Origin of the sequence: Nocardioides sp. LML1-1-1.1, assembly GCF_040676175.1 — a bacterium.
Classification (GTDB): domain Bacteria; phylum Actinomycetota; class Actinomycetes; order Propionibacteriales; family Nocardioidaceae; genus Nocardioides.
This window is the reverse complement of record NZ_JBEGHK010000003.1, coordinates 719,410-772,763: the sequence shown is the minus strand read 5'-3', so window position 1 is coordinate 772,763 and position 53,354 is coordinate 719,410. Positions and strand designations below refer to the sequence as shown.

The 53,354-nt window shown below is 72.7% G+C and carries 60 protein-coding genes (2 of these 60 only partly in view); 36 read left to right on the top strand and 24 right to left on the bottom strand.

Annotated features, from left to right (window positions below; all coding sequences use genetic code 11):
• From MRBLML1_RS14995 to arc, 3 genes are all read left to right on the top strand, one after another.
• Nucleotides 1-210, top strand: partial view of a site-2 protease family protein gene (locus MRBLML1_RS14995; protein WP_364517253.1) — the final stretch only. Its footprint begins 924 nt before the window's first position; the window shows 210 of its 1,134 coding nt (coding positions 925-1,134); its start codon lies beyond the left edge, outside the window; its stop codon occupies nt 208-210.
• A gap of 22 nt (nt 211-232) precedes the next feature.
• Nucleotides 233-1,174: a tRNA (adenine-N1)-methyltransferase gene (locus tag MRBLML1_RS14990; RefSeq protein ID WP_364517251.1), complete on the top strand. Its 942-nt coding sequence runs from the start codon at nt 233-235 to the stop codon at nt 1,172-1,174.
• A 132-nt stretch (nt 1,175-1,306) separates the two neighbouring features.
• Nucleotides 1,307-3,058 carry a proteasome ATPase gene (gene arc / locus MRBLML1_RS14985; RefSeq protein WP_414691254.1) on the top strand — a complete coding sequence of 584 codons (1,752 nt, stop codon included), beginning with the start codon at nt 1,307-1,309 and terminating at the stop codon, nt 3,056-3,058.
• 190 nt (nt 3,059-3,248) lie between these two features.
• Here arc and MRBLML1_RS14980 read toward each other — a convergent pair whose 3' ends face one another.
• Nucleotides 3,249-4,073 carry a DUF1206 domain-containing protein gene (locus MRBLML1_RS14980; protein WP_364517247.1) on the bottom strand — a complete coding sequence of 275 codons (825 nt, stop codon included), beginning with the start codon at nt 4,071-4,073 and terminating at the stop codon, nt 3,249-3,251.
• A 74-nt stretch (nt 4,074-4,147) separates the two neighbouring features.
• Between MRBLML1_RS14980 and dop the strand changes: the two genes are divergently transcribed.
• The 9 genes from dop to MRBLML1_RS14935 are packed head-to-tail and all read left to right on the top strand — an operon-like array spanning nt 4,148 to nt 12,532.
• Entirely contained in the window at nt 4,148-5,656 is a 1,509-nt protein-coding gene (gene dop, locus MRBLML1_RS14975) for a depupylase/deamidase Dop (protein WP_364517245.1), read from the top strand.
• Nucleotides 5,657-5,708: 52 nt separating this feature from the next.
• A complete protein-coding gene (locus MRBLML1_RS14970; protein ID WP_364517243.1) occupies nt 5,709-5,906 on the top strand; it encodes a ubiquitin-like protein Pup in 198 nt (65 codons plus the stop codon).
• Nucleotides 5,903-6,757, top strand: a complete 855-nt coding sequence (gene prcB, locus MRBLML1_RS14965; protein WP_364517241.1) for a proteasome subunit beta — start codon at nt 5,903-5,905, stop codon at nt 6,755-6,757. Before MRBLML1_RS14970 ends, prcB begins: the two co-directional genes overlap by 4 nt.
• Nucleotides 6,754-7,560, top strand: a complete 807-nt coding sequence (gene prcA, locus MRBLML1_RS14960; protein WP_364517239.1) for a proteasome subunit alpha — start codon at nt 6,754-6,756, stop codon at nt 7,558-7,560. The genes prcB and prcA overlap by 4 nt, the downstream gene beginning before the upstream one ends.
• Nucleotides 7,560-8,072 carry a 2'-5' RNA ligase family protein gene (locus MRBLML1_RS14955; RefSeq protein ID WP_364517237.1) on the top strand — a complete coding sequence of 171 codons (513 nt, stop codon included), beginning with the start codon at nt 7,560-7,562 and terminating at the stop codon, nt 8,070-8,072. Before prcA ends, MRBLML1_RS14955 begins: the two co-directional genes overlap by 1 nt.
• 4 nt (nt 8,073-8,076) lie before the next feature.
• The gene (locus tag MRBLML1_RS14950; RefSeq protein WP_364517235.1) at nt 8,077-8,880 is read left to right on the top strand and encodes a 2-keto-4-pentenoate hydratase; all 804 of its coding nucleotides are present in this window, start codon (nt 8,077-8,079) and stop codon (nt 8,878-8,880) included.
• 1 nt (nt 8,881) lies between these two features.
• On the top strand, nt 8,882-9,829 hold the full coding sequence (locus MRBLML1_RS14945; protein WP_364517233.1) for an acetaldehyde dehydrogenase (acetylating): 948 nt from the start codon (nt 8,882-8,884) through the stop codon (nt 9,827-9,829).
• 1 nt (nt 9,830) lies between these two features.
• A complete protein-coding gene (dmpG, locus tag MRBLML1_RS14940; protein WP_364517231.1) occupies nt 9,831-10,919 on the top strand; it encodes a 4-hydroxy-2-oxovalerate aldolase in 1,089 nt (362 codons plus the stop codon).
• Nucleotides 10,920-10,933: 14 nt separating this feature from the next.
• Entirely contained in the window at nt 10,934-12,532 is a 1,599-nt protein-coding gene (locus tag MRBLML1_RS14935) for a hypothetical protein (RefSeq protein WP_364517229.1), read from the top strand.
• Here the strand turns inward: MRBLML1_RS14935 and MRBLML1_RS14930 are convergent.
• A complete protein-coding gene (locus MRBLML1_RS14930; RefSeq protein WP_364517227.1) occupies nt 12,468-13,703 on the bottom strand; it encodes an HNH endonuclease signature motif containing protein in 1,236 nt (411 codons plus the stop codon). The two genes, MRBLML1_RS14935 and MRBLML1_RS14930, sit on opposite strands and share 65 nt — an antisense overlap.
• 48 nt (nt 13,704-13,751) lie before the next feature.
• Nucleotides 13,752-14,540 carry a hypothetical protein gene (locus MRBLML1_RS14925; protein WP_364517225.1) on the bottom strand — a complete coding sequence of 263 codons (789 nt, stop codon included), beginning with the start codon at nt 14,538-14,540 and terminating at the stop codon, nt 13,752-13,754.
• Nucleotides 14,541-14,729: 189 nt separating this feature from the next.
• Between MRBLML1_RS14925 and hsaA the strand changes: the two genes are divergently transcribed.
• The 6 genes from hsaA to MRBLML1_RS14895 all read left to right on the top strand — a co-directional run bounded on the left by hsaA (nt 14,730) and on the right by MRBLML1_RS14895 (nt 19,782).
• Nucleotides 14,730-15,917 (top strand): 3-hydroxy-9,10-secoandrosta-1,3,5(10)-triene-9,17-dione monooxygenase oxygenase subunit, encoded by a 1,188-nt coding sequence (gene hsaA / locus MRBLML1_RS14920; RefSeq protein WP_364517223.1) that lies wholly within the window; start codon nt 14,730-14,732, stop codon nt 15,915-15,917.
• A gap of 4 nt (nt 15,918-15,921) precedes the next feature.
• Nucleotides 15,922-16,833 (top strand): 4,5:9,10-diseco-3-hydroxy-5,9,17-trioxoandrosta-1(10),2-diene-4-oate hydrolase, encoded by a 912-nt coding sequence (gene hsaD, locus MRBLML1_RS14915; RefSeq protein ID WP_364517221.1) that lies wholly within the window; start codon nt 15,922-15,924, stop codon nt 16,831-16,833.
• Nucleotides 16,830-17,726, top strand: a complete 897-nt coding sequence (hsaC, locus tag MRBLML1_RS14910) for an iron-dependent extradiol dioxygenase HsaC (RefSeq protein WP_364517219.1) — start codon at nt 16,830-16,832, stop codon at nt 17,724-17,726. Before hsaD ends, hsaC begins: the two co-directional genes overlap by 4 nt.
• Nucleotides 17,727-17,747: 21 nt before the next feature.
• The gene (locus tag MRBLML1_RS14905; RefSeq protein ID WP_364517217.1) at nt 17,748-18,407 is read left to right on the top strand and encodes a flavin reductase family protein; all 660 of its coding nucleotides are present in this window, start codon (nt 17,748-17,750) and stop codon (nt 18,405-18,407) included.
• A 395-nt stretch (nt 18,408-18,802) separates the two neighbouring features.
• Nucleotides 18,803-19,219, top strand: a complete 417-nt coding sequence (locus tag MRBLML1_RS14900) for a hypothetical protein (RefSeq protein ID WP_364517215.1) — start codon at nt 18,803-18,805, stop codon at nt 19,217-19,219.
• Nucleotides 19,220-19,290: 71 nt separating this feature from the next.
• Nucleotides 19,291-19,782 (top strand): hypothetical protein, encoded by a 492-nt coding sequence (locus MRBLML1_RS14895; protein WP_364517213.1) that lies wholly within the window; start codon nt 19,291-19,293, stop codon nt 19,780-19,782.
• Here the strand turns inward: MRBLML1_RS14895 and MRBLML1_RS14890 are convergent.
• Genes MRBLML1_RS14890 through MRBLML1_RS14875 form a run of 4 tightly spaced genes read right to left on the bottom strand, consistent with a single transcriptional unit; the run spans nt 19,712 to nt 24,206 of the window.
• Nucleotides 19,712-20,695 carry an acyl-CoA dehydrogenase family protein gene (locus MRBLML1_RS14890; RefSeq protein WP_364517211.1) on the bottom strand — a complete coding sequence of 328 codons (984 nt, stop codon included), beginning with the start codon at nt 20,693-20,695 and terminating at the stop codon, nt 19,712-19,714. The two genes, MRBLML1_RS14895 and MRBLML1_RS14890, sit on opposite strands and share 71 nt — an antisense overlap.
• The gene (locus MRBLML1_RS14885; RefSeq protein ID WP_364517209.1) at nt 20,692-21,612 is read right to left on the bottom strand and encodes an acyl-CoA dehydrogenase family protein; all 921 of its coding nucleotides are present in this window, start codon (nt 21,610-21,612) and stop codon (nt 20,692-20,694) included. Before MRBLML1_RS14885 ends, MRBLML1_RS14890 begins: the two co-directional genes overlap by 4 nt.
• Complete coding sequence (locus MRBLML1_RS14880; RefSeq protein ID WP_364517207.1) at nt 21,609-22,757, bottom strand: acyl-CoA dehydrogenase family protein; 1,149 nt, start codon at nt 22,755-22,757, stop codon at nt 21,609-21,611. Before MRBLML1_RS14880 ends, MRBLML1_RS14885 begins: the two co-directional genes overlap by 4 nt.
• Complete coding sequence (locus tag MRBLML1_RS14875; protein ID WP_364517205.1) at nt 22,758-24,206, bottom strand: FadD3 family acyl-CoA ligase; 1,449 nt, start codon at nt 24,204-24,206, stop codon at nt 22,758-22,760.
• Between the two features lie 40 nt (nt 24,207-24,246).
• On the opposite strand from MRBLML1_RS14875, the gene MRBLML1_RS14870 reads away from it, so the two are divergent.
• Genes MRBLML1_RS14870 through MRBLML1_RS14855 form a run of 4 tightly spaced genes read left to right on the top strand, consistent with a single transcriptional unit; the run spans nt 24,247 to nt 28,012 of the window.
• Nucleotides 24,247-25,443 (top strand): acyl-CoA dehydrogenase family protein, encoded by a 1,197-nt coding sequence (locus MRBLML1_RS14870; RefSeq protein ID WP_364517203.1) that lies wholly within the window; start codon nt 24,247-24,249, stop codon nt 25,441-25,443.
• Nucleotides 25,440-26,243 carry an SDR family oxidoreductase gene (locus MRBLML1_RS14865; protein WP_364517201.1) on the top strand — a complete coding sequence of 268 codons (804 nt, stop codon included), beginning with the start codon at nt 25,440-25,442 and terminating at the stop codon, nt 26,241-26,243. Before MRBLML1_RS14870 ends, MRBLML1_RS14865 begins: the two co-directional genes overlap by 4 nt.
• Before the next feature lie 22 nt (nt 26,244-26,265).
• A complete protein-coding gene (locus tag MRBLML1_RS14860) occupies nt 26,266-26,853 on the top strand; it encodes a TetR/AcrR family transcriptional regulator (RefSeq protein WP_364517199.1) in 588 nt (195 codons plus the stop codon).
• Entirely contained in the window at nt 26,846-28,012 is a 1,167-nt protein-coding gene (locus MRBLML1_RS14855; protein WP_364517197.1) for an acetyl-CoA C-acetyltransferase, read from the top strand. The genes MRBLML1_RS14860 and MRBLML1_RS14855 overlap by 8 nt, the downstream gene beginning before the upstream one ends.
• A 9-nt stretch (nt 28,013-28,021) precedes the next feature.
• On the opposite strand, the gene MRBLML1_RS14850 is transcribed toward MRBLML1_RS14855, so the two are convergent.
• The 4 genes from MRBLML1_RS14850 to MRBLML1_RS14835 are packed head-to-tail and all read right to left on the bottom strand — an operon-like array spanning nt 28,022 to nt 31,484.
• Entirely contained in the window at nt 28,022-28,630 is a 609-nt protein-coding gene (locus MRBLML1_RS14850) for a response regulator transcription factor (protein WP_364517195.1), read from the bottom strand.
• Nucleotides 28,627-29,754 carry a sensor histidine kinase gene (locus tag MRBLML1_RS14845; protein ID WP_364517193.1) on the bottom strand — a complete coding sequence of 376 codons (1,128 nt, stop codon included), beginning with the start codon at nt 29,752-29,754 and terminating at the stop codon, nt 28,627-28,629. The genes MRBLML1_RS14850 and MRBLML1_RS14845 overlap by 4 nt, the downstream gene beginning before the upstream one ends.
• A gap of 21 nt (nt 29,755-29,775) precedes the next feature.
• A complete protein-coding gene (locus MRBLML1_RS14840) occupies nt 29,776-30,552 on the bottom strand; it encodes an ABC transporter permease (RefSeq protein ID WP_364517191.1) in 777 nt (258 codons plus the stop codon).
• Entirely contained in the window at nt 30,549-31,484 is a 936-nt protein-coding gene (locus MRBLML1_RS14835; protein ID WP_364517189.1) for an ABC transporter ATP-binding protein, read from the bottom strand. Before MRBLML1_RS14835 ends, MRBLML1_RS14840 begins: the two co-directional genes overlap by 4 nt.
• Before the next feature lie 111 nt (nt 31,485-31,595).
• On the opposite strand from MRBLML1_RS14835, the gene MRBLML1_RS14830 reads away from it, so the two are divergent.
• Entirely contained in the window at nt 31,596-31,802 is a 207-nt protein-coding gene (locus MRBLML1_RS14830) for a hypothetical protein (protein ID WP_364517187.1), read from the top strand.
• Here MRBLML1_RS14830 and MRBLML1_RS14825 read toward each other — a convergent pair.
• The gene (locus tag MRBLML1_RS14825) at nt 31,753-32,433 is read right to left on the bottom strand and encodes a PilZ domain-containing protein (RefSeq protein WP_364517185.1); all 681 of its coding nucleotides are present in this window, start codon (nt 32,431-32,433) and stop codon (nt 31,753-31,755) included. The two genes, MRBLML1_RS14830 and MRBLML1_RS14825, sit on opposite strands and share 50 nt — an antisense overlap.
• Before the next feature lie 64 nt (nt 32,434-32,497).
• On the opposite strand from MRBLML1_RS14825, the gene MRBLML1_RS14820 reads away from it, so the two are divergent.
• Nucleotides 32,498-33,334 carry an immunity protein Imm33 domain-containing protein gene (locus tag MRBLML1_RS14820; protein ID WP_364517183.1) on the top strand — a complete coding sequence of 279 codons (837 nt, stop codon included), beginning with the start codon at nt 32,498-32,500 and terminating at the stop codon, nt 33,332-33,334.
• 10 nt (nt 33,335-33,344) lie between these two features.
• Here MRBLML1_RS14820 and MRBLML1_RS14815 read toward each other — a convergent pair whose 3' ends face one another.
• Nucleotides 33,345-33,692, bottom strand: a complete 348-nt coding sequence (locus MRBLML1_RS14815) for a hypothetical protein (protein ID WP_364517181.1) — start codon at nt 33,690-33,692, stop codon at nt 33,345-33,347.
• Nucleotides 33,693-33,744: 52 nt separating this feature from the next.
• Here MRBLML1_RS14815 and MRBLML1_RS14810 point away from each other — a divergent pair, with 52 nt between their 5' ends.
• Nucleotides 33,745-34,743: a GNAT family N-acetyltransferase gene (locus MRBLML1_RS14810; RefSeq protein WP_364517179.1), complete on the top strand. Its 999-nt coding sequence runs from the start codon at nt 33,745-33,747 to the stop codon at nt 34,741-34,743.
• On the opposite strand, the gene MRBLML1_RS14805 is transcribed toward MRBLML1_RS14810, so the two are convergent.
• Nucleotides 34,734-34,979, bottom strand: coding sequence for a hypothetical protein (locus MRBLML1_RS14805; RefSeq protein ID WP_364517177.1), 246 nt, complete (start codon nt 34,977-34,979; stop codon nt 34,734-34,736). The two genes, MRBLML1_RS14810 and MRBLML1_RS14805, sit on opposite strands and share 10 nt — an antisense overlap.
• A 100-nt stretch (nt 34,980-35,079) precedes the next feature.
• On the opposite strand from MRBLML1_RS14805, the gene MRBLML1_RS14800 reads away from it, so the two are divergent.
• On the top strand, nt 35,080-35,403 hold the full coding sequence (locus tag MRBLML1_RS14800) for a hypothetical protein (RefSeq protein WP_364517175.1): 324 nt from the start codon (nt 35,080-35,082) through the stop codon (nt 35,401-35,403).
• Here the strand turns inward: MRBLML1_RS14800 and MRBLML1_RS14795 are convergent.
• The 4 genes from MRBLML1_RS14795 to MRBLML1_RS14780 are packed head-to-tail and all read right to left on the bottom strand — an operon-like array spanning nt 35,391 to nt 38,869.
• Complete coding sequence (locus MRBLML1_RS14795) at nt 35,391-36,458, bottom strand: NAD(P)H-dependent flavin oxidoreductase (protein WP_364517173.1); 1,068 nt, start codon at nt 36,456-36,458, stop codon at nt 35,391-35,393. The two genes, MRBLML1_RS14800 and MRBLML1_RS14795, sit on opposite strands and share 13 nt — an antisense overlap.
• Nucleotides 36,451-37,230 (bottom strand): CoA-transferase subunit beta, encoded by a 780-nt coding sequence (locus MRBLML1_RS14790; protein WP_364517171.1) that lies wholly within the window; start codon nt 37,228-37,230, stop codon nt 36,451-36,453. Before MRBLML1_RS14790 ends, MRBLML1_RS14795 begins: the two co-directional genes overlap by 8 nt.
• The gene (locus tag MRBLML1_RS14785; RefSeq protein ID WP_364517169.1) at nt 37,230-38,117 is read right to left on the bottom strand and encodes a CoA transferase subunit A; all 888 of its coding nucleotides are present in this window, start codon (nt 38,115-38,117) and stop codon (nt 37,230-37,232) included. The genes MRBLML1_RS14790 and MRBLML1_RS14785 overlap by 1 nt, the downstream gene beginning before the upstream one ends.
• Entirely contained in the window at nt 38,114-38,869 is a 756-nt protein-coding gene (locus MRBLML1_RS14780) for an enoyl-CoA hydratase family protein (RefSeq protein WP_364517167.1), read from the bottom strand. Before MRBLML1_RS14780 ends, MRBLML1_RS14785 begins: the two co-directional genes overlap by 4 nt.
• A gap of 41 nt (nt 38,870-38,910) precedes the next feature.
• Between MRBLML1_RS14780 and MRBLML1_RS14775 the strand changes: the two genes are divergently transcribed.
• From MRBLML1_RS14775 to MRBLML1_RS14760, 4 genes are all read left to right on the top strand, one after another.
• Entirely contained in the window at nt 38,911-39,687 is a 777-nt protein-coding gene (locus MRBLML1_RS14775) for an SDR family oxidoreductase (RefSeq protein WP_364517165.1), read from the top strand.
• Nucleotides 39,684-40,562 carry an SDR family oxidoreductase gene (locus MRBLML1_RS14770; RefSeq protein ID WP_364517163.1) on the top strand — a complete coding sequence of 293 codons (879 nt, stop codon included), beginning with the start codon at nt 39,684-39,686 and terminating at the stop codon, nt 40,560-40,562. The genes MRBLML1_RS14775 and MRBLML1_RS14770 overlap by 4 nt, the downstream gene beginning before the upstream one ends.
• A gap of 172 nt (nt 40,563-40,734) precedes the next feature.
• Nucleotides 40,735-41,199 carry a hypothetical protein gene (locus MRBLML1_RS14765; protein WP_364517161.1) on the top strand — a complete coding sequence of 155 codons (465 nt, stop codon included), beginning with the start codon at nt 40,735-40,737 and terminating at the stop codon, nt 41,197-41,199.
• A gap of 51 nt (nt 41,200-41,250) precedes the next feature.
• Complete coding sequence (locus MRBLML1_RS14760) at nt 41,251-41,373, top strand: hypothetical protein (RefSeq protein ID WP_364517159.1); 123 nt, start codon at nt 41,251-41,253, stop codon at nt 41,371-41,373.
• Nucleotides 41,374-41,783: 410 nt separating this feature from the next.
• Here MRBLML1_RS14760 and MRBLML1_RS14755 read toward each other — a convergent pair whose 3' ends face one another.
• Nucleotides 41,784-42,947: a steroid 3-ketoacyl-CoA thiolase gene (locus MRBLML1_RS14755; protein ID WP_364517157.1), complete on the bottom strand. Its 1,164-nt coding sequence runs from the start codon at nt 42,945-42,947 to the stop codon at nt 41,784-41,786.
• Between the two features lie 144 nt (nt 42,948-43,091).
• Here MRBLML1_RS14755 and MRBLML1_RS14750 point away from each other — a divergent pair, with 144 nt between their 5' ends.
• The 6 genes from MRBLML1_RS14750 to MRBLML1_RS14725 all read left to right on the top strand — a co-directional run bounded on the left by MRBLML1_RS14750 (nt 43,092) and on the right by MRBLML1_RS14725 (nt 48,458).
• Entirely contained in the window at nt 43,092-44,327 is a 1,236-nt protein-coding gene (locus tag MRBLML1_RS14750; RefSeq protein WP_364517155.1) for a cytochrome P450, read from the top strand.
• 69 nt (nt 44,328-44,396) lie between these two features.
• Nucleotides 44,397-45,074: a response regulator transcription factor gene (locus tag MRBLML1_RS14745; RefSeq protein ID WP_364517153.1), complete on the top strand. Its 678-nt coding sequence runs from the start codon at nt 44,397-44,399 to the stop codon at nt 45,072-45,074.
• A gap of 1 nt (nt 45,075) precedes the next feature.
• A complete protein-coding gene (locus tag MRBLML1_RS14740) occupies nt 45,076-46,377 on the top strand; it encodes a sensor histidine kinase (protein ID WP_364517151.1) in 1,302 nt (433 codons plus the stop codon).
• Between the two features lie 100 nt (nt 46,378-46,477).
• A complete protein-coding gene (locus MRBLML1_RS14735) occupies nt 46,478-47,029 on the top strand; it encodes a hypothetical protein (protein WP_364517149.1) in 552 nt (183 codons plus the stop codon).
• A gap of 68 nt (nt 47,030-47,097) precedes the next feature.
• Nucleotides 47,098-47,250 carry a hypothetical protein gene (locus MRBLML1_RS14730; protein ID WP_364517147.1) on the top strand — a complete coding sequence of 51 codons (153 nt, stop codon included), beginning with the start codon at nt 47,098-47,100 and terminating at the stop codon, nt 47,248-47,250.
• Between the two features lie 44 nt (nt 47,251-47,294).
• Entirely contained in the window at nt 47,295-48,458 is a 1,164-nt protein-coding gene (locus MRBLML1_RS14725) for an MFS transporter (RefSeq protein ID WP_364517145.1), read from the top strand.
• On the opposite strand, the gene MRBLML1_RS14720 is transcribed toward MRBLML1_RS14725, so the two are convergent.
• The 5 genes in view from MRBLML1_RS14720 to MRBLML1_RS14700 are tightly spaced (at most 53 nt apart) and all read right to left on the bottom strand, a layout consistent with a single transcriptional unit that may run on beyond the window.
• Nucleotides 48,439-49,554, bottom strand: a complete 1,116-nt coding sequence (locus MRBLML1_RS14720) for a carboxylate-amine ligase (RefSeq protein ID WP_364517143.1) — start codon at nt 49,552-49,554, stop codon at nt 48,439-48,441. The genes MRBLML1_RS14725 and MRBLML1_RS14720 overlap by 20 nt on opposite strands.
• A 53-nt stretch (nt 49,555-49,607) precedes the next feature.
• Nucleotides 49,608-50,375, bottom strand: a complete 768-nt coding sequence (map, locus tag MRBLML1_RS14715) for a type I methionyl aminopeptidase (RefSeq protein WP_364517141.1) — start codon at nt 50,373-50,375, stop codon at nt 49,608-49,610.
• A gap of 10 nt (nt 50,376-50,385) precedes the next feature.
• A complete protein-coding gene (locus tag MRBLML1_RS14710) occupies nt 50,386-51,093 on the bottom strand; it encodes a hypothetical protein (RefSeq protein ID WP_364517139.1) in 708 nt (235 codons plus the stop codon).
• Nucleotides 51,094-51,136: 43 nt separating this feature from the next.
• Nucleotides 51,137-52,300: a thiolase domain-containing protein gene (locus MRBLML1_RS14705; protein WP_364517137.1), complete on the bottom strand. Its 1,164-nt coding sequence runs from the start codon at nt 52,298-52,300 to the stop codon at nt 51,137-51,139.
• Nucleotides 52,300-53,354 carry the 3' portion of a thiolase domain-containing protein gene (locus MRBLML1_RS14700; protein ID WP_364517135.1) on the bottom strand. The gene runs 13 nt beyond the window's last position, so only the last 1,055 of its 1,068 coding nucleotides appear in the window; the start codon falls outside the window, past its right edge; it ends in the stop codon at nt 52,300-52,302. Before MRBLML1_RS14700 ends, MRBLML1_RS14705 begins: the two co-directional genes overlap by 1 nt.

Below are 53,354 nucleotides of genomic sequence, written 5' to 3'. Positions count from 1 at the left end.
CCGCAGGAGCGGCTGCCGTGGATCCCGGTGTCCGCGGTGGCGCGCAGCCTCGCCGGCGGCCGGGTGCTGCCGGTCTCGATCCAGGGCGACGACCTGCTCGCCGCGCTGCGGAGCACGCCGGCCTCGGAGTACGTCCTCGTCGGCGAGGACGGCACCGTCCAGGGCGTGCTGGCGACGGCCGACATCATCGCCAGGATGCGGAACCGGTAGGCGGAACCGATAGATTGCGCCGGTGAGCGACGCAACTCCCGACGTACCCGAGGACGCCTGGTCGGGCGTGCACCGCGGCCCGCTGCGCGCAGGGGAGTGGGTGCGCCTGCTCGACGGCAAGGGCCGCCGGCACAACTTCGCCCTGGAGCCCGGCAAGCGCTTCTTCTCCAACAAGGGCCACCTCGACCACGACGACCTCATCGGGCGCGACGAGGGCTTCACGGTGACCTCGTCGGTGGGCGGGGAGTACCTCGTGTTCCGCCCCCTGCTGTCCGAGTACGTCGTCTCGATGCCCCGCGGCGCGGCGGTGGTCTATCCCAAGGACTCCGCCCAGATCATCGCGATGGCCGACATCTTCCCCGGCGCGCACGTGATCGAGGCCGGCGTCGGCTCCGGCGCGCTGACCTGCTCGCTGCTGCGTGCGGTCGGGCCGCACGGCCGGGTGTCGTCGTACGAGCGCCGGGAGGAGTTCGCCGAGGTCGCGCGCCGCAACGTCACGCAGTTCTTCGGCGGCGACCACCCGGCCTGGACGCTCACCCTCGGCGACCTCGCCGAGGCACTGCCGGCGTCCGGCGAGCGCTGCGACCGGATCATCCTCGACATGCTCGCGCCCTGGGACTGCCTGGACGCCGCGGCGGAGTCGCTGCTGCCCGGTGGCATCGTGTGCGCCTACGTCGCCACGACCACCCAGCTGTCGAAGTTCGTCGAGGCGGTGCGCGTCCACGGCGGGTTCACCGAGCCCGCTCCGTGGGAGTCGCTGGTGCGCGACTGGCACGTCGAGGGCCTGGCCGTGCGGCCCGGGCACAAGATGATCGGTCACACCGCCTTCCTGGTCACCGCGCGGCGGATGGCTCCCGGTGAGCGGGCGCCGCTGAAGAAGCGCCGTCCGGCCCCCGGCGCCTACGGCCCCGACTACGCCGGCCCGCGCCCGCCCGGCGTACCGGACGCCCCCGCCGAGGACTGAGCCCGCCGAGGACCCAGCGAGCCGGGGCCTGGCGGTCCGCAACCTAATCGTTGCCACCAAAGCGTGGCGAACCACTTCCGTGTAACACACCCGCGAGTAGGGTCGTCGGCAGGAGGTGTCGCCATGACCAGCATGGGAGAAGGCACGGGTAGCCACCGCTCTCCGAGTCGCGAAGAGCTCGAGGAGCAGGTCCGCTACCTCGAGGACGAGGTCCACGACCTGCGCCGCCGGGTGGTCGAGACGCCGGGTGGCGGGAGCCGCTCGATCGAGGTGCGTCTCGCCGACGCGCAGCGCTCGCTCGCCGCGGTGACCGCGCAGAACGAGCGTCTCGCGACCACCCTGCGTGACGCGCGCGACCAGATCATGAAGCTGAAGGAGGAGGTCGACCGGCTGGCCCAGCCGCCCGCCGGCTTCGGCACCTTCCTGGCCCGCAACGAGGACGACTCGGTCGACGTGTTCACCGGCGGCCGCAAGCTGCGGGTCACGGTCAGCCCGGCCGTCGACCTCGACACCCTGCGCCGCGGCCAGGAGGTCATGCTCAACGAGGCCCTCAACGTGGTCGCCGCGTTCGACTACGAGACGGTCGGCGAGGTCGTCATGCTCAAGGAGGTGCTGGCCGACGGCGAGCGCGTCCTGGTCATCGCCAACGCCGACGAGGAGCGGGTGGTCAAGCTCGCCGAGCCGCTGCTCACCGAGACGCTGCGCGCCGGCGACTCGCTGCTGCTCGACTCCCGCGCGGGCTACGTCTACGAGAAGGTCCCCAAGTCCGAGGTCGAGGAGCTCGTCCTCGAGGAGGTGCCCGACATCTCCTACGAGACGATCGGTGGCCTCGGCAACCAGATCGAGATGATCCAGGACGCCGTCGAGCTGCCGTACCTGCACCCCGACCTCTTCCTGGAGCACGAGCTCAAGCCGCCCAAGGGCATCCTGCTCTACGGGCCTCCGGGCTGTGGCAAGACGCTGATCGCCAAGGCGGTCGCCAACTCGCTCGCCAAGAAGGTCGCGGCCAAGACCGGCCAGGAGGGGAAGTCCTACTTCCTCAACATCAAGGGCCCCGAGCTGCTCAACAAGTACGTCGGCGAGACCGAGCGCCACATCCGGCTGGTCTTCCAGCGGGCGCGTGAGAAGGCCAGCGCCGGTACGCCGGTCATCGTGTTCTTCGACGAGATGGACTCGCTCTTCCGCACCCGCGGCTCCGGCGTGTCCTCCGACGTCGAGAACACCATCGTCCCGCAGCTGCTCAGCGAGATCGACGGCGTCGAGGCGCTCGAGAACGTGCTCGTGATCGGCGCCTCCAACCGCGAGGACATGATCGACCCCGCGATCCTGCGGCCCGGCCGGCTCGACGTGAAGATCAAGATCGAGCGCCCGGACGCGGAGTCCGCACGCGACATCTTCAGCAAGTACCTCACCTCCAACCTGCCGCTGCACGCCGAGGACGTCGCCGAGTTCGGCGGCGACCGGCAGGCCGCGGTCGCCGGGATGATCCAGGCGACCGTGGAGCGGATGTACACCGAGACCGAGGAGAACCGCTTCCTCGAGGTGACCTACGCCAACGGCGACAAGGAGGTCCTGTACTTCAAGGACTTCAACTCCGGCGCGATGATCCAGAACATCGTCGACCGGGCCAAGAAGATGGCGATCAAGGACTTCCTCGACCACGACCAGAAGGGGCTGCGGGTCTCGCACCTCCTCCAGGCGTGCGTCGACGAGTTCAAGGAGAACGAGGACCTGCCCAACACGACCAACCCCGACGACTGGGCGCGGATCTCGGGCAAGAAGGGCGAGCGGATCGTGTTCATCCGCACGCTCATCACCGGCAAGCAGGGCACCGAGCCGGGCCGGTCCATCGACACGGTCAGCAACACGGGCCAGTACCTCTGACACATCCTTGGCCCGACCTGCTTAGGTGGAGCCGCACATTCCCACCACTCCTGGAGGAGCCCCCATGATCAAGAAGCTCGTCGTCGTCGCCCTCGTCGCGCTCGGTGTCACCGCCGCCGTCAAGGTCGCCAAGGGTCGCTGACCCACCTCACGTGACGAGCCCCGCGCCCTTCCGGGTGCGGGGCTCGGCTCATTCCGCGCGCAGGTACCAGGCGCGCACCAGGTGGTAGGCGCCGAAGCACGCGAGGCCGACGGCGACCACCACCATCAGCCACGGGCCGGCCGGCTCGTCGCGGAAGCGCATGATCGCCTGGTCCAGGCCGCCGGACTCCGACGGGTCGTGCTCCACACCCGCGCGCACGAGCAGCAGCGCGATCACCCCGAACGCCAGCCCCCGGCTGAGGTAGCCGGCCCGGGCGAGCACCTCGACCGCCCGCCCGACCTCGCCGGTGCGGCCCTCGGCGTCGATGTCCTTGCGCCAGCGGTCGGACAGGCCTCGGTAGGCGCTGGCGCCGGCGATCGCGAGCACGACCGCGCCGGCCGCTACGACGAGCAGCGGGCCGCCCGGCATGCCGAGCAGGCGCCCGGTGACGCCGCCCGAGCTGCCCGAGCCGCCCGAGCCGCCGAGCGCGGTCCGCACCGCCAGCACGGCCAGCCCGGCGAGCACCACCGCCCGACCGGCCGAGCCGGCCCGGCTCAGCAGGCGTCGTACGCCGTCGTGGTCGCGGTGCCCGCCGACGGCCTGGCAGACCTGCCACACCGCGAGCGCGGCGAGCCCACCGGCGGCGAGCCAGAGCACGACGGCCCCCAGCGGCTTCTGGGCGATCTCGGCGAAGGCGCCCTTGCCGGAGGCCGAGCCCTGCGGCCGGCCGAGCGCGAGCTGGGCGGCGAGCCAGCCGATGAGGAGGTAGACGACGCCGTACGCGACGAACCCGGCGCGGGCCATCCCGTCCAGGACCGGGTGGTCGCGGGCCTCACGTGCCGCGCGCTCGGCGGCCTGTCCGGTGGCGCTCATGGTTCCTCCTGGGGTGTCCGTACCCGGGAGCGTCCGGCCCATCCCGGCAGGGCCGCGCGCGTAGGCTGGACCGCATGAGCGTGCGGCGAGTGATGGGCACCGAGGTGGAGTACGGCATCTCGGTGCAGGGCCAGCCCACCGCGAACCCGATGGTGGCCTCCTCGCAGGTCGTCAACGCCTACGCCACCGCCACGGTGCGCGCCCGTCGCGCGCGCTGGGACTTCGAGGAGGAGTCGCCGCTGCGCGACGCCCGCGGCTTCGACATGTCCCGCCAGGTCGCCGACCCGACCCAGCTCACCGACGAGGACCTGGGCCTGGCCAACGTGATCCTCACCAACGGGGCACGGCTCTACGTCGACCACGCGCACCCGGAGTACTCCACCCCCGAGGTGGTCACGCCGCTCGACATCGTGCGCTGGGACAAGGCGGGGGAGCAGGTGATGCTCGACGCCGCCCGGCTCGCGCAGAACCTGCCGGGCAACCCGCAGATCGTGCTCTACAAGAACAACACCGACAACAAGGGCGCGTCGTACGGCGCCCACGAGAACTACCTGATGCGGCGCTCGACGCCCTTCGCCGACATCGTCCGGCACCTGACGCCCTTCTTCGTCAGCCGTCAGGTGGTCACCGGCGCCGGCCGGGTCGGCACCGGCCAGGACGGGCGCGGCCAGGGCTTCCAGATCAGCCAGCGCGCGGACTTCTTCGAGGTCGAGGTCGGCCTGGAGACGACGCTGAAGCGGCCGATCATCAACACCCGCGACGAGCCGCACGCGGACCCGGAGAAGTACCGGCGCCTGCACGTGATCATCGGCGACGCCAACCTGAGCGAGATCGCGACGTACCTCAAGGTCGGGACCACCTCGCTGGTGCTGGCCATGATCGAGGACAAGTTCATCGACCGCGACCTGGCCCTCGACCTGCCGGTCGCCTCGCTGCGCGCGGTGTCCCACGACCCGTCCCTGCGGCACGAGGTGACCCTGGCCGACGGCCGGCACCTGACCGGTGTGCAGCTGCAGCTGGAGTACCTCGACCTGGCCAAGAAGTACGTCGAGGACCGCTACGGCGCCGACGCCGACGCGCAGACCCTCGACGTGCTGGCCCGCTGGGAGGACGTCCTCGACCGGCTGGAGCGCGACCCGATGTCGCTGGCCGACCAGCTCGACTGGGTCGCCAAGCTCAAGCTGCTGGAGCAGTACCGGCAGCGCGACGGGCTCGCGTGGGACGACGCGAAGCTGCAGCTGATCGACTACCAGTACTCCGACATCCGCCCCGAGAAGGGGCTCTACCACCGGCTCGTCCAGGCCGGCCGGATCCAGCGGCTGCTCACCGACGCCGAGGTGGACGACGCGATGACGAACCCGCCGGGGGAGACCCGGGCCTACTTCCGGGGCCGCTGCCTGGAGAAGTACGCCACCGACGTCGCCGCCGCGTCCTGGGACTCGGTGATCTTCGACCTGCCCGGGCGCGAGTCGCTGCAGCGGGTGCCCACGATCGACCCGCTGCGCGGCACGAAGGCGCACGTGGGCGGACTGATCGACTCCTGCGCGAGCGCCGAGGAGCTGGTCCGCGCGCTGAGCCGGTGACCCCTGCCGATATCCCCCTTCCGCACAGCCAACGAGTGGATAGGGTTGTGGCATGGCCCAGGAGCAGAAGCAGCCGCGCAAGGCGGAGGAGACCGAGGAGACGACCGACGTCGTCACCGAGTCCGACGTCGCCGAGCGCAAGGAGGCGCTGGACGACGACGTCGACGCGATCCTCGACGAGATCGACGACGTGCTGGAGTCCAACGCCGAGGACTTCGTGAAGTCGTTCATCCAAAAGGGTGGCGAGTGAGCGACGCACGCATCCCGGCCGCCTTCCTGCGCCCGGGCACCTCGTCGTTCAGCGACTTCGTCGCCGAGAACGCCCCCGACCTGCTGCCCGCGCGCCGCTCGCTGCCAGCCGGCAGCGCCGCCGAGCTCGCGCCGCACGGCACGACCATCGTCGCCGCCACCTTCCCCGGTGGCGTGGTGATGGCCGGTGACCGGCGCGCCACGATGGGCAACGTGATCGCCCAGCGCGACATCGAGAAGGTCTTCCCGGCCGACGAGTACTCCGCGGTCGGCATCGCCGGCACCGCGGGTCTCGCGGTCGAGATGGTCCGGCTCTTCCAGGTCGAGCTCGAGCACTACGAGAAGATCGAGGGCACGATCCTCTCCCTCGACGGCAAGGCCAACCGGCTCTCGGCGCTGATCCGTGCCAACCTCGGGATGGCGATGCAGGGCCTGGCCGTCGTCCCGATGTTCGCGGGCTACGACCTCGCCAGCGGCGTCGGCCGGATCTTCGGCTACGACGTCACGGGCGGTCGTCACGAGGAGGCCTCGTTCTTCTCGGTGGGCTCGGGCTCGCTCTTCGCCCGCGGCGCGCTGAAGAAGCTCTACCGCGACGACCTGAGCGCCGACGACGCGGTCCGGGTGTGCCTCCAGGCGCTCTACGACGCCGCGGACGACGACTCCGCCACCGGCGGTCCCGACCTGACCCGCCGGATCTTCCCGGTGGTCTGGGTGATCACCGCCGACGGCGCGGTGCGCCAGTCCGAGGAGAGGCTCGGCGCGCTCGCCGACGAGCTGGTGGCCGCGCGCTTCGTGCGGCCCGACGGCCCGGTGGCCCCGCTGCCCGGCGGTGGAGAGGAGGCCTCGGCATGAGCACCCCGTTCTACGTCTCGCCCGAGCAGCTGATGAAGGACCGGGCGGACTTCGCCCGCAAGGGCATCGCCCGCGGCCGCTCGCTCGCCGCCGTGCAGTACGCCGACGGCGTGCTCCTGGTGACCGAGAACCCCTCGCAGGCCCTGCACAAGGTCTCCGAGCTCTACGACCGGCTCGCCTTCGCCGCGGTCGGTCGCTACAACGAGTTCGAGAACCTGCGGATCGCCGGCGTCCGGCTCGCCGACATGCGCGGCTACGCCTACGACCGCCGCGACGTGACCGGCCGCGGCCTGGCCAACGCCTACGCGCAGACCCTCGGCACGATCTTCTCCTCCGGCGGCGAGAAGCCCTACGAGGTCGAGATCTTCGTCGCCGAGATCGGCGAGACGGCCGCCGACGACCAGATCTACCGGCTGACCTACGAGGGCCGGGTGGCCGACGAGCACGGCTTCGCGGTGATGGGCGGCGACGCGGAGACGGTGTCGTCGTACCTCCAGGACAACCACGTCGACGGTGCCGACCTGGCCTCCGCGCTGCAGGTCGCGGTCGCCGCGCTCGGGCACAGCTCCGACGGCGGACAGGTGCAGGACCGGGTGATCCCGGTCGAGGACCTGGAGGTCGCGGTGCTGGACCGGACCCGGACCCAGCCGCGGAAGTTCCGGCGGATCCTGCCGGCCCGTCTCGCGGAGCTGCTCGGGGAGCGGGGCCCGGCCGAGGCCGCGCCGCAGGTGCACGCCTCGGAGACGCCGGCCGATGGTGCCCACGCCGACGGCGGCGAGCCCCCGGTGGCGCCGCCGGCCTGATGGCGAGGCTGCACGCGCTCGAGCTGGTCCCCGACGACGCGGGCTCGGCGTCGGTCGTCGAGGACTGGCGTGCGCTGCGCGACGCGGGCCTGCCCTCCCAGCTCGACCACCGCGGCACGACGAACGCCCCGCACCTCACGGTCGTGGCCGCCCCGCTGCTGCCGCAGGAGGCGGTGGACGTCGCCCGGGTGCGGCTGGGCGGGCTGCTCCCGACCCCGGCCCGGATCGCGGGGCTGCTCGTCCTCGGTGAGGAGCGGGTGAGCCTCGCGTGGTCGGTCGACGTCGGCGACGACGTGCACCGGCGGGTGCTCGCGGTGCGCGCGCAGGCGCCTGACCGGCACCCGCAGGGCTGGCTGCCGCACGTCACCCTGGCGCGCCGGCTGCCCCGCGAGGACCTGCCCCGCGCGCTCGCGGCACTGGTCGAGCGGGCCGGCCCTGGGCGGGAGCTGGTGCTCGCCGGGCTGCGCCGGTGGGACCCCGAGTGCGAGAAAGTGGAACACGTTCTACTATGAGCCGGTGACCTCACCGGAAGCGATCGCCGCCGCCGTCGAGCGACTGGCCACCGCCCAGTCGACCCGGGTGCCGTGTGCCGCCGTGCGCGACCTCATCGGCACCGACGACCTCCCGGCGGCGTACGCCGTCCAGCAGGGCCTGGTGCAGGCCCGGATCGCCGGCGGGGTGCACGTCGTGGGCCGCAAGATCGGCGCGACCTCCGAGGCCGTGCAGCGGCAGCTCGGGGTGGACCAGCCGGACTTCGGCTACCTGCTCAGCGACATGGACGTCAGCGACGGCGCCGACGGCACGCCCATCTCGATGGCCACCCTGGTGCAGCCGCGGGTCGAGGCGGAGGTGGCCTTCGTGCTGGCCCGCGACCTCGACGTGCCGGAGCAGGAGATCACGCTCGACCTGGTCCGCGAGGCCGTCGAGGTGGCCCTGCCCGCGCTGGAGATCGTCGACTCGCGGATCGAGTCGTGGGACATCGGGTTCACCGACACCGTCGCCGACAACGCCTCGAGCGGGCTGTTCGTCGTCGGCCGGGACGGCCGTTCCCTCGACGAGGTCGAGCCGCGCGAGGTCGTCATGTCGCTGACGATCAACGACGAGGAGCGCTCCGCCGGCACCGGCGCCGCCTGCCTCGGCGACCCGCTGGAGGCGCTGCGCTGGCTCGCCGTCCAGGCCGCCCGCTTCGGCGACCCGCTGCGAGCCGGCCACCTGATCCTCTCCGGGGCCCTCGGTCCCTTCGTGCCGTTCAGCCCGGGGGACCGGGTCACGGCGTCCATCAGCGGGTTCGCGCCCCTGACCGTCTCGTTCGAGGAGTGAAATGGTTTCGACAGGCTCGACCCAGGGGCTTTCGACAGGCTCAACCGCCGGACGGAAGCTGACGGCGGCCATCGTCGGCCCCGGCAACATCGGCACCGACCTGCTCTACAAGCTGCTGCGCTCGGACGTCGTCGAGCCGCGCTGGATGATCGGTGTCGACGCCTCCTCCGAGGGCCTGCGGCTGGCCGCGGACAAGGGCTTGGAGGTCTCGCACGAGGGCGTCGACTGGCTGCTCAAGCAGGACGAGCTGCCGGACCTGCTCTTCGAGGCCACCTCGGCGTACGTGCACCGCGAGTACGCGCCCCGGTACGCCGAGGCCGGCATCCGCGCGATCGACCTGACGCCCGCCGCCGTCGGCCCCGCGGTGATCCCACCGGTCAACGGACTGGCCCACGTGGACGCGCTCAACGTCAACATGATCACCTGCGGCGGCCAGGCCACGATCCCGATGGTCAACGCCGTCTCCCGCGTCACGCCGGTGTCGTACGCCGAGATCGTCGCCTCGGTCTCGTCGGTCTCCGCGGGGCCCGGCACCCGCGCCAACATCGACGAGTTCACCCGCACCACCGCGGCCGGCGTCGAGACGATCGGAGGCGCGGAGCGGGGCAAGGCGATCATCATCCTCAATCCCGCCGAGCCGCCGATGATCATGCGCGACACGATCTTCTGCGCGGTCGACCCGGACGCCGACACCGACGCGATCGCGGAGTCCGTGCACACGATGGAGAAGGCCGTCCAGGAGTACGTGCCGGGCTACCGGCTGCTGCAGGAGCCCCAGTTCGACGGGCCCTCCGAGCTCACCGGCGGCCGTCGCCGGGTCTCGATCTTCGTCGAGGTCGAGGGCGCGGGGGACTACCTGCCGCCGTACTCCGGCAACCTCGACATCATGACCGCCGCCGCCGCGCAGGTCGGCGAGAACATCGCCCGCTCGATCCTGGGGAGCAACTGACATGACCGACCTCAACGCGCTCACCCGTACCTGGTCCGGCGCCCACGGCGACGAGCCGTTCGGCAAGCTCGACCTGCGCCTGACCGACACCTGCCTGCGCGACGGCTCGCACCACAAGCGGCACCAGTTCACCGGCCAGGAGGTCGAGGACATCGTGCGCGCGCTCGACGAGTCCGGCATCCCCGTGATCGAGGTGACCCACGGCGACGGGCTGGGCGGTTCGTCGTTCAACTACGGCTTCTCGCGCACGCCCGAGCAGGAGCTGATCCGGATCGCCGCGGAGACCGCGAAGCGCGCCAAGATCGCCTTCCTCATGCTGCCCGGCGTCGGCACCAAGGACGACATCCGCGCCGCGCAGGACAACGGCGGCCAGATCTGCCGGATCGCCACCCACTGCACCGAGGCGGACGTCTCGATCCAGCACTTCGGGCTGGCCCGTGAGCTCGGCCTGGAGACGGTCGGCTTCTTGATGATGTCGCACACCCAGACCCCCGAGGTGCTGGCGAAGCAGGCCCGGATCATGGTCGACGCGGGCTGCCAGTGCGTCTACGTCGTCGACTCCGCCGGAGCGCTGATCATGGAGCAGACCGCGGACCGGGTCTCCGCCGTCGTCGCCGAGATCGGCAGCCAGGCCGACGTCGGCTTCCACGGCCACGAGAACCTCGGCCTCGGTGTCGCCAACACCGTGATCGCCGCCCGCGCCGGCGCCACCCAGATCGACGGTTCCGTGCGCCGCTTCGGCGCGGGCGCGGGGAACACCCCGCTGGAGGCCTTCATCGGGGTGTGCGACAAGCTCGGCTGGACCACCGGCGTCGACTTCCTGCAGATCGTCGACGCCTCCGAGGACGTGATCCGCCCGGCGATGCCGGAGGAGTGCCGGCTGGACCGGATGACGCTGATGATGGGCTACGCCGGCGTCTACTCCTCCTTCCTCAAGCACGCCGGCAACGCCGCGGAGCGCTACGGCGTCTCCGGGGCGCAGATCCTGCTGGAGGCCGGCAAGCGCAAGCTGATCGGCGGCCAGGAGGACCAGCTCGTCGACATCGCGCTCCGGCTCCGTGCGGCGGCGGAGGAACCTGCCTCCGTGTGACCTATCCTCGCCTGGTGCTGCGACGTGCTCCCCAGGTGCTGCTGGGCCTGCTCCTCCTCCTGCTGCTCGGGTTCGTCCTGACCCAGGCGGGGGTGCACGGGCGCACCTACGACGAGCCGCTGCAGAACGACTACGGGCACCGCGTCCTCGACTGGTACCTCAGCCTCGGCAGCGACCGCGGCTTCCTCGACTACCCCGAGAAGATGCAGCTCCCGCAGCACGGGCCCGTCTTCGAGACCGTCGTCGCGCTCTTCCAGTCCGGCGCGGACCGGCTCTTCGGTGCCGATCCGTGGGTGGTCCGCTCGCTGGTCACCGGGCTGACCGGTGTGCTCGGCATCGGGCTGATGGCGCTGTGCGCGCTGGAGATCGCGCGCGGATCGCGCCGCATCGGCGAGCAGGGCGCCTGGTGGTTCGCCCTCGTCGCCGCGCTCTCCCTGGCGCTCTACCCACGGTGGACCGGCGCGATCTTCACCAACTCCAAGGACATGCCGCTCGCCGTCGCGATGCTTGCCGTGCTCTGGCTGACCATCCGGCTGGCCCGGCGCTGGGAGGAGGAGCCCGACCGGCTGCCCTGGCGCTCGCTCGTCGCGCTCGGGGTGGTGTTCGGCGTCGCGGTCTCGATCCGGGTGATCGCGTTGCTCTGGGTCCCGGTGGTCGGGGTGCTCGCGCTGGTCTGGCTGCTGCGGCGCGCCCGGTCCGTGGTGGGCCTGCGGCGGGTGGTGTTCGGCGCGGGTGTGGTCGGGCTGTCGTCGTACCTGACGATCCTGGCGGTGTGGCCCTACATCTTCCTCAACCCGGTCGGCGGACTGCCCACGGCCATCTCGTCGATGTCGAAGTACCCCTGGGACGACCCGATCCTCTTCCGCGGCGAGATGATCCAGGCGATGGAGCTGCCGCGCGACTACGTCCCGACGTGGATCTGGCAGGGCTCCCCGTGGCTCTCCGTGCTGCTGGCGCTCGCCGGCACCGTGCTGATCGTCGTGGACCTGGTACGCCGGCGGGGGACCGCGGCCGACGTCCTGCTCCTGGGGGCGTGGGTCTTCCCGGTGCTCGCCCTGGTCGCGCTCAACCCGACCCTCTACAACGCGCTGCGGCACTTCCTCTTCGTCATCCCGGCGATGCTGCTCGTCGCGTCGTACGCGCTGGTGGTGGGCGTGCGCGCGCTGGCGTCCCGCCGCTGGGCCGTCGGCGTGACGGTCGCCGTGGTCGTCGCCGCCCAGGTCCAGGTGCTGGTCGGCGTCGCCCGGCTCTACCCCTACGAGTACATGTACTTCAACGCCGCGACGGGCGGCTTCTCCGCCCAGCACAGCGAGTTCGAGACCGACTACTGGGCCGCCTGCACCCGTGAAGCCGCGCTGTGGCTGAACGACCACTGGACCGACTACACCTCGCAGAAGCGCGCGACGGTGCAGAACCGGTGGGGCTCGGACGGCCAGCTGGAGCAGTACCGCTCCCAGCGGCTCACGGTGCTGCCCGAGGGCAAGCCGGACTTCGGGATCTACACGCTGCGGGACTGGCGCAAGGACCCGTGGCCGAGGTTCCCGACGGTCAAGCGGTTCCGGACCGACGGCGTGGTGCTGTGCGAGGTGCAGGTGAACCCGGACCTGGTCTGAGGCCGCCGCATGGTCGCGTCCCGGTCTGGTCGACCAGGTAGAACGCCCCGTGGGGGTCGCGCCAGACGACGATCCCGGGGAAGGGCTGCCGGGCTTCCCAGCCGCCGTGCGTCTTGATCCGGTGATGGGTCCGGTTGAGCGGGGCGAGGTTGCCGACGGAGGTCGGCCCGCCGTCGGCGTAGGGCAGGTTGTGGTCGAGGTCGACCCGGCGGGTGGTGCCGGAGGCGAACGGGAAGGCGTCGCCCGGGTGGACCAGGTGGACGGCCTCGCGGAGGCGTGCGGGGATCTCGTAGGCGTCGACGGGCGCCTGGCCAGCGAGGTGGATGACGGGGGCCACGCGGACCTTGGCGGCGACGTGGCTCACGAGGTGGCGCACCCAAGCGGTGGTGACGGGTCCGTGTCCCTCCATCCGGGCGACGGGGGAGTCGGGGGTCAGGTGGAGGTAGATCTTCGCGTGCACCCTGACCGGGCCGAGTCCGGGATCGGTGTGGGTGGCCGGGTTGGTGAGCAGCGCGAGGGCGGTGACGCGACGGTCGGCGAGCGCCGCCTCGGGCATGGTGTCCTCGAGCGATCGCGCGACGGCGGTGACACCGGCGTCGATGGCGAGCACGGTGGCGGCGTCGCCGCGGACGGTGAGGGTGGCCATGCCGTGCTGGTTGACCCGCGACATCCGCACGCCCCGCTCGAGGGCGGCCTCCCGCTCACGAGCACACGCCAGCTCCGGCGCGGCAGCCGCGACCTTGCCCGCCACGACGGCCTCGAAGCGCGCCCAGGCGAGCCGTCCGTCGGCGACCTCGACGACCTCCGCGTCGACCCAGGCGGCCTCGTCGGCGCGCAGGTCGCGGGTGGCCTCGGCGACGTGGCGGGCGTGGCGCACGCGCGTGGTGCCGGCCTCGATGCCCGCCCAGAGCCGCGGGAGCCGGTCGACGAGGTCGACGGCGTCGGCGATCAGGCGCTTGGCGCCGAACGGCGAGGTCTGGATCCGCGCACCGAACGCGGCCGCGGCGTAGGAGCTCGTCGGATGCAGCCGCGCCCACTGGTACGCCGCGCGCAGGATGTCACGCTCGGCCGCGAGGCGGTCGGCGTGGCGTGCCTCGACGAGCGCGAGCACGTCGCTCGCGGACGGGTCCGTGCGCTGGTCGCACGCCGCGCGGGTCGTCGGAAGTGCCATATTGATATGGGAACACACACCTCCGACACAACCCCGGGCTCGCGGCCGCTAGGGGATCCAGCGCGGGACCCACCGCGGCACGACGACGAATCCGCCCACCGCGCACCTGCGGGTGTACGGCGACGACACGACAGCCGTGCCCGCGACCTTGGTGTGGTGGAACCAGAGGTGAAGCGCGTCCTGACTGACGCCGAAGGCGTCCGCCGGTGCTCGCCGGCCGGCGATCGTCCATACCGGCGGGGCGCAGACCGTTCCGTTCGGCCGCAGGGCGGGCTTGGTGAAGACGGGACCGTACAGCGCGCCGGCCGGGATCCCACCGATCACCATGCGGGTCCCGGAGCGCAGGATCGAGGCACGACGGTCGAGGTAGTGGCCATCAGTGACGACCCGGACCGGGCCCTTGCGACGGACCGACTGGTCCTCGCGGGCCCGCACCACGCAGGTCAGGAGGGACCACGCGCTGGTCGCTCCCCAGCTGTGCTGGCGCGCGCGGACGCAGACGACCTGGCCCGGCGCGATCGCGAGCACGTGGCTGCGAACCGTCGTCCCGGTGAACGCGTTGCGCCACGGCGGAGGGGTCGCGGCGCGCATGTCGGCGCGGAGCACCTGCGCGTCCCAGGTGAGGTTCTCCGGGCCGGTGGCCCCGGGCATGTTGACGCCCCCGCGATCGATCCGCAGGTGGGCCCAGGGCGTGACGGCGTAGACGGCCAGGGGCCCGCTGCGGAAGTACGTGCCCGGCGGCTCGACGGTCGGCGCCGTGGCGAAGGAAGGAGCGGCCGCCGGCGTCAACGTGCCGAGCAACGCCAGCAGCACCAGCAGGACCAGCTTCTTCGGCATCGGCACTCCTCGAGAACGTGTCGGGCCGGCATAGTGTGCCACGACCTCACCGCATCCGCAGGCGCGAGCCAGCTCGGACCTCAGGCGCGGTGTGTAGGGCGGAAGGTGCGACGCGGCGGGAGGGTCGCGTAGACCAAAACAAGAACGTGTTCTAGTATTGGGTCATTCGATCCATCTCTAGGAGCGCACATGCACCAGGACTTCTCTCCCGAGGTCACCGCCGTTCTCGACGGCGTCCGCGACCTGCTCCCCACGTTCCGTGAGCGGGCCGAGGAGGGCGACCGGCTCCGGGTGATCCCCGATGCCTCGATCAAGGAGCTCGAGGAGACCGGGTTCTTCCGCCTGCTCCAGCCGAAGCGGTACGACGGCCTCGAGGCCGACCCGGTGGCGTTCTACACCGCGGTGCGCGACATCGCCTCGGCCGACGGGTCGACCGGCTGGGTCTCCAGCGTGGTGGGCGTCCACCCCTGGCAGGTGGCGCTGTTCTCCGACGAGGCCCAGCAGGCCGTGTGGGGCGAGGACACCAAGACCCGGCTCAGCTCGTCGTACGCGCCCACGGGCAAGGCGGTGCTCACCGAGGGCGGGTTCACCCTGTCGGGCAGGTGGAGCTTCTCCTCCGGCAGCGACCACTGCTCGTGGGTGCTCCTCGGGGGCCTGGTGTTCAACGAGGAGGGCCAGGTCGTCGACTTCCGCACCTTCATGGTCCCGCGGGAGAAGTACCAGGTCGTCGACGTGTGGAACGTCGTCGGCCTGCGTGGCACCGGCTCCAACGACATCGTCGTGGAGGAGACCTTCATCCCCGAGGCGTTCACGCTCTCGATGGGGGAGACCGGCGCCTGCAAGGGCCCCGGCCAGGCCGTCAACACCAGCGACCTCTACAAGCTGCCCTTCCACTCGATCTTCACCTCCACGATCGCCACCCCGATCATCGGCATGGCCCAGGGTGCGTACGCCGAGCACGTGGAGATGCAGCAGAAGCGCGTCCGCGCGGCGTACCTCGGCGAGAAGGCCTCGCTCGACCCGTTCGCCGCGGTCCGCATCGCCCGGTCCTCCTCGGAGATCGACGCGGCCTGGGCGCTGCTGGTGAGCAACATCCGCGAGGAGCAGGCGCACGTCGCCAAGGGCGAGCAGATCCCGCTGGAGCTCCGGCTGCGGGTCCGTCGCGACCAGGTGCTCGGCACCGCGCGGGCGATCGAGGCGATCGACGCGCTCTTCGAGGCCTCGGGCGGGCGCGCGCTCGCCGAGGGGGCCTACCTGCAGCGGGCCTGGCGCGACGCGCACGCGGGCCGGGTGCACGCGGCCAACGACCCCGAGCGCGCGCTGCAGATGTACGGCGCGCAGCAGTTCGGCCACAAGGTCGACCCCGGGATGTACTGAGCACATGGACTTCTCCAAGGAAGCCACCCGCCGCTCGGCGAAGGCGGGCGACATCACGCTGAACTACTACGAGGCCGGCCCCGACGGCGGGTCCTCGATCGGTGGCGGGCTGCCGTTCGTGCTGCTGCACGGCGGCGGTCCGGGCGCCTCGGCGTGGAGCAACTTCGGCTCGGCGCTGCCGCGCTTCGCGGCGCAGCTGCGGACCCTGCTCGTCGACCAGCCCGGCTTCGGGCAGTCGGACAAGCCGGAGGTGGGGGCGAACTACTTCCGCCACTCGGCGTCGTACCTGGTGAAGCTGCTCGACGAGCTGCAGATCGAGCGGATCCACCTGCTCGGCAACTCCCTCGGCGGCGGTACGGCGATGAGGTTCGCCCTCGAGCACCCCGACCGCGTCGGGCGGCTGGTCCTGATGGGCCCGGGCGGGCTGTCGGTCAACCTCTTCCATGCCGACCCGACCGAGGGCGTGCAGCGGCTGGTGGACTTCTCGATGAACCCCAGCCGCGAGGCGCTGCGGGCGTTCATCTCCACGATGGTCGTCAACCAGGCGCTGGTGACCGACGAGCTGGTCGAGGAACGCTTCGCCGACGCCACCGCGCCGGGCTCGCTGGAGGCGATGCGCTCGATGGGCGCGTCCTTCTGGAACCCGGAGTGGGCCGAGGACGGCATGCTGTGGCGCGAGGCGCACCGGTTGCGCAAGCACACCCTGCTCACCTGGGGACGCGAGGACCGGGTCAACCCGCTCGACGGTGCCCTGGTGGCCCTCAAGCAGATCCCCAAGGCGCAGCTGCACGTGTTCCCGAACTGCGGCCACTGGGCCCAGATCGAGGCGGCCGAGGAGTTCGCCGAGATCTGCACGGCCTTCCTGGCCCGCCACGTCGAGGGCTCGGCAGGCTCGACCACCGGAGGCAAGCGATGACGATCGACATCCGCTCGATGGGCTACATCCGGGTGGCCAGCACCGACCTGGACGCCTGGAAGACCTTCGCCGGCAAGGTGCTCGGCCTCGCCGAGGGCCGCGGGCCGAACCCCGAGCACCAGTACTGGCGCCTCGACGAGGTCTCCGCCCGCGTCGTGGTCTTCCCCTCCGACGTCGACCAGCTCGACGCGACCGGCTGGGAGGTGGCCGACCACCAGGCGCTGCAGGAGGCCCGCGAGCACCTGCAGAAGGCCGGCGTGGAGTTCGAGGAGGGCACCCGCGAGGAGCTCGCCGAGCGCCGCGTGCAGGAGCTGGTCCGCTTCCGCGACCCGTGGGACAACGTGTTCGAGCTCTACCACGGGATCACCTACGAGGCCCGGCCCGTCGTCACGCCGTACGCCGCCCGGTTCGTCACCGGCGACCAGGGGCTCGGGCACATCGTGGTCCCGGTGCTCGACGACGTCGAGGCGCTGCGGTTCTACACCGAGGTGCTCGGCTTCCGGCTGCGCGACTCGATGAGCATGCCGGGGGAGTTCGTCGGCAAGGAGCCTGGCAGCAAGGTCTGGCTGCGCTTCCTGGGCGTCAACCCGCGCCACCACTCGCTGGCGTTCCTGCCGATGCCGAACCCCAGCAAGTGCGTGCACGTGATGTTCGAGGTCGACGAGCTCGACCACGTCGGCCGCGCGCTGGAGCGGGTGCGCAAGCACGGTGCGCCGCTCTCGGCGACCCTGGGCCGGCACATGAACGACGAGATGGTCTCCTTCTACGTGCGCTCGCCCGGCGGCTTCGACGTCGAGTTCGGCACCGACGGGATGACCGTCGACGACAGCCGGTGGGTGGCCAGGGAGTCGACCGCGGTCTCGTACTGGGGCCACGTCTTCGGCGGCCAGTGAGTGGCGACTAGCGTGGGCAGCGTGGCGAGCAACACGAGCGACGACCGGGACGCGATCCCCGACGGCATCAGTGCCGACGCCCGGGAGACGTGGCCGCACCCGGAGCTGATCCAGTCCTGGCTCGGCGACGCCGACGTGGACTTCGAGCTGCGTCCCGGCGAGGAGGTCGCGGTCCTCGACGACCCCGAGGCCCAGGCCGCGGCGCGGCGCTTCCGCGACGTGCTCGGCTGCTTCGCCTCCGGGATCACCGTGATCACCACGATGAGCGGCGACGAGCCGGTCGGGATGACCTGCCAGTCGTTCTCCAGCGTGTCCCTCGACCCGCCGCTGATCACGTTCGTCCCGGCCCGTACGTCACGCGCCTGGCCGCTCATCCAGCGCGCCGGCCGGTTCTGCGTCAACGTCCTGGCCGCCGACCAGGAGCACGTCTCGGCGCAGATGGCGACCAAGGGCGTCGACAAGTTCGCCGGGATCGACTGGGAGCCCGCGGAGGTGACCGGCTCGCCGGTGATCGCCGGCACCCTGGCCCACCTGGACTGCACGATCGCGGCGGTCTACGAGGGCGGGGACCACTTCATCGTCGTCGGCCGGGTCGAGCACCTCGCGCCGCACCCGGCGGAGGCGACCAGCTCCGAGCCGTTGCTCTACTTCAAGGGCCGCTACCGCACCACCGACGGCTGACCCCGCCGACCGGCCCGCGCGGGACCTCGTTGGACTCGTGCCCCGAGTCATCCTGGACCCACCCGGAAGATTTCGTCGGCAGGCCGGAACAGGTTCCGGATGGCGCCACCATTGCGGACCTTGGTGGCGCGAGCGCTGGGGAATTCTGGGAGGAACGCCGTGCGGACGGGGTTGTCAGACGTGGTGACGCGCCATGGCGTCGTGGTTCCCGATTCCAGGTCGGTGACGCTAACCTCCGCGGGACATCCCCCGCGCGACGGTGCCGTCGCGCGGGGAAGCACTGACTTTCGGAAGGTCATGTCCATCTCCAGCACCCGCCCTGCCGTCACCACGCCTCCCGCGGCCGGCCTCGCGCTCGGCGCGCTGGCCGAGGAGTCCTGCAACCAGGCCTGCGCATGACCGAGCGCCCCGCCCGCACCACGACGCGGCGCGCCTCGGCGCGCGCAGACGCCCCGTCGGGCCGACTGGTGCTGTGGACCCCGGTGACGGTCCGGGCCCGCATGCAGAAGGTCCAGTCCGAGCTCGGCACGCTCTACCGCGACCAGGTGCTCGACGCGATCGAGGAGACCGTCGACCAGCTGCCGGGGCTGGTCGCGGCGGCCGTCGGCGGGGAGGCCGCGGTGCGCGGCCGGCTGTTCGAGCGCCGGCCGCCGCAGCGGCGCCCGCAGGCCGAGCAGCGCGTCCAGCTGACCATCGGCGGGTTCCTGTCGAGCCAGCTCGCGATCATCGACGAGCTGGTCGTCTCCTCGGGCGCGGCCAGCCGGTCGGCGCTGGTCAACGCGGCGCTGGACGCCGCGCTGCCGCCACTGTGAGTCAGCCCACGCTCCGACCCGCGCGCGCGGGCTGACACCGCGTGCCGCCGGTGCGGCACGATCGAGGGACCATGCACAGCCTCGACCCGACCGAAGACTTCGCGATCCGCCTGCTGCGTCGCTTCCTGCTGCTGTGCGAGCACCCGCGGACCCGGCAGCGGATGCTGCGGCTGGTGCGGCAGTCGACCCGGCTCGGACCGGGTGCGCCGCGGCTCTACGGCTGGATCAACAAGGCGGTCCTGCACCCACGCTTCCAGCCGGTGGTCGAGCGGCGGGCGCTCTCGGCGATGAAGGCCGAGCTGGTCGCCTCGCAGCTGATCGGCCTGGCGATGACCCGGTACGTGCTGAAGATCGAGCCGCTCGCGTCGGCGACGGTCGACGAGGTGGTGGCCCTGGCGGCGCCGTCCGTCGCGGCGGCCCTGCAGGGGGAGGAGGCGTTCAGCGGGGTCGTCATCGACGAGCCGCGCACCCCGCCCTCCCGGCGGCGGTGGCTCAGAGTGCCACGGCTGCCCGGTGCCGGTGTGCTGCGCCGCCCAGCCCTGCCAGGGCGTGCGCGCGCTTGAGGACCAGGTGCGCGTCGTGCTCCCACGTGATCGCGATGCCGCCGTGCAGCTGCACGCACTCGGCCGCGGCCAGTGCCGCCGCCTCCAGGGCGTACGACGCCGCGGACCGGACGAGGAAGTCGGCGTCGGCCGCCCCCTCGGCCAGGGCGTACGACGCCGCCCAGCTCGCCGAGCGGGCCAGCTCGGTGCGGGCGAACACCTCGGCCATCCGGTGCTTGAGCGCCTGGAAGGAGCCGATCGGGCGCCCGAACTGGACCCGCTCCCTGCTGTAGTCGACCGTCATCCCCAGCGCCCGGTCGCACAGCCCGACCGCCAGCGCGGCGGCCGACGCGGCGGCGACCAGCTCGGCCCGGGCGGCGGCCGCGACCCCGTCGCCGACGACATCCAGGGTCGCCTCGGACAGGTCGAGCCGGGCCAGGCGGATGCTCTGGTCCATCGACTCGGCCCAGGTGGCAGCCGCGCCGGTGACCTCGACCAGGTCGTCGCCGCGGATCGCGAGCACGGTCGCGGCGCGGTCGCCGTCGAGCACCGGGCCGTCGCCGACGGCGAGGGTGGCGATCTCTCCCGCGGCGACCCGGGGGAGCAGGCGGGCGCACGCCTCCTCGGTGCCGCCCGCCAGGAGCGCCTGGGTGGCGATGGTCGTCGCCAGCAGGGGCGAGGGCGCGAGCGACCGGCCGAGCTCCTCCAGCACGACGGCGGTCTCGAAGAAGCCGGCGCCGACCCCGTCGTACGCCTCGGGGACGGCGAGGGCCGCGACGCCGATCTGCTCGCAGAGCGTCGCCCAGAGCGCCTCGTCGTGGCCGGCTGGTGACACGGAGGCCGCCCGGACGGCCGCGGAGTCGGCGCGCTTGGCGAGCAGGCCGCGCACGGTGGAGGCCAGCTCGGCCTGCTCCTCGCTGAGCGCGAACCTCATCGGGCCTCCCGCAACGAGGTCAGGATCCGGTCGCGGTGGAAGCCGGGGGTGCCCCAGGCGGTCACGAGCGCGCGGATCTTGGTGAGCCAGAGGCTGAGGTCGAACTCCCGGGTGTAGCCGATGGCGCCGTGCACCTGCAGCCCGGTCCGCGCCGCGAGGTACGCCGCGTCCCCGCACGCGACCTTCGCCGCCGACACCGCCCGCGCCCTCTCGCCGGCCGAGCCTGTCGCTTCGCCGGTCGAGCCTGTCGAGACCAGCGCGGCGCCGTAGGCGAGCGGCCGGGCGAAGTCGAGGGCGATCCGTACGTCGGCGAGCTTGTGCTTGATCGCCTGGTAGGAGCCGATCTCCCGGCCGAACTGCTTGCGCTGCTTGACGTAGGTCACCGAGTCCGCGAGCACCCGCTCGCCCGCGCCGAGCAGCTGGGCGGCCGTCGCCAGCACCGCGAGGTCGAAGGCGGCCGGGTCGGCCTCACCCGTGCCGGTGACCTCGAAGAGCCGGCGGGCGGGGTCGACCGAGGTGAGCCGGGCGCCGACGGCGGAGGCGGGCGTGCTGCCGACGTAGACGTCGTCGGCGACGTCGGCGTCCAGGGCGTACGGCACGTGCGGCGGCACGGCGACCGTCGCGATCCCGTCGACCTCGCGGCCGAGGGCGAGCGGGATGTAGGCGGCGGACTCCACCCACGGCCCGGGGACGGCGTGGCGCCCGAGCGCCTCGAGCGCGATGACGACCTCCACCGGCGAGGCCTCGGTCGCGAGCTGGGTGAGGCCCTGCTCGGCGAGGCGCTGCCAGAGCCTCACCCCGGCCGCGTGGTCGCCGTCGGCCCAGGCGCGGGCGGCTCCGACCGGGTCGGCGCCGGCCAGCAGCGCGTCGAGCGAGGCCGCGAAGTCGCGCTGGTCGGAGGTGGGCTCGAACCTCATCGCTGGGCCCCTTTCGGCTCGCGGGGCAGGCCGAGGATCCGCTCGGCGATGATGTTGCGCTGGATCTCGTTGGTGCCGGCGTAGATCGGGCCGGAGAGCGCGAAGGTGTAGCCGTCGAGCCAGCGCGAGTCGAGCTCGGCGTCGGGGCCCAGCAGCTCGAGCGCGGTCTCGTGCAGGGCCACGTCGAGCTCGCTCCACCAGACCTTGTTGACCGAGCCGGCGGCGCCGACGTCGCCGCCGTCGCGCAGGCGGGTCACCGTGCCCCAGGTGTAGAGGCGGTAGGCCTCGGCGCGCAGCCAGGCGTCGACGACCCGGTCGGCGAGGCGGGGGTCGGGCCGCTCGTCGTACAGGGCCAGCAGGCGGTCGGCCGCGGCGGTGAACCGGCCGGGGGAGCGCAGCGACAGGCCGCGCTCGTTGCCGGCGGTGCTCATCGCCACCCGCCAGCCGTCACCGGGGGCGCCGAGCACGTCGGCGTCGGGCACGAAGACGTCGTCGAAGAAGACCTCCGCGAAGCCCGCCTCGCCGTCGAGCTGGGCGATCGGCCGCACGGTCACCCCGTCGGCGTCGAGCGGGAAGAGGAAGTAGGTCAGCCCCGCGTGCTTCTGCGCCTCGGGGTCGCTGCGGAACAGCCCGAAGCCCCAGTGCGCGAGCGCGGCTCGCGAGCACCAGATCTTCTGCCCGTTCAGCACCCAGCCGCCGCGTCCGTCGTCGCGCCGGGCCGTCGAGCGCAGCGAGGCCAGGTCGGAGCCGGCCTCCGGCTCGCTCCAGCACTGCGCCCAGACCTTCTCGCCGGTCGCCATCGTCGGCAGGAAGCGGTCCTGCTGCTCCTGCGTGCCGTGCTCGAAGATGATCGGTGCGAGCAGGAAGATGCCGTTCTGGCTGACCCGCAGCGGCGCGCCGGCGCGGTAGTACTCCTCCTCGAAGACCACCCACTCGACGAGCGAGGCCTCGCGGCCGGAGTACGCCGAGGGCCACGACACGACCGACCAGCGGGCCTCGGCCAGCGTGGCCTCCCACTCCCGGTGCAGCGCGAATCCCTCGGCGGTGTCCAGCGAGGGCAGCGGCTCGGCGGGCACGTGCTCGGCCAGCCAGGCGCGGGCCTCGGCCTGGAAGGCCAGCTCGGAGGCGGAGAGCTCCAGATCCATCTACTTCCTCAGCTCGGTCTTGAGCACCTTGCCGGACAGGTTCCGGGGGAGTGCGTCGAGGTGCTCGACGAAGCGCGGCACCTTGAAGTTGGCCAGGCGGGTCCGGGCGAAGGCGAGCACGTCCTCGGCGGAGGCCGCGCCGACGACGTACGCCTTGCCGACCTCACCCATCCGCTCGTCCGGCACGCCGACGACCGCCACGTCGTCCACGCCGTCGAGCCGCAGCAGCGCCTGCTCGACCTCGGCGGGGTAGACGTTGAAGCCGCCGGAGATGTACATGTCCTTGAGCCGGTCGGTGATCCGCAGGTTGCCCGCGTCGTCGAGCACGCCGACGTCGCCGGTGTGCAGCCAGCCGTCGGCGTCGATCGCGGCGGCCGTGGCGTCCGGGTCGTCGAGGTAGCCGAGCGTCACGAAGTCGCCGCGCACGAGCAGCTCGCCGCCCTCGCCGATCCGGGTCTCCATGCCCGGGATCGCGCGTCCGCACGTCGTCGCGACCAGCTCGGCGTCGTCGCCGTCGCGGGCCATCGTGACGACGACCGCCTCGGTCATCCCGAACGCGGTGACGACCTGGTCGATGCCGAGGTCCTCGCGCATCCGCTCGATCAGCACCACCGGTACGACGGCCGCCCCGGTCACCGCCAGGCGCAGGCTGCTGAGGTCGCGCTGCTCGCGACCCGGTGCGGTCAGCAGGGACTGGTAGATCGCGGGGGCACCGGGCAGCACGCTGATCCGCTCGGTCTCGATCAGCGCCATCGTGCGCTCGAGGTCGAAGGTGGCGAGCGGGTAGAGGGTGGCGCCGGTGGTGAGCCCGGTGACGATGCCCACCTTGTAGCCGAAGGAGTGGAAGAACGGGTTGACCACGAGGTAGCGGTCCTCCGCCGTCACGCCGCCGAGCTCGCCCCAGGCGCGGGCGACCCCGACGGTCTGGCGGTGCGCGCTCATGGCGCCCTTGGGGCGGCCCGTCGTACCGGAGGTGAAGAGGATGTCGGCGACGTCGTCGGGGCCGGGCTGGTCGGCGAACGGCTCGCCGGCGGGCAGGTCCTCGGCGGTGACCTCGGCCAGCACCGCGACCGGCCGGGCCACGCCCTCGGCGCGCAGCTCGGCGACCTGGGAGCGGCCGAGGAAGCCGTCCTCGACCACGACGAGGGCGGCGTCGACGCGCTCGGCGATCGCGGCCACCTCGGCGCCGAGGTAGCGGGTGTTCGCGGGCACGAGCGTCGCGCCGGCCCAGGAGACGGCGAGGATCGCGACCGCGCAGGCGGTGCTGTTGGGGGCCCACACGACCACCCGGTCGCCGGCGCCGACGCCGGCCGCACGGTAGGCCGACGCGGTGCGCTGGACCCGGTCGAGCAGGCCGGCGAAGGTGAGGACCTGCCCGTCCTCGACGTAGGCCGGCCGGTCGGCGTACCGCTCGGCGGCGTCGCGCAGGACGGCGGGGATCGTGTCCACGGCGACACCCTACCAAGCATTTGCTTGGTATGCTGCCGACGTGGACCTGACCGAGAGCGCCGAGGACCGCGCCTTCCGCGAGGAGGTGCGCACCTGGCTCGCCGACCACCTCACCGGGGAGTGGGCCGCGCTGCGCGGCCTCGGCGGCCCGGGTCGCGAGCACGAGGCGCACGACGAGCGGCTCGCCTGGAACCGGCACCTCGCCGAGCACGGCTGGACCGCGCTCGGCTGGCCGACCGAGCACGGCGGCCGGGGCCTGAGCCTGTGGCAGCAGGTCGTCTTCCACGAGGAGTACGCCCGGGCGAACGCGCCCGCGGGCGTCAACCACCTCGGCGAGCAGCTGCTCGGTCCCACGCTCATCGCGTTCGGCACCCCGGAGCAGCAGCGCCGCTTCCTGCCCGAGATCGTCGCGGTGCGCGAGCTGTGGGCGCAGGGCTACTCCGAGCCGGACGCCGGCTCCGACCTCGCGAACGTGCAGACCCGTGCGCGGCGCGACGAGAGCACCGGCGAGTGGGTGATCGACGGGCAGAAGGTGTGGACCTCGCTCGCCCACCTGGCCGACTGGTGCTTCGTCGTCGCCCGGACGGAGGCCGGCTCGGAGCGCCACGCCGGGCTGTCGTTCCTGCTCGTCCCGCTCGACCAGGAAGGGGTGGAGATCCGCCCGATCGAGCAGCTGACGGGCGGCTCGGAGTTCAACGAGGTCTTCTTCACCGGTGCCCGTACGGCGGGTGAGCTGGTCATCGGCGAGCCGGGCCGCGGCTGGGGCGTGGCCATGGGCCTGCTGGGGTTCGAGCGCGGGGTCTCCACGCTCGGCCAGACCGTCGGCTTCGCCCGCGAGCTGGACAGCGTGGTCGCCCGCGCCCGGGCCAACGGCGCCATCGACGACCCGGTGATCCGCGACCGGTTGGCCCGGATGAGGACCGAGCTGGCCGTGATCCGCTCGTTCGCGCTGCGCTCGCTGGCGCTGGTCGAGGGCGGCCAGGACTCCGCGGCCGGCAACGGCGCGGGCTCGGTCTTCAAGCTGGCGTGGGCCGGCTGGCACCGCACCCTCGGCGAGGTGGCGATGGACGTCGCCGCTGCCGACGGCCTGCTGGCCGGCCCCGGCTACGACCTCGACGAGCACCAGCGGCTCTTCCTCTTCTCCCGCGCCGACACGATCTACGGCGGCAGCGACGAGGTCCAGAAGAACATCCTCGCCGAGCGGGTGCTCGGCCTACCCAAGGAGCCCCGCGGATGACCGCACTGCGTCCCGAGCAGCCCACGCCCGACTACGTCCCCGGCCACGACCTGCTCGCCGGGAAGGTCGTCGTGGTGACGGCGGCGGCCGGCGCCGGCATCGGTGCGGCCGTCGTACGACGCGCGCTGGAGGAGGGCGCGAAGGCGGTCGTCTTCAGCGACACCCACGCCCGCCGCCTGGCCGAGGCCGAGGAGGCGCTGGCGGCGGAGTTCGGCCCCGAGCGGGTCCGACAGCTCGTCTGCGACGTCACCCAGGAGGCCGACGTGCAGGCGCTGCTCGGCGCGGCCGACGAGCTCGGCGGGGTGGACGTGCTGGTCAACAACGCCGGCCTCGGCGGGACCGACTCGATCCTCGAGGTCACCGACGAGGCCTGGCACCGGGTCATCGACATCACCCTCACCGGCACCATGCGCGCCACCCGCGCGGCCGGGCAGCGCTTCGTCGCCGCCGGCAAGAAGGGCGTCATCGTCAACAACGCCTCGGTCATCGGCTGGCGCGCGCAGGAGGGCCAGGCCCACTACGCCGCCGCGAAGGCCGGCGTCATGGCGCTCACCCGCTGTGCCGCGCTCGACCTCGCGCCGCACGGCATCCGCGTGAACGCGGTCTCTCCGAGCCTGGCCATGCACCCGTTCCTGGAGAAGGTCACCTCCGCCGAGCTGCTCGTCGAGCTCAAGCAGCGCGAGGCTTTTGGCCGCGCCGCGGCGCCGTGGGAGGTTGCCAACGTGATGGTGTTCCTCGCAAGCGACTACTCGTCGTACCTGACCGGTGAGGTGATCAGTGTCAGCAGCCAGCACGCCTGACGTCCCGACAGGCTCGACGACCGTGTCGCGGCGCGAGCAGCTGCTCGCGATCGCGGCCACCCTGTTCGCCGAGAAGGGCTTCCGCAACACGACGGTGCGCGACATCGCCGACGCCGCGGGCATCCTCTCGGGCAGCCTCTACCACCACTTCGACTCCAAGGAATCGATGGTCGACGAGCTGCTCGTGCCCTTCCAGGACGAGCTCTTCGGCAAGTACGACGCGATCCTCGCCAGCGGCGACGACGCGCGGACCAAGCTGGAGGCCGCCGTCCGGGTGTCCTTCGAGGCGATCGACCAGCACCCGCACGAGGTGGCGATCTTCCAGAACGACGCCGACCACCTCGGCACCTTCGAGCGCTTCGGCTACCTCGCCGACCGCAACGCCCAGTCCCGGCAGGTCTGGGTGTCGCTGATCGAGGAGGGCGTGCGCACCGGGGTGCTGCGGCCCGACCTCGACGTCACGCTGACCTACCGCTTCATCCGCGACACGGTGTGGGTCGCCGTGCGCTGGTACCGCCCCGGCGGCGGGCTCAGCCACACCGACGTCGCCGACCAGTACGTCCGGATCCTGCTCGACGGGATCGCGATCGAAGGGAACGACCATGGCTGAGGCCTACCTCGTCGACGCCGTCCGCACCGCCGTCGGCAAGCGCGGTGGCGCGCTGGCCGGTGTGCACTCCGCGGACCTGGCGGCGCACTCCATCGCCGCGCTGTTCGAGCGCACCGGCGCCGACCCGGGCGCCGTGGACGACGTCATCCTGGGCTGCTGCGACACGATCGGCTCCCAGGCCGGCGACGTGGCGCGGACGGCGTGGCTGGTGGCCGGGCTGCCCGACCACGTGCCGGGCGTGACGATCGACCGCCAGTGCGGGTCCTCGCAGCAGGCGGTGCACTTCGCGGCCCAGGGGGTGCTTTCCGGCACCCAGGACCTCGTCGTGGCCGGCGGCGTGCAGAACATGAGCGCGATCCCGATCTCCGCGGCGATGCTGGTCGGCCAGCAGTACGGGTTCTCCACGCCCTTCGCGGAGTCGCCCGGCTGGCAGAAGCGGTACGGCGACCAGGAGGTCTCGCAGTTCCGCTCGGCCGAGATGATCGCCGAGAAGTGGGACATCACCCGCGAGGAGATGGAGGCCTTCGCGCTGGCCTCGCACGAGCGCGCCCGGACCGCGATCGCGGAGGGCCGCTTCGCCGGTGAGATCGCGCCGCTGACCCTGGAGGACGGCACGGTGTTCGACACCGACCAGTGCCCCCGGGAGACCTCGCTGGAGAAGATGGCCGGCCTGGAGCCGCTCGCACCCGGCGGCCGGATCACCGCTGCCGTGGCCTCGCAGATCTGCGACGGGTCCTCCGCGGTGCTGGTCGCCTCGGAGCAGGCCGTGAAGGACCACGGGCTGACCCCGCGGGCCCGGATCGTGCACCTGTCGGTGCGCGGCGACGACCCGGTCTGGATGCTCACCGGTCCGATCGGCGCGACCAAGCACGCGGTGGAGAAGTCCGGCATCGCCATCGACGACATCGACCTCTTCGAGTGCAACGAGGCCTTCGCCTCGGTGGCGCTGGCGTGGATGAAGGAGACCGGTGCCCCGCACGAGAAGGTCAACGTCAATGGCGGCGGCATCGCGCTGGGTCACCCGATCGGCGCCACCGGGACCCGGCTGATGACCACCCTGCTCAACGAGCTGGAGCGCACCGGCGGCCGCTACGGCCTGCAGACGATGTGCGAGGGCGGCGGGCAGGCCAACGTGACGATCATCGAACGGCTGGGCTGAGCTCTCGGGCTAGATCCAGCCCATCCGGCGGGCGGTGGCCCAGGCGTCGTGCCGGTTGGCCGCGCCCAGCTTGGTGATCGCGCTCGACAGGTAGTTGCGCACGGTCCCCGGCGAGAGGGCCGCGCGGGCGGCGATCTCCTCGATCGTCGTACCGTCCGCGGAGAGCTCGAGCACGTCGGCCTCCCGCGAGGTGAGCGGGCTGTCGCCCGCGGCGATCGCGTCGGCGGCCAGGTCCGGGTCGACGTGACGGCCGCCGGCGTGCACCTTGCGGACGACGTCGGCCAGGGTCGCGGCGGAGGTGGTCTTGGGCAGGAAGCCACGCACGCCCGACTGCAACGCCCGCTTGAGGTGACCGGGGCGGCCGTGGCTGGTGACGATCACGACGCCGCAGCCCGGCAGGTCTGCGGCGAGCCGTTCGGCGACGGCGATCCCGTCGGGGCCGGGCATCTGCAGGTCGAGCACGGCGACGTCGACGGCGTGCTTGACCGCCATCGCCAGCGCCTCGTCACCGGTGGCGGCCTCGGCCACGACCTCCAGGTCGGGCTCCAGGTCGAGCAGCTGCGCGAGCGCGGTGCGGATCAGGTGCTCGTCGTCGGCGAGCAGGATGCGGACGCTCATGCGCTCTCCTCGGGTGCGGCGAAGCGGGCGGTCAGCACGAAGCGCTCGCCGGTCGCGGCCGAGGTCAGCGTGGCGCCGCGCGGGGCGAGACGCTCGCGCAGGCCGTCGAGCCCGGATCCGGCGCCGCTCGGGGCGGTGGTGACGCCGTCGTTGCTGACGACGAGGGCGGGGGAGCGGAACGCGATCTCGACGGTGCCGGCGGCGGAGTGCCGCAGCACGTTCGTGACCGCCTCGCGGACCACCCACGCGGCGGGCTCCTGCCAGGCCTCGGGCACGCCGGCGACGTCGAGGCGGACGTCGATGCCGGCCGAGCGCAGCAGCGAGCGCGCACCGTCGAGCTCCTGGTCGAGGTCGACGGTGCGATAGCCCCGGGCCAGCTCGCGTGCCTCGCGCAGCGCCTCGTGGGCGACCTCCCGCACGCCGAGCATCCGGCCGGCGGCGGTCGGGTCCCCGCGCCGGGCCAGCGTCGCGGCCAGCTCGGACTGCATCGCGATCGCGGAGAGCCGGCGGCCGAGGACGTCGTGCACGTCGCGGGAGAAGCGCAGCCGCTCCTCGGCCACCGCGAGCGCGGCCTGGGCCGCGCGGCCGGTGTCGAGCTCGGTCACCACCCCGACCAGCCAGAGCGAGACGCGCACGGTGAAGACGAAGAAGGCGGCCGCGGCGGCACCGCCGACGAAGGCCAGCGGTTCGCCGGACGTCAGGCCCATCAGCGCGCCGAGACCGAGCACGAGCGCGGCAGCGACGCGGAGGTCGCCCACCCCGCCGAGCGCCCAGCCGAGGACGAAGAGGACGAGCATCATCACCGTGCCGCGCACGGCGTCGGGCTGGGGGAGCGCCGCCGCGACCGCGAGGGCCGACAGCGCCAGCAGCGGGACGATCCCGCGCCACGGGACCGGCCGCGTCGCCGGGTGGAGCATGAGCAGGTCGCGCAGGACCAGGCTGGCCAGGGCCGTCAGCACCACGGCCAGGCCGGTCACCACGGCGAACGCGCCGTCGTGGCCCTCCTGCTGGTTGTACGCCGACAGGAGCAGGAAGGCCACCGAGAGCCAGAGCGCGCCGTAGAGCGACTGGCGGGTGTAGAGGTCGACCCGCTCGACCTGGCTGAGCTCGGACCAGCGGCGCATGCGCCTGAGCCTAGACACTGCTCACACCCGTGGCTCCCAGTGCAGCGACCGGGCGGCGATGCCGACGGCCAGCACGGTCCAGGCCACCAGCACGAGCAGCGGGCCGGCGGCCTCGCCCCAGGTGGCGGCGAGGTCCAGGGTGCGCGTCGTGCCGCTCTCGGGCAGGCCGAACCAGGCGGAGCGGACCAGGTCCGTCAGCGCGGCCCCCGGTGTCAGGTCGGCCCAGCGCTGGGCCGACGCGGGCAGCGCGATGCTGAACTGGCCCGCGAGCGCGAGGAAGATCACCGGCAGGCTGGTCATCTGGGCGGCCTCGGCGTTGCGGGTCCAGGCCGCGGTCCAGAACGCGAAGGCGGCGAACATCACCGTCGCGACGAGCACGCCGGCGACGTACACGAGCAGGTTGAGGGGCGCGTCCTGGCCCAGCGCCATCGCCAGCGGTACGGCGAGCAGGGACACCACCAGCGTCACCACCGCACCGGGCAGCGCGAGCGCCACGAGCAGCTCCAGGTCGCGCGCCTCGCCGGTGCGCATCCGCTTCAGGACGAGCTCGTCGCGCCGGGTGACGAACTGCGAGAGCACGTTGTAGAACACCGGGAAGAGCGCCGCCATCAGCACGGTGGTGGTGATCGCCGCGGCGCCGGGACCCGCGTCGCCGCGGTCGCCGGACAGCAGGAGCAGCAGGGGCAGCAGCGGCACCACGACGCCGTAGACCAGGGCGAGCCGGTTGCGGGTCATCAGCACGGCGTTCCAGCGGGCCAGCCGGGCCGTGCGCGGGACGGAGAGGGCGGGGGTGCTCATGCGAGGGCTCCTTCGGGCGAGCGGTCGGCGGGCTGGTCGGCGATGGCGAGGAAGACCGACTCCAGGGTGGCGGCACGGGCCTCCAGCCCGTCCAGGCGGACGCCCTCGCGCTCGGCGCGGACCAGGAGGGTGGTCAGTGTCGCCTGGAGGTCGTCGGTCTCGAGGGTGACGGTGCCGCCCCGGACCACGCGGCGCGCGCCGAGGTCGTCCAGCCAGGCGGGGGCGGTCGCCTCGTCCAGCCGGATCACCGACGGGTGCCCGGCGGCCACCTCGGCCGGGGTCCCCTCGCGGACGATCCTGCCGGCGTGCATGATCGCCAGCCGGTCGGCCAGCTCCTCGGCCTCCTCCAGGTAGTGCGTCGTCAGCAGCACCGTCGTCCCGGCGTGGCGCAGGTCGCGGACGAGCTCCCACACGTCGCGCCGGCTCTCCGGGTCGAGACCGGTGGTCGGCTCGTCGAGGAGCAGCACCTCCGGGCGGCCGAGCAGGGCACAGGCCAGGTCCAGCCGGCGCTCCTCGCCGCCCGACAGCGCGCGGACCCGCACGTCCGCGCGGGACTCGAGGCCGAGCCGGCCCAGCACCTCCTCCACCGGACGCGGCGAGGTCAGCGTGCCGGCCCACTGCAGCAGCGTCTCCCGGACGGTCAGGTCCCCGGAGAAACCGCTCTCCTGCAGCAGCACGGCCGTGCGCCGTCGTACGGCGTCCCGGTCGGCGACCGGGTCGAGCCCCAGCACCCGCACGGTGCCCGCGCTCGCGGCCGCGAGGCCCTCCACCACCTCCAGGGTGGACGTCTTGCCGGCGCCGTTGGTGCCGAGCAGGGCGGTGATGGTGCCGGCCTCGACGGACAGGTCGACGCCGCGCACGGCCTCGAACGCGCCGGCACCGGTGCCGTAGGAGCGGTGCAGGCCGCGGACCTCGATCGCTGGTGTCGTCATGTCCTCAAGGCTCCCCGGGGCAGGGACCGCGCGGCAGGTCGCGGTGTCACCAGTCCTTCATGACAGACGTCATGTGGCCGATGGGAAGGGCCTCGGAGGAAGGGGGAGGCCATGAACAACCGCCACGCCGAGCAGCTGCCGCTGGTCGTGCTCGGCACCTACGCGCTCGGCTACCTCGCCGGGCGCTCGATCGCCACGCTGTGGTCGCGCGGACCCGTCCACGAGCACGGCGTACGACGGATCGCGGCCGGCGCTCGCCACGGCCACCTCAGCGCTGGCGACCCCGCCGACGCTCGGACTCGAACACGAGCCGCCTGATCCGGTCGCCGTGCACGGTCGGGTCGAGGAAGGCGATCGCGATCCCGACCCCGCCGCCCGCGAACCGGACGTGACGCACCACGCGTGCCGGCTGCGAGAGGTTCTCGTTGTCGATGCGGACCGTCGCCTCGACCTCCTGGCCGGCCGGGGGCACCTGGCCCTGGGTCGCCAGCAGCACGCCGCCCTCGCTGATGTCGACGGCCACGCCGAGCAGGTTCTCCGGCAGGATGCCGTCGTCGTCGGGCGTGGCCGGCCAGGTCAGCGAGATCGGCACCGCTACCCGGGCGCGGAAGAAGGCGCGCTGCTGCAGGCGGGTCGGCGCTGACGAGGGACGCAGCAGCCACACCCTGCCGTAGGGCCGGATCGCCGGGCGGGTGCTGACGGCGCACTCCATCCGGCCCAGCGGATAGGTCCAGGTCACGCTCGCGTCGAAGTGGTGCTCGTCGGGGTCCATCCCCTCGGGGCAGGCGACGACGAGCGCGGTGCCGCCGTCGCGGTACGGCTCGAGGTCGAGGACGCGGGTCTCCACCGCCACCGGGTCGCCGGAGGTCGGGCGCAGGGTCAGCGCGACGGACTGGAGGAGGGCAGGGTGCACCTCCGCAGGGGCCGGGAGCGGGCGCGACACCGTCATGGTGGTCCCGTCGGCAGCCGGGACCTGGACCTGAGCGGTCCCGGTGGTCTGGTTCGATGAGGCCATGGATCCCGGGATGCAGGCCCTGCTGGCGCGCGGTGGCTGGGAGCTCGACGACCCGCGGCCGGTCGCCGCCGCGCACCCGGAGACGTTCGAGCTGCCGAGTGCCGCCGACCTCGCCGCGCTCGTGCCCGGCAGCCCGGTCCGGGCGCTGTTCCGGCTCGCGACGATCGCCGACGCGGCACGCGACGCCCGGACGCCGTACGACGACCAGGGGCACCCGGTCCTGGTGCCGCACGTGGAGCGGATGTGGGCGGTCGTGACCGCTGTCGACGACGACGCGGTCGAGTGCCTGCTCGACAACCAGCCCTACGCCACGCACACCAGCCTGACCCTCTTCGACCGGCTGCGGATCCCGCTGACCCACCTGATCGCCACCGGTACGCCGCGCCCGGACCTCGCCGAGCACCTCGCCTTCGTCGCCCGGATGGCCGAGCAGGACGAGCGCCCGGCCGCCCAGGACACCCCGGTCGACCCGCACGCCGCACCGCGCGTCCGCGGCGACCAGCAGGGTGTCTGCGAACGGGCCGGGGTCCGGGCCGAGCCGGCCTGGCCGTTCGGCGCCGCGCTGCTCGCGCGCGACGTCACGCCCGAGGTGGCGATGCTGCACGGCGCGCGCTTCCCCCCGAACCCCGAGCGCCGCGACACCGGCTGGGTGTTCTTCGCCGGCGACGGCGACTTCGAGGAGGTCGCCGCGACCGTCGGCTTCGACGTGGTGATGCTGCAGCAGGCCAGCCAGGCCCACCCGGCGATCTGGCCGCGGTCGGTGCTGCCCCCGGGCTGGGGGTTCAGCGTCGGCGACGGCGTCGACGACCTCTACCCGGTGGAGATCACCGACTGAGCCGGACGGCTCAGAGCACGGTCCACCAGATGCCGGCGATGCCGGGCAGCAGGCCGAGCAGCAGCCACGGCGAGCGCCACGAGCGGCGCAGGACCAGCAACGTGGCCGCGATCCCGCCCACCATGAACGCGGTGGCGATGAGGCTGAGCCCGACCCGGGCGTCGGTGCGGTCGGGGTCGACGTGGTCGGCCGCGATCACGAAGCCGACCGCCAGGTGCAGCACCGTCGTCACGATGAGCGCGGCGACCACCCGGCGCTGGGTGCGCTGCAGGCGCTCGATGTCCTGCGGGTCCGGCGCCTTGCGTGGGGCACTCGGGTCCATCAGGTGCCGCCGGCGGGGACTCGGCTGCTGGCTCACCCCGCCAGGATATCCAGTGGCACCGGGCGCCCCGGCACCGCATGCTGGCCGCATGGAGATCTCCCCGTTCGGTCCCGACGACGCGGCCGAGCTCACCGCCTGTGCCGGCCTGCTGAACGACGTCCACGCCGTGGACGCGCCCTGGGAGCGGCACTTCACGCCGGCCCGGCTCGCGGGCCGGTTCCGGTTCGGCTGGGACGGCGAGCCGGAGGACCCCTACCTCGCCACGGTCGACGGTGTGCCCGTGGCCTACGGCACCGTGAGCACCAGTGAGTACGACAACCTCGACCTCGCCTTCGTGGCGGTGGCGGTGCACCCGTCGTACCGGCGCCGGGGGCACGGCTCCGCCCTGCTCGCCCACCTGCTCGGCGAGGCCCGCCGCCGCGGCCGCACCAACATCATCGTCGACGGGTGGGACACCGCGGCCCTGCACGCCTTCGCCGCCCACCAGGGCTTCGAGCGCAAGCTGGCCTCGATCAACCGCCGTCAGGCGCTGGCCGACGTGGACTGGCCCGCCCTCGTCCGGCGCTACGACGAGGCGCGCGCCGCCGCCGGCGACTACGTCCTCGAGCGTTGGGCGGTGCCCACGCCCGAGGAGCGGCTCGACGACCTCGCCACGATGGCCGCCGCCATCAACGACGCCCCGCTGGACGACCTCGACTACGAGGACGAGGTGTTCACCGCGGACCGGATGCGGGCCTACGAGGAGGCCAGCCTCGGCAAGGGCGAGCGGATGTACCGCGTGGTCGCCCGCCACGTCCCGACCGGTGGGCTCGCCGGCCAGACCGTGGTGGTCGTCGACGGCGAGCAGCCCACCTGGGCCGACCAGCACGACACGTCGGTCACCCGGGCGCACCGCGGCCACCGGCTGGGCCTGCTGCTGAAGGCCGACCTGCTGCTCTGGCTGCGCGAGGCGGAGCCGCAGGTGCTCACGGTGAACACCTGGAACGCCGAGTCCAACGACCACATGATCGGCGTCAACGAGCTGCTGGCCTACCGGGTGCAGGGGCGGGAGTGGGCCTACCAGCGGAAGATCTCCGCTCAGGAGTAGCGGTGGCTCTTCTGCGGGTGGCCCTGCTCCCGGGTGCAGGTGCGCCCGCTCATGTTGCGGTGGCCGCACAGCCCGTCGGTCTCCTCGGCGGGGCTCGCCCCGGCCTTCTTCGCCGGGGTCCTCTGGGTCGGGGTCTTCGGGGTCTTCGGGGTCGGGGTCTTCGGGGTCGCTGACCGGGCCTGCGCCTCGGCGTAGCGGGCTTCGCGCATCGCGCGGACTGCGTCCATCTTGCTCATCGGCCGTTCACGGGACCGACCCTAGGCGACGGGTCCGACACAGCGGTGCGGCAGGTCGGTAGGCTTCCCGCTCCGGCGACGACGAGACCAGGGGGCCGACATGGTGGCGAGCCGTTCCGCCCGCGAGCGCAAGGCCGCGGGCCAGGCCGGTCCGCTGGCGCGGGTGCGGATCGAGGTCGGCGCGCGCGAGCAGTTCGTCTACAAGATCACCTGCGTGGAGTGCACCGGCAAGGGCGAACGGGCCTGGTCGACGTACCGGCCCGGGGAGGACAACGGGTTCATGGCCGCCATGGACCGCTGGACCTTCCACCTCAAGGAGCGCCACCCCGCGAGCGACGCGCCCTGCCTGGAGTTCCTGCCCGCCGCCGAGCAGCGGCTGCAGGAGCGGCGCGAGCAACGCGCCGCCGGACCTCAGACGACGTAGGACGCGGCCCGGCCCAGCTCGCGGGCCGCCTGCACGACGATCCGCTCGACCAGCTCCGCGCAGGTCGGCAGGTCGTCGATCACACCGACGACCTGGCCGCTGGCGAGCACGCCGGCGGACGTGTCGCCCTCGACGAGCCCGGCGCGCAGCATGGTCGGGGTGTTCGCGGCGAGCGCCATCTGGCCGAGGGTGCGGCCCTGCGCCTTCTTCATGGCGCGTCCGTCCTTGAGCAGCGCGGCCCACGACATGCCGGACGACTTCTTGAACTCCAGCGTCCGTCGAGCGGTCGGCCCCAGGCGGCGTACGGCGGAGGTCTCCTCCAGCGAGTCGACGAGCTCGGTGCGCAGCATCCGGTGCGGCATCCCGTCGACCTTCGCGGTGACGACGGTGTCGGTCAGCCCGCGCTCGAGGTAGAGCTGCTTGACGGCGTCGGGCACGGCGGAGTCCTGGGTGAGCAGGAAACGGGTGCCCATGCCGACCCCGGCGGCGCCGTACGACAACGCGGCGGCGAGCCCACGGCCGTCGTAGAAGCCTCCGGCGGCGATGACCGGGATGTCGACGGCCTCGAGGACGGTCGGCAGCAGCAACGTGGTGGGGATCGGGCCGGTGTGCCCGCCGCCCTCGCCGCCCTGGACCATCACCGCGTCCGCACCCCAGGCGGCGACCTTCTTGGCGTGCTTGGCGGCACCGATCGACGGCATCACCACGATGCCGTGCTCCTTGAGCATCGCGATCAGCTCGGGCTTGGGCGCCAGCGCGAAGGAGGCGACCTTCACGCCGTGGTCGATGAGCAGGCGGCAGCGGTCCGGCGCGTCCGCGGCGTCGGCACGCAGGTTGACGCCGAACGGCTGGTCGGTGCGGGCCTTGGTCTCGACGATCGCCCGCTCCAGCTCGGCGAAGGTCATCGTCGCCGAGGCCAGGATGCCCAGCCCGCCCGCGTTGGCGGTGCCGGAGACGAGGCGCGGGCCGGAGACCCAGCCCATCCCGGTCTGGACGACCGGGTGCGGGACGCCGACGAGGTCGGTGAACGGCGTACGGATCCGCTGCTCAGGCATCGGGCACCTCCTTGAATCGCAGGCCCTTCGGGTCGAGCACCTCGCGGATCACGACCAGCTCCTCCGGCGTGGGCTTCCGGGTCGTCGGGACCTCGGCCGGGACGTCGAGCGCGAACCCGGTCGCCTCGACGACCTCCTCGACCGTGACGCCCGGGTGCACCGAGAGCAGGCGCACGGTGTCGCCGGCGCCCTTGACGTCGAAGACCCCGAGGTTGCTGACGATCCGGTGGATGTCGTTGAAGCGCGCGGCGGCCGGGCCGGCCTCCTTGGCGCGCTTCGGGCCGACGCCGGAGACGATGTCGACCTGCTCGACGAAGACCCGGGGAGAGTGCTTCGGGACCCAGTACGACGTCCGGTTGTTGACGGTGTTGCCCGGGGCCCCGCGCGAGCCCAGCAGCTGGCGCTTCGGCTGGGCGAACGGGCCGATGGCGGAGATGTTCTGGTTGCCGTGGCGGTCGACCTGGGTGGCGCCCATCATCACGTGCCGCTTGCCGTAGGCGACGACGTCGAACACGCGGCGGAACGGGATCCAGCCCTCGACGACGTCGCCCTTGGCGAACAGTGGCGGGACACCGGCGAGGAAGAGCGACTCGCCGTCGGAGAGGACGAGGTCGGGGTTGCTGGTCAGCTTGGCGAGCCGGACGCCGAGCATCGGGAGCAGCCCCATCGGGCTGCCGAAGATCTCGCCGTCGTCCTTGAAGGCGTCGGCGATGGCGGCGGCGCAGACGTCCGCACGGGTGACCACGTCGTCGGTCGAGCTCGTCGAGACCATCACTGCTCCTCTGCGAAGGCCTGGACGGCCGCTTGGTAGGCATCCTCGTCACCGGACAGGAAGCGCTCCTCGAACGCCGCCCAGTCCTCCTCGGAGCCGCCGGCCGCGGCGGCGTACGCCTTCTGGAAGCGCTCGTCGCGCTCGTAGTCGGGGGTGCAGGTGGTGAAGTGCGCTCCGTTGGGTGTCTCGACCACGCCGGTCACCATCATCCGGTTCAGCAGCACGCGTTGGACGGGGGTGTCGACGGTGAGGCCGGCGGTGTCGACGACCTGCTCGACGCTGAGGTACGTGCGGTCGGCGGCCATCGCGAAGAGGTCGTCGAAGTACGGGTCCGGACCGAGGTACGTCGCGTTGCCGTGCGCGTCCGCGCGGTTGAGGTGCACCAGGGCGACGTCGAGCCGCAGCGCCGGGACGGCGACGAGCTCCTCGTGGCCGTGGCCCTCGTCGTACGGGCTGGTGACGGTGGTGATGCCGGGGTTGTTGACGAGCACGTCGGAGCCGAGGCCGGCGCGCATCGGCAGGAAGGGGAGCCGCTCGGCCGCGGCCTTGAGACCGGTCTGGAACATGCCCTCGTCGAGCTCGACGACCTCGGGGATGCTCGCCGCTTGGCGGGCGCGCTGGAAGTTGGGCTCCAGCGGGATGGAGTCGAGGGAGACGAAGGCGTAGACCAGCCTGCGGATCTTGCCTGCGCGGGCCAGCAGCCCGACGTCGGCACCACCCCAGCTGACGATGGTCAGGTCCTTCAGGTCCGAGCGGAGGATCGCGCGCACGAGCGCCATCGGCTTGCGGCGCGGGCCCCAGCCGCCGATCCCGATGGTCATCCCGTCCTCGAGGGAGGCGACGACCTCCTCGATGCTCATCCGCTTGTCGCGGGGCTTGCTGCTCACTGCTTGCTCTTCTCCGTTCCCGCGAAGTCGTCGCGGAGCTCGTCGCTGACACCCATCAGGTTCAGCTCGAAGGTGAAGCCCTGCTCCCAGCGGTAGGACTTGTTGACGTCGACCGGGTCGATCCCGTTGAGCGCCTCCTTGGCGGCCCGGATGACGCGGGTGTCCTTGGCGGCGATGTCGCGCGCGACCCGCAACGCGGCCTCGTCGAGCTCGTCGCGGGGGACCACCTCCAGCACCGACCCGAACTGCACCAGGTCCTTCGCGGGGATGGTGCGGGCGGTGAAGTAGAGGGTGCGCATCATGTGCTGCGGGACGAGCCGGGCCATGTGGGTGGCGGCGCCCAGGGCGCCCTGGTTGACCTCCGGCACGCCGAAGTAGGCGTCCTCGCTGGCCACCACGCAGTCGGCGTTGCCGACCAGCCCGACCCCGCCGCCGACGCAGAAGCCGTTGACGGCCGCGATCACCGGGACGCTGCACTCGTAGACCGCCCTGAACGCGGCGTAGCAGCCCTTGTTGGCGCCGAGCAGGGCGTCGAACCCGGTGGTGCTCTGCATCTCCTTGATGTCGACGCCGGCGTTGAAGCCCTTGCCCTCGGCACGGAGGACCACGACCTTGGTCTCCCGGTCGGCACTCGCCTCGTCGAGGGCGGCGGCCACGTCGTACCAACCCTGCACGGTGAGCGCGTTGACCGGGGGAGCGCTCATCGTGACGAGGCGGATGCCGTCGTCGCGTCGCTCGCTGGTGACTGTCATGGCTGCACCCTACCAAGCAAATGCTTGGTAGGGTGCTGGACATGGCACTCGCACTGGACCTGGGCGGGCGCGTCGCGCTGGTGACCGGCGGGGCGCGCGGCATCGGCCGCGGCATCACCGAGGTGCTGCTCGCCGCGGGCGCGACCGTGGTGACCTGCGGCCGCTCCGAGGCCGAGCCGCCCGCCGGAGCGACGCACCGGCTGTGCGACGTGCGCGACGCCGCGTCCGTCGCGGAGCTGGTCGCGTGGATCGTGGCCGAGCACGGCCGGCTGGACGTCGTCGTCAACAACGCCGGGGGAGCGCCCTACGCGTTGGCGGCCGACGCCTCGCCGCGCTTCCACGACAAGATCGTCGGGCTCAACCTGATGTCCTCGCTCTTGGTCGCCCAGGCCGCGAACGCGGTGATGCAGGAGCAGCCGGGTGGCGGGGCGATCGTCAACATCTCCTCGGTCTCGGCCGTGCGGCCCTCGCCGGGCACGGCGGCGTACGGCGCCGCGAAGGCGGGGGTCGACTCGCTGACCACCTCGCTGGCCCAGGAGTGGGGGCCGCGGGTGCGCGTCAACGCGGTCGACGTCGGGCTGGTGCGCACCGCCGACACCGCCGACCACTACGGCGGCGACGCGACCGTCGCCGCGATCGAGGCCACCATCCCGGCCGGCCGGATGGCCGACGTCGCCGAGATCGGGCAGGTCGTCGCCTTCCTGGCGAGCGACCTGGCGTCGTACGTCTCGGGGGCGCGGGTCGCCTGCCACGGCGGCGGCGAGCAGCCGGTCTTCCTCCACATCGCCCAGCAGGAAGCACAGAAGGAGCAGCAGTGAGCAGGTTGTTGGAAGGTCGCGTCGCGATCGTCACCGGAGCCGGCCGCGGGATCGGCCGCGCGCACGCGTTGGAGCTGGCGCGCCACGGCGCGAAGGTCGTCGTCAACGACTTCGGCGTCTCCAACAACGGCGAGAAGACGGACTCGCCCGCACACGAGGTGGTCGCCGAGATCGAGGCCATGGGCGGTGAGGCCGTCGTCAACGGCGCCGACGTCGCCGACTTCGACCAGGCCGCCGCGATGGTCCAGCAGGCGATCGACACCTTCGGGGGGCTGGACGTCCTCGTCAACAACGCCGGCTTCGTCCGCGACCGGATGCTCGTCAACGCCAGCGAGGAGGAGTTCGACGCGGTGATGCGGGTGCACCTCAAGGGCCACTTCGCGCCGCTGCGGCACGCCGCGTCGTACTGGCGGGCGGAGTCGAAGGCCGGTCGCCAGCGCGTCGCGCGGGTCATCAACACGACCTCCGGCGCCGGCCTCCAGGGCTCCATCGGCCAGGTCGTCTACTCCGCCGCCAAGGGCGGGATCGCGACGATGACCCTCGTCGCCGCCGCCGAGCTCGGCCGGGTCGGGGTGACCGTCAACGCGATCGCGCCGGTCGCCAAGACCCGGATGACCGAGGGCGCCTTCGACACCTCCGCCATGGCCCTGCCCGAGGACAACTCGCCGATCGTCGCCTGGCTCGCCTCGGAGGAGGCCGGCGACGTGACCGGCCGGGTGATCGAGGTCGACGGCTCGGTCGTCACCGTGGAGAACGGCTGGGCGCACGGCCCGTCCCGCGACGCGGGTGGGCGCTGGGAGGCCGAGAAGGTCGGTCCGGCGCTGCGGGACCTGTTGGCGCAGGCGCCTTCTCCGGAGGCCGTGTACGGGGCGTGAACCGGTCCTTGGTTTCACCACCTAGGTGGTGAAACCAGGTCCGGGCATACGGAATTCCGTGTGCCCGGACGAGGTTTCGTGCGTTCAGTTGCGGTGGGGAACTCAAACGGCGCGACGTAGCGCCCGCCGGATGCGTTCTGCCGTGGCCCCAGGGCGGTCGAGGTCGCGCCACGTGAGGCGGACCATCGTCCAGCCCGTCAGCTCTCGGAGCCTGTCCTCGCGCGCCTTCTCGCGCATCACCGCTTGCTCGATGGTCTCCCCCACTCCGTCGAAACCGGTGGTACTTCACCGCTCCATCGACCTCGAGCATGGTGCCCTGCTCGGGCCACGCGAAGTCGACGCGTCCTGCCAGCTGACCGTTCGGTTCGAAGACCTCGTACTGCGCGAGAGGCGCGGGGAGTCGTTCGTCCATGAAGAGCAGCCGGGCCCGCGTCTCTGCAACGGACTCGGCCTTGCCGTCGGCCAGCCGCAGAGCAACCTGGAGGTGCAGCGTGCGGGGCCAGTGCCGCATACGCCGGAATGCGTCGTCCAGCTGGAGCTCGGTCGTCAGGCCCTGCTGCAGGTACCAGTCGAGCACGACGACGGCGGGTCCGCGCCGGGCCAGGCTCGCGGTGTCGAGCGCGGTCCGAGTCGGTGATGTGAGCCAGCCCGTCTCGTCGCGGGTGACGTCGCCGGCGAGGACCAGTCCGTGGTGGTGCACGACCATGGCCGCTCGTCTTCCGCCGACGCCGTCCAGATGGGTCACGTGCGCGGCGGTCAGGTCGATGCCCCACGCGGGGCCACCGAGCTCGAGGTGAGCGCTCTGATGTGACAGTGCCACGCCGCTGCCGAGCTGCCGTCGTACGGCAGTGCTGAGGAGGCGGTGGCGTGCTGCGCGATCCGCCTGCTCCCAGGTCTCGGTGAGTGCGTAGGCCCCCTGACGAAGGCGGACCAGCGCTCCACGACGGACGGCGCCGAGCAGGGCGGCGTCGTCGCCACCAGCAGCGAGCACCTCTCGGCGCAGGAGCACGCCGGTGTCGGCTGCCAACCACATGATCATGCGCGCGACCCTGCCTGATTTCGCGCGCTCGTGCTGCGCCGCGGAGCTTGCCTGTGGACAACGGTCAGCAGTGGGTGATGTGACGTCGTACTGAGCGCACGAAACCGTGTCCGGGCACATCAAATTCGGTGTGCTCGGATCCGGTTTCACCACCTAGGTGGTGAAACCGGACAGTGCCCCCGTCAGATCCGCTCGATGAGCGTCCCCGTGGCCATCGCACCACCGGCGCACATGGAGACCAGGGCGGTGGAGGCGTCGCGGCGCTCCAGCTCGTGCAGGGCGGTGGTGATCAGGCGGACGCCGGTGGCGCCGACGGGGTGGCCCAGGGCGATGGCGCCGCCGTTGACGTTGACCTTGTCCAGGTCGACGCCGTGCACCCCCGCCCAGGACAGTACGACGGACGCGAAGGCCTCGTTGACCTCGAAGATGTCGATGTCGCCGATCGCCATGCCGGTGCGGTCGAGGATGCGCTGGGTGGCGTCGATGGGGCCGTCGAGGTGGTAGTAGGGGTCGGAGCCGACGAGGCACTGGGAGACGATCCGGGCGCGCGGGGTCAGGCCGAGGGCGCGGGCACGCGACTCGTCCATGATCAGCAGCGCGGCGGCGCCGTCGGAGATCTGCGAGGAGGTGCCGGCGGTGTGCAGGCCGTCCTCCAACACGGGCTTCAGGCCGGCGAGGCCGGCGGCGGTGGTCGCGCGGAGGCCCTGGTCGGCGTCGACGACGCGGGTCTGGCCCGTGGGCTCGCCGGACTCGGCGAGCACCGGGGCGGTGATCGGGGCGATCTCGCGCTTGAACCGTCCCTCGGACACGGCGACGGCCGCCTTCTCCTGCGAGGCCAGGCCGAGCGCCTCCAGGTCGGCGCGGGTCAGGCCGCGGTTGCGGGCGATCCGGTCGGCGGCCTCGAACTGGTTGGGCATGTCGATCGACCAGTCGGCGGGGCGCGGGTCGCCCAGGCCCGGCGGGACGTTGGCGCCGAGCGGGATGCGGGACATCATCTCCACGCCGCAGGCGATGCCGACGTCGATGGTGCCGGCAGCGACCATGTCGTTGACGAGGTGGGTGGCCTGCTGGCCGGAGCCGCACTGGGCGTCGAGGGCGGTGCCGGCGGTGGCCTGCGGGAGCCCGGCGTAGAGCCAGGCGCGGCGTACGGCGTCGTTGGACTGCTCGCCCGCCTGGCTGACGATGCCGCCGACGACCTGCTCGACGAGGGCCGGGTCGACACCGGCGCGGCGCAGCACCTCGGCCTGCACGAAGCCGAGCGTCTGCGCCGGGTGGAGCCCGGCCAGCCAGCCCTTGCGCTTGCCCAGGGGAGTGCGGACGGCCTCGACGATCACAGGGTTGCCCATGGCCGAACGATAGCACTGAACTAGAACGTGTTCTCGTTCGTCGAGAAACGCTGAATGAAACCCTTTCGTAATCGCGCGATGCTTTGTACGGTGACCCTAGAACGTGTTCCACCCCGAGGCCCCCTGCAGCGAAAGGTTCGTCGCGTGACCGAGCTCCTCATCCCCGAGGGATGGGATCCCACCGATCCCGACATCAACGAAGTGGCGCTGCCGCACGACGAGTTCCGTGCGCTGCGGACCAACGAGCCGATCCGCTGGATCGAGCAGGTCCCCGAGGCGCGCGCCGGCTTCCTCGACACGGGCTACTGGGCGCTGACCCGGCACGCCGAGGTCCGCCAGGTCTCCAAGGACAACGAGAACTGGTCCGCCATGGAGAACGGCGTCATCATCCGCTTCGCGCCTGACATGACCCGCGACCAGGTCGAGGTCCAGCGCGCGATGCTGATCCACCACGACCCGCCGGACCACACGCAGATGCGCGGCATCGTCTCCCGCGGCTTCACCCCGCGCGTGATCGCCGCCCTCAAGACGGTCCTGGAGGAGCGCGCCCGCGAGATCGTCGCCGGCGCCGTCGCCAAGGGTTCTGGTGACTTCGTCGAGGACATCGCCGCCGAGCTCCCGCTGCAGGCGATCGCCGACTTCCTCGGCGTGCCGCAGGAGGACCGCAAGAAGCTCTTCGAGTGGTCCAACCAGATGATGGGCTACGACGACCCGGACATCGGCGCCGACCCCGCGGTCGCCTCGATGGAGATCCTCGTCTACTTCGACAACCTCGCCAACGAGCGTCGGGCCAACCCGCAGGACGACATCGTCACCAAGCTGATCAGCGTCGGCGCCGACGACGACCACGGCGCCCTGACGAACGACGAGTTCGGCTTCTTCGTGATCCTGCTGACCGTCGCGGGCAACGAGACCACGCGCAACGCCACCAGCCACGGCATGCATGCCTTCTTCGAGCACCCCGACCAGTGGGAGCTGTGGAAGAAGGAGCGCCCGGAGACGGCCGTCGACGAGATCGTCCGCTGGGCGACGCCGGTCACCGTCTTCCAGCGCACCGCCAAGCAGGACACCGAGCTCGCGGGCCAGGCGATCAAGAAGGGCGACCGGGTCGCGATGTTCTACGCCTCGGCCAACTTCGACGAGACGGTCTTCGAGGACCCGTTCTCGTTCAACATCCTGCGTGAGAACAACCCGCACGTCGCGTTCGGCGGCCACGGCGCGCACTACTGCCTGGGCGCCAACCTCGCCCGTCTGCAGATCAACCTGATCTTCAACGCGATCGCCGACCTGGCGCCGGACATCGAGCTGGTCGGCAAGCCGCGTCGCCTCCGCTCGGGCTGGCTCAACGCGATCAAGGAGATGCAGGTCAAGTACGCCTGATCCTTCAGCGCAGGTTCAGGGCGGCTCCGCGACAATGGGGCCGCCCTGATCTGCTCTCCCGGAGGTCCCATGCGTGTCCTGGTCGTCGATGACGAGCGCCGCCTGGCGCGCTCGCTGAAGCTCGGGCTGGAGGCGGAGGGCTTCGCGGTCGACGTCGCCCACGACGGCACCGACGGGCTGTGGCTGGCCCGGGAGAACGCGTACGCCGCGATCGTGCTCGACCTCATGCTCCCCGGGATCAACGGCTACCAGGTCTGCGCGACGCTGCGCGCGGAGGAGATCTGGACCCCGATCCTGATGCTGACCGCCAAGGACGGCGAGTGGGACCAGGTCGAGGGCCTCGACACCGGCGCCGACGACTACCTCACCAAGCCGTTCTCCTTCCCCGTGCTCGTCGCGCGGCTGCGCGCCGTCGCGCGCCGCGGCGAGCGGGAGCGGCCGACCGCCCTGGAGCTCGGCGACCTGGTCATCGACACCGCCGCCCACCGGGTACGACGCGGCGAGGACGAGATCCCGCTGACCGCCCGGGAGTTCTCGGTGCTGGCCTTCCTCGCCCGGCACCGGGGCGACGTCGTCTCCAAGCGGCAGATCCTCGACGCCGTCTGGGACGGCGACTTCGAGGGCGACCCCAACATCGTGGAGGTCTACGTGCGCCACCTGCGCAACAAGGTGGACAGGCCCTACGACCGCGCGGCGATCGAGACCGTCCGCGGCGCGGGCTACCGGCTCGCGAGCGACGGAGGCTGACGTGCGGCGTACCTCGATCCGGGTGCGGACCACCCTCGCCGCCGTCCTCGTCGTCGCGGTGGCCCTGCTCGCCGGCGCCGCGGCCCTGGTGCTCGCGGTCCGTGGCTCGCTGCGCGACGGCGCGGAGACCACCGCCGAGCACCGCGCCGACGCGCTCGTCGCGCAGGTCGACGCGGGCCAGGTGCCGGTCGTGGACGACGAGGCGGACGACGAGCCCGAGGACGTCGTGTGGCAGGTGACCCGGCCGGACGGTGAGGTGCTCGCCGCGTCGGCCTCGCTCCAGGGCCCGCTGACCGAGGACGGCACGGTGGACCTGCCCGGCGCGGACCACTCCTACGTCGTCGTCACCGAGGACTCCGACGACGGTCACGTCGTCGCGGTCGCGGTCTCCCTGGAGGACGTCGACGAGACCACGGCCGCGCTGGCCGCGCCGCTGCTGCTCGGCCTGCCCGCGCTGCTGCTGGTCGTCGCGGGGACCACCTGGCTCGTCGTCGGCCGCGCGCTGCGTCCCGTCGAACGGATCCGCCGCGAGGTCGAGGAGATCACCGGCGCCCGCCTGGAGCGGCGGGTGTCCGAGCCCGCCACCCGGGACGAGGTCGGCCGGCTCGCGCGCACCATGAACGCCATGCTCGCCCGGTTGCAGGACTCCCGTGACCGGCAGGAGCAGTTCGTCGCCGACGCCTCGCACGAGCTGCGCTCGCCGCTGGCCAGCATCCGCCAGGTCGCGGAGGTCGCCCAGGCGCACCCGGCGGCGCTGCCGGACGGCGAGCTCGCCGAGACCGTGCTGGAGGAGGCGGTCCGGGTGCAGGCGCTCGTCGAGCAGCTCCTCGTGCTCACCCGCGCCGGCGAGGGACGGGCGCGCGCCCCGCGCACCGAGGTCGACCTCGACGACCTCGCCCTCGGCGCCGTACGACGCGTCGCCCGCGCCGGTCTCGACGTCGACACGACCGCGGTCGCCGCCGCCCGGCTCCTCGGCGACCCGGTGGCGCTCGGCCAGGTGGTGCGCAACCTCGTCGACAACGCCGCCCGGCACGCCCGCAGCCGGCTCGCGGTCGCGGTGGTCCAGCACCCCGGAGGCGTCGTGCTCAGCGTCGAGGACGACGGGCCGGGCATCGCGCCGGCGGACCGGGAGCGCGTGTTCGAGCGCTTCGTGCGGCTCGACGAGGCCCGCGCGCGTGACGCCGGCGGGAGCGGTCTCGGGCTGGCGATCGTGCGTGAGGTGGTGACCGGCCACGGCGGGGCCGTCGCGGTGGAGGACGGGACGTTCGGGGGTGCCCGCTTCGTCGTGCGCCTGCCCGCCTGACCGGCCGAGCCGGCTGAACGTGCCTTCAGGAAGCTTCAGGGAGCCTTCAGCGACTCCTCGGCAGGCTGAGGTCATCAGCCCCGATCGAGAGGAAACTCCCATGAACACCAACATTCTCCGCCGCAAGCGCGTCGTCCTGCCCGCCCTGGCCACCGTCGCCGTGCTCGCGGTCGGCGGCACCGTCTGGGCGGCCTCGGCCGACGACGTCTCGGGCGACGAGCGGGACCGGGTGGCCGCCGCGGCGACGAAGGCCGTCGGTGGCGGCGAGGCCGTGGACGTCGAGAAGAGCGACGACCTCGGCGAGGCCTACGAGGTCGAGGTCCGCCTCGACGGCCGCGAGGTCGACGTCACCCTCGACGAGGACCTGAAGCCGGTGGCCGAGGACCGCGACGACGACCGCGACGACCGCGACGACCGTGGCGACCGTGGTGACCGGCCGGACGCCGACGACCGGGTGCTGACCGCGGCGGAGCGCACGGCCGCCGAGCGGGCCGCCCTGGCCGCGGTCGGCAGCGGCACCGTGCTCGACGTGGACCCGAGCGACGACCCCGGGACGGCGTACGAGGCCGAGGTGCGCGACGCGCGGGGCGTCGAGTGGGACGTCGACCTCGACGCGTCCTTCGCGGTCGTCGCCAAGCACGCCGACCGCTGAGCGCAGCGCTCGCCGGGGCGCCGGGTGCAGTAGCGTTCGTGCTGCAAGCAGGCCGACAGGAGGGCGCCATGAGCGACGTCAACACCGAGCAGTTCCAGGGTTTCTCGGAGAACCACTACCAGCACGGGATGCACAGCCTGGCGTGGATCTCGCTGTGGACGATCATCATCCTCGGCGTCGGCGCCGGCGTGTTCGGCTTCATCTGGGGCATCAGCCACTGAGCGACGCCACCGCGTCACGGGCCTGGAGCCCGTGGCGGACCGTGGTGGCCTTCGGGCTCGTCAGCCTCACGGCCGACATGGTCTACGAGGGCATGCGGTCCATCTCGGGGCCCTTCCTCGGTGCGCTCGGCGCCTCGGCGCTCGTCGTCGGGATCGTGACCGGTGCCGGTGAGGCGATGGCGCTCCTGCTCCGCCTCGGCACCGGCCCATGGGCCGATCGCAGCGGCCGGCACTGGCGGCTGACGGTCCTCGGCTACGCCCTCACCGCGGTGTGCGTGCCGTTGCTGGCCCTCGCGCCCGCGGTCGGTACGGCGGGCGTCGCGCTCGCCGCGGCCCTGATCCTGCTGGAGCGGGCCGGCAAGGCGATCCGCAGCCCGGCGAAGTCCGCCCTGCTGGCGCGGGTCGCCGCGGGCGGCAGCCTGGGCCGGGCCTTCGGCGTGCACAAGGCGCTCGACCAGGTGGGCGCCTTCGCCGGTCCGCTCACCGTCGCCGGCGTCACCGCGCTGACGGGCGTGCTGTGGCCCGGGTTCGCGGTGCTCGCGATCCCGGGCGCGATCTCGCTGGTGCTGCTCGCCCAGGTGGCCCGTCGTGCGCCGGGGATCACCGCACCCGAGGAGGTCGCGCCCCACGGCGCCGAGCGGCGGGGCATCGCGGCGGTCCTCGGGGTGGACCTGCCGGCCCGCTTCCACGTCTTCTCCACCGCGGCGGCGCTCGCGACGGCGGGCCTGATGACCTTCGGCGTGATCTCGTTCCGGTTCGTCGAGGACGACCTGGTGCCGCTCGCCGCGGCACCGGTCGTCTACGCGCTCGCGATGGCGACCGCGGCGCTGGCCGCGCTGGCGACCGGCTGGGCGTTCGACCGGGTCGGCGCGCGGGTCCTGCTCGTCGTACCGGTCCTGGTGGCGGGGGTCCCCGCGCTCGCCTTCGCCGACGCGCTGGCGCCGGTGCTGGCCGGTGTCGCGCTGTGGGGCGTGGCGACCGGGGTGCTCGACTCCACGGTCAAGGCCCAGGTGGCCGCGGTGGTGCCGGCGGCCCGCCGGGCCACGGGCTACGGCGTCTTCGCGGCCGTGCAGGGCCTCGGCGCCGTCGTCGGTGGAGCCGTGGCCGGGGCGTTGGTCACCTCGCACACGGGGCTGCTCACGGTCGTCGTCGCCGCAGCGCAGGTGACCGCGCTCGTGCTGCTGGTGCTCACCCTGCGGCGGCGCTGAGGTTGGTCCGGGCGACCAGGTCGTCGACGACGTCCTCCAGCCGCCCGGTGCGCTCGTACGCCGCCCGCTGGCGCACCGACCCTCCCTCGCCCAGCACCCGCTCGAGCCCCTCGCGCACCTCGCCGTCGTCGCCGTAGGCCTCGAGCGGCTCGCGCACGGTCTCCAGCAGCAGGCCGACGACCTCGCGGGCGGGGCGCAGCCGCGCGTTCAGCGGGTCCAGCAGGCGTCCGCCGAGGCCGTCTCGGGCGGCGCGCCACGTGGCGGCGCGGACCAGCTCGGCCCGCCACAGCTCGGCCGACCCGGGCGGCTCGGCGTCCGGCCCGGCGCAGTGGTGCACGAGGCCGCGGGCCAGCGCCGCGACCAGGACGGCGTCGGCGGGATCGGTGCACACGTCGGCGATCCGGACCTCGACGGTCGGGAAGCGCCGCGCCAGCCGGGCGTCGTAGTAGAGCATCCCCTCGTCGCGAGCGGCGCCGGACTCGATGAGCGAGCGGCCCACCCGGTGGTAGCCCGCGACGCTCCCGAACCGCTCGGTCGGCCCGGCACTGGGCAGCTGGCCCCACGCCAGCGCCCGCCAGGAGGCGTGGCCGGTGTCGCGACCCGCGTGGAAGGGGGAGTTCGCGCTGATGGCCAGCAGCACCGGCAACCAGGGCCGCAGCGCGTCGAGGACGCGCACGCCCTCCTCGTCGGAGGCGACCTGGACGTGCACGTGCATGCCGCACGTGCCGCCGGTGCGGGCCAGCTCGCCGTAGGTGTCGACCAGGGCGAGGTAGCGGTCGTCACGGGTGGTCCGCGGCTCCGCCCCGCCGAGCGGGCTGGTCGCCGAGGCTGCCGTGCGGAGGCCGACGCCCGCGGCGGCCTCCGCCGCCAGGGCCCGGCGGCGCAGGAGGTGCTCGCGCAGCTCGGCGAGGGTCTCGGCGGGAGGTGTGCGCGTCTCCAGCTGGTGCCGGTAGAGCTCGTGGTCGAGGTCCTCGCGGTCCGGCAGGTCGTGCTCGGCCGCGTACTTGAGCACCTGCTGGGCGCGCGGCGAGGCGGTGCGGTCCGCGGGGTCGACGAGCAGCAGCTCCTCCTCGACGCCGAGCGTGCGGGACTCCATGGCGGGGGAGTACCCGCCCCGCCCCGGCTCAGGCTCTGCGGGCCGGTGCGGGATCAGTCCCGCGCGGTGAGGACGAGCGGGTCGCCGTCGGTGATCGCGACGGTGTGCTCGGCGTGCGCCCCGCGGGAGCCGTCGGCGCTGCGGATCGTCCAGCCGTCGGGGTCGAAGACGATGTCGTCGGTGGTGTGCAGGAACCACGGCTCGATCGCGATGACCAGGCCCGGGCGCAGCTTGAGGCCGCGGCCGGCGCGGCCGTCGTTGGCGACGTGGGGCTCGCCGTGCATGGTCCGGCCGACGCCGTGCCCGCCGAACTGCAGGTTGACCTTCAGCCCGGCCGCGTGCGCGACGTCGCCGATGGCGGCGGAGATGTCGCCGAGCCGGTTGCCCGCCCGGGCCGCGGCGATCCCGGCGGCGAGCGCCCGCTCGGTCGTCTCGATCAGCCGCAGGTCCTCCTCGCGCGCCGTGCCGACGACCACGGACAGCGCCGAGTCCGACACCCAGCCGTCGAGCGAGGCCGCGAAGTCGACGGAGAGCAGGTCGCCGTCCTGGAGGACGTAGTCGAAGGGCAGGCCGTGCAGCACCGCGTCGTTGACCGAGGTGCACAGCACCTTGCCGAACGGGCTGGCGCCGAAGGAGGGGTGGTAGTCGATGTAGCAGGACTCGGCGCCGGCGTCCTTGATCATCCGGTGCGCCAGCTCGTCGAGCTCGAGCAGGTTGACCCCGACGGCGGCCTTCTCGCCGAGAGCCTTGATGACGGAGGCGACGAAGCGCCCGGCGGGGCGCATCTGCTCGATCTGGGTCGGGGTACGGAGCTCGATCACGAGGTCCAGCCTACTGACCGAGCCCCGGGTCCACGACGACGGCGCTGTGGCTCGACGCGTCGTCGGCGTCGAAGGCGAGGCCGTCGAGCGAGTCCGGGTCGCTGACGACGGTGGAACCGGTGATCACGCCGGACGCGCCGGGCTCCAGGCTGGTGTCTCCCTCGAGCCACGGGTCGTCCCACCTGCCGTCGACGACGGCCTTGACCTCGATCGAGTCCAGCGAGATCGTGCGGTCCGACTGGTTCTTGGCCTCGAAGGTGAAGGTGCACCTGTCGACGTCGGCACCCTCGGCCACACCACACTCGACGGACGTGACCTTGATCCGGAGGTCGCCGTCGTCGGTCTCGAACCACTGGCCGACCTTCTCGCTCGGCTCCGGCGGGTCCACCCAGTCCAGCGCGTCGCCGAGCCAGCGGATGAAGACGAAGGTGATCAGCGCGGCGATCACCAGGCCGACGGCCGACAGGCCGAGTCCCCAGCCCGCCATCGCCGTGCCGCGCCGGATCCGGCGTCCCCGCCGGATCCCACCGAGGCCGAGGCCGATGCCGATCAGCGCCGTGACCAGCGCGAGCAGGCTGAGGAGCGGCACGATCGCCAGCGGCAGGGTCAGGATGCCGAGCACCAGTGCGGCGATCGCGAGCCCGTTGCTCGGCGGACGCTGCTCGGTGCTCGAGAAGGCGCCCGGCGGCGGAGGCGGGTACGACGGCGGCAGGCTCACTCCGGAAACCTAACCCGCCGCCGCCCGTCCCAAACGAGGAGCCTCAGCTCGTCGGCTTGTCCGCGCCGACGACCCACATCGCGAAGAACTGCGACCCACCGCCGTACGCGTGGCCGAGGGCCTTGCGTGCGCCGTCGACCTGGTGCTCCCCGGCAGCGCCGCGCACCTGCAGGGCGGCCTCGGCGAAGCGGAGCATGCCTGAGGCGCCGATCGGGTTGGACGAGAGCACCCCGCCCGAGGCGTTGAACGGGATCCGCCCGGTCATCGCGGTCTCGCCGGCCTCGGTCAGCTTCCAGCCCTCGCCCTCGGCCGCGAAGCCGAGGTTCTCCAGCCACATCGGCTCGAACCACGAGAACGGCACGTAGACCTCGGCGGCGTCGATCTCGTCGATCGGGCTGGTGATGCCGGCCTGCTTCCACAGTGCGGCCGCCGCGTCGCGCCCGGCCTGCGGGTTGACCTGGTCGCGCTCGGCGGCCGTGGTGGCCTCCGAGCGCATCACGGTGCCGTGGATCCAGGCGGGGTTCGGCGACGACCTCGCGGAGTCCTCGTCCACGATCACGAGCGCGCAGGCGCCGTCGCTCGACGGGCACGTCTCGTCGTACCGGATCGGGTCCCAGAGCATCTGCGAGGCCAGCACCGACTCGACGGTGGTGCCCTCGTTGTGCAGGTGGGCGTAGGGGTTCTTCAGCGCGTTGTTGCGGTCCTTGGCGGCCACGATCGCACCGATGTGGGTGGGGGCCTGCGAGCGCCGGATGTAGGAGCGCACGTGCGGCGCGAAGTAGCCGCCGGCCCCCGCGTGGACGGGCATGTTGAACGGCAGCGGCACCGAGAGCGCCCACATCGCGTTGGACTCGGACTGCTTCTCGTAGGCGACCGTGAGCACGCGCTTGTGGACGCCGGCCTGGACCAGGGACGAGGCGACGATCGCCGTCGAGCCACCGACCGAGCCGGCCGTGTGGACGCGCAGGAGCGGCTTGCCGGCCGCGCCCAGCGCCTCGGCGAGGAACAGCTCGGGCATCATCACGCCCTCGAACAGGTCGGGCGCCTTGCCGACGACGATCGCGTCGATGTCGTCGAGCGTCAGCTTCGCGTCGAGCAGCGCGCGGTCGATGGCCTCGCGGCACAGTCCCGCCATCGAGACGTCCTCGCGCTTGGCGCGGTGGTGCGTCTGGCCGACACCGATGATCGCTGCAGGCTGCTTGCCCATCAGTTCTGCCTTCCTTCGGTAGAGGCTTCCAGGGTGCAGACGAGGTTCTGCTGGAGGGCGGGCCCGCTGGTGGCGTGGGCGAGCGTCTTGTCGGCCTCGCCGGACCAGATCCGCGACGCGGCCTCGCCGACGCGGATGCCGCCGCCCGAGAACATCGGGTTGCTGGCGAGCGCACCCCCGGAGGGGTTGATGGCCACGTCGGCGCCGAGGCCCAGCTCGGAGCGCAGGATGAGCTCCTGGTGGCTGAACGGCGCGTGCAGCTCGGCGACCTCGACGCCGCCGAGGTCGAGCGCCGCGCCGGCCCGCTGGGCCGACGGTGCGCGGGTCAGGTCGCGCACGCCCATGCCCATCGGGTCGATGTTGTGCGCGATGCCGGTCAGCCAGGCCGGCCGGTCGCGGACCTCGCGGGCCTTGTCGCCGGCGGCCAGGACCAGCGCGGCGACGCCGTCGGTCACGGGGGAGCAGTCGTGCTTGCGCAGCGGGTCGGCGTACATCGGCCGGGCCAGCAGCTCCTCCACCGACGAGCCGCCCTTGCGGATGGCGTGGTCGTTCTTCTCGGCGTCGGTGAGCGAGCGGTTGACGACCTCGGCCATCGCCCGCTCGTCCCAGACGCCGGCGTCGATGCCTGCGCGGGCCTGGAGGCCGGCGAGGGAGACGGTGTCGGGCCACAGCGGGGTCATCGTGTACGGCTCGAGCTGCAGCGCGAGGGTACGGCGCAGCACGCCGGCGGAGCTCTTGCCGAAGGCGTAGACGAGGGCGGTGTCGACCTCGCCCGTCTGGATCTTGATCCACGCCTCGTACATCGCCCAGGCCAGGTCCATCTCCACGTGCGACTCGTTGACCGGCGGGATGACGCCGATCGCGTCGACCGCCTGGACGAACGAGAACGAACGGCCGGCGAGGTAGTCGGAGGACCCGGAGCACCAGAACCCGACGTCCCGGCGGGTCCAGCCGGTCTGCTCGTAGAGCTCCTTGAACACCGGCACGAGGAGCTCGACGCAGGTCGGCGACCCGTCGAACTCGGGCATCTGTCGCTGGGCGAAGCCGACGACGG

What these genes read in the sequence shown, in the direction of transcription:
- arc (WP_414691254.1), top strand. Translation starts at nt 1,307, where the DNA reads ATGGGAGAAGGCACGGGTAGCCACCGCTCTCCGAGTCGCGAAGAGCTC.
- MRBLML1_RS14980 (WP_364517247.1), bottom strand. Translation starts at nt 4,073, where the DNA reads ATGAGCGCCACCGGACAGGCCGCCGAGCGCGCGGCACGTGAGGCCCGC.
- dop (WP_364517245.1), top strand. Translation starts at nt 4,148, where the DNA reads ATGAGCGTGCGGCGAGTGATGGGCACCGAGGTGGAGTACGGCATCTCG.
- MRBLML1_RS14970 (WP_364517243.1), top strand. Translation starts at nt 5,709, where the DNA reads ATGGCCCAGGAGCAGAAGCAGCCGCGCAAGGCGGAGGAGACCGAGGAG.
- prcA (WP_364517239.1), top strand. Translation starts at nt 6,754, where the DNA reads ATGAGCACCCCGTTCTACGTCTCGCCCGAGCAGCTGATGAAGGACCGG.
- MRBLML1_RS14955 (WP_364517237.1), top strand. Translation starts at nt 7,560, where the DNA reads ATGGCGAGGCTGCACGCGCTCGAGCTGGTCCCCGACGACGCGGGCTCG.
- MRBLML1_RS14945 (WP_364517233.1), top strand. Translation starts at nt 8,882, where the DNA reads ATGGTTTCGACAGGCTCGACCCAGGGGCTTTCGACAGGCTCAACCGCC.
- dmpG (WP_364517231.1), top strand. Translation starts at nt 9,831, where the DNA reads ATGACCGACCTCAACGCGCTCACCCGTACCTGGTCCGGCGCCCACGGC.
- MRBLML1_RS14930 (WP_364517227.1), bottom strand. Translation starts at nt 13,703, where the DNA reads ATGGCACTTCCGACGACCCGCGCGGCGTGCGACCAGCGCACGGACCCG.
- MRBLML1_RS14925 (WP_364517225.1), bottom strand. Translation starts at nt 14,540, where the DNA reads ATGCCGAAGAAGCTGGTCCTGCTGGTGCTGCTGGCGTTGCTCGGCACG.
- hsaA (WP_364517223.1), top strand. Translation starts at nt 14,730, where the DNA reads ATGCACCAGGACTTCTCTCCCGAGGTCACCGCCGTTCTCGACGGCGTC.
- hsaD (WP_364517221.1), top strand. Translation starts at nt 15,922, where the DNA reads ATGGACTTCTCCAAGGAAGCCACCCGCCGCTCGGCGAAGGCGGGCGAC.
- hsaC (WP_364517219.1), top strand. Translation starts at nt 16,830, where the DNA reads ATGACGATCGACATCCGCTCGATGGGCTACATCCGGGTGGCCAGCACC.
- MRBLML1_RS14900 (WP_364517215.1), top strand. Translation starts at nt 18,803, where the DNA reads ATGACCGAGCGCCCCGCCCGCACCACGACGCGGCGCGCCTCGGCGCGC.
- MRBLML1_RS14895 (WP_364517213.1), top strand. Translation starts at nt 19,291, where the DNA reads ATGCACAGCCTCGACCCGACCGAAGACTTCGCGATCCGCCTGCTGCGT.
- MRBLML1_RS14890 (WP_364517211.1), bottom strand. Translation starts at nt 20,695, where the DNA reads ATGAGGTTCGCGCTCAGCGAGGAGCAGGCCGAGCTGGCCTCCACCGTG.
- MRBLML1_RS14885 (WP_364517209.1), bottom strand. Translation starts at nt 21,612, where the DNA reads ATGAGGTTCGAGCCCACCTCCGACCAGCGCGACTTCGCGGCCTCGCTC.
- MRBLML1_RS14880 (WP_364517207.1), bottom strand. Translation starts at nt 22,757, where the DNA reads ATGGATCTGGAGCTCTCCGCCTCCGAGCTGGCCTTCCAGGCCGAGGCC.
- MRBLML1_RS14865 (WP_364517201.1), top strand. Translation starts at nt 25,440, where the DNA reads ATGACCGCACTGCGTCCCGAGCAGCCCACGCCCGACTACGTCCCCGGC.
- MRBLML1_RS14855 (WP_364517197.1), top strand. Translation starts at nt 26,846, where the DNA reads ATGGCTGAGGCCTACCTCGTCGACGCCGTCCGCACCGCCGTCGGCAAG.
- MRBLML1_RS14850 (WP_364517195.1), bottom strand. Translation starts at nt 28,630, where the DNA reads ATGAGCGTCCGCATCCTGCTCGCCGACGACGAGCACCTGATCCGCACC.
- MRBLML1_RS14845 (WP_364517193.1), bottom strand. Translation starts at nt 29,754, where the DNA reads ATGCGCCGCTGGTCCGAGCTCAGCCAGGTCGAGCGGGTCGACCTCTAC.
- MRBLML1_RS14840 (WP_364517191.1), bottom strand. Translation starts at nt 30,552, where the DNA reads ATGAGCACCCCCGCCCTCTCCGTCCCGCGCACGGCCCGGCTGGCCCGC.
- MRBLML1_RS14835 (WP_364517189.1), bottom strand. Translation starts at nt 31,484, where the DNA reads ATGACGACACCAGCGATCGAGGTCCGCGGCCTGCACCGCTCCTACGGC.
- MRBLML1_RS14830 (WP_364517187.1), top strand. Translation starts at nt 31,596, where the DNA reads ATGAACAACCGCCACGCCGAGCAGCTGCCGCTGGTCGTGCTCGGCACC.
- MRBLML1_RS14825 (WP_364517185.1), bottom strand. Translation starts at nt 32,433, where the DNA reads ATGACGGTGTCGCGCCCGCTCCCGGCCCCTGCGGAGGTGCACCCTGCC.
- MRBLML1_RS14820 (WP_364517183.1), top strand. Translation starts at nt 32,498, where the DNA reads ATGGATCCCGGGATGCAGGCCCTGCTGGCGCGCGGTGGCTGGGAGCTC.
- MRBLML1_RS14810 (WP_364517179.1), top strand. Translation starts at nt 33,745, where the DNA reads ATGGAGATCTCCCCGTTCGGTCCCGACGACGCGGCCGAGCTCACCGCC.
- MRBLML1_RS14805 (WP_364517177.1), bottom strand. Translation starts at nt 34,979, where the DNA reads ATGAGCAAGATGGACGCAGTCCGCGCGATGCGCGAAGCCCGCTACGCC.
- MRBLML1_RS14800 (WP_364517175.1), top strand. Translation starts at nt 35,080, where the DNA reads ATGGTGGCGAGCCGTTCCGCCCGCGAGCGCAAGGCCGCGGGCCAGGCC.
- MRBLML1_RS14795 (WP_364517173.1), bottom strand. Translation starts at nt 36,458, where the DNA reads ATGCCTGAGCAGCGGATCCGTACGCCGTTCACCGACCTCGTCGGCGTC.
- MRBLML1_RS14790 (WP_364517171.1), bottom strand. Translation starts at nt 37,230, where the DNA reads ATGGTCTCGACGAGCTCGACCGACGACGTGGTCACCCGTGCGGACGTC.
- MRBLML1_RS14780 (WP_364517167.1), bottom strand. Translation starts at nt 38,869, where the DNA reads ATGACAGTCACCAGCGAGCGACGCGACGACGGCATCCGCCTCGTCACG.
- MRBLML1_RS14775 (WP_364517165.1), top strand. Translation starts at nt 38,911, where the DNA reads ATGGCACTCGCACTGGACCTGGGCGGGCGCGTCGCGCTGGTGACCGGC.
- MRBLML1_RS14755 (WP_364517157.1), bottom strand. Translation starts at nt 42,947, where the DNA reads ATGGGCAACCCTGTGATCGTCGAGGCCGTCCGCACTCCCCTGGGCAAG.
- MRBLML1_RS14745 (WP_364517153.1), top strand. Translation starts at nt 44,397, where the DNA reads ATGCGTGTCCTGGTCGTCGATGACGAGCGCCGCCTGGCGCGCTCGCTG.
- MRBLML1_RS14735 (WP_364517149.1), top strand. Translation starts at nt 46,478, where the DNA reads ATGAACACCAACATTCTCCGCCGCAAGCGCGTCGTCCTGCCCGCCCTG.
- MRBLML1_RS14730 (WP_364517147.1), top strand. Translation starts at nt 47,098, where the DNA reads ATGAGCGACGTCAACACCGAGCAGTTCCAGGGTTTCTCGGAGAACCAC.
- MRBLML1_RS14720 (WP_364517143.1), bottom strand. Translation starts at nt 49,554, where the DNA reads ATGGAGTCCCGCACGCTCGGCGTCGAGGAGGAGCTGCTGCTCGTCGAC.
- MRBLML1_RS14705 (WP_364517137.1), bottom strand. Translation starts at nt 52,300, where the DNA reads ATGGGCAAGCAGCCTGCAGCGATCATCGGTGTCGGCCAGACGCACCAC.